At 74.2% G+C, this 57,671-nt stretch carries 48 protein-coding genes and 1 pseudogene (2 of these 49 running past the window's edge); 37 read left to right on the forward strand and 12 right to left on the reverse strand.

What is annotated here, in order from left to right:
* The 4 genes from QA634_RS18800 to QA634_RS18815 form a co-directional block, all read left to right on the forward strand.
* Nucleotides 1-800, forward strand: partial view of a methyl-accepting chemotaxis protein gene (locus tag QA634_RS18800; protein ID WP_012333486.1) — the 3' portion only. The gene continues 1,255 nt to the left of window position 1, outside the view; 800 of the gene's 2,055 nt are visible here — the last part of the coding sequence; the start codon falls outside the window, past its left edge; its stop codon occupies nt 798-800.
* 187 nt (nt 801-987) lie between these two features.
* On the forward strand, nt 988-1,245 hold the full coding sequence (locus tag QA634_RS18805) for a HigA family addiction module antitoxin (RefSeq protein WP_018260072.1): 258 nt from the start codon (nt 988-990) through the stop codon (nt 1,243-1,245).
* Nucleotides 1,246-1,368: 123 nt separating this feature from the next.
* Complete coding sequence (locus tag QA634_RS18810) at nt 1,369-2,475, forward strand: multidrug transporter (protein ID WP_012333487.1); 1,107 nt, start codon at nt 1,369-1,371, stop codon at nt 2,473-2,475.
* Nucleotide 2,476: 1 nt separating this feature from the next.
* Nucleotides 2,477-5,641, forward strand: coding sequence for an efflux RND transporter permease subunit (locus tag QA634_RS18815; RefSeq protein WP_012333488.1), 3,165 nt, complete (start codon nt 2,477-2,479; stop codon nt 5,639-5,641).
* Between the two features lie 3 nt (nt 5,642-5,644).
* Here the strand turns inward: QA634_RS18815 and QA634_RS18820 are convergent, their stop codons facing one another.
* The 7 genes and pseudogenes from QA634_RS18820 to QA634_RS18850 form a co-directional block, all read right to left on the reverse strand.
* Nucleotides 5,645-5,929 (reverse strand): hypothetical protein, encoded by a 285-nt coding sequence (locus QA634_RS18820; protein ID WP_012333489.1) that lies wholly within the window; start codon nt 5,927-5,929, stop codon nt 5,645-5,647.
* Between the two features lie 20 nt (nt 5,930-5,949).
* Nucleotides 5,950-6,438 (reverse strand): TspO/MBR family protein, encoded by a 489-nt coding sequence (locus QA634_RS18825; protein ID WP_012333490.1) that lies wholly within the window; start codon nt 6,436-6,438, stop codon nt 5,950-5,952.
* Nucleotides 6,435-7,623 (reverse strand): annotated as a pseudogene (locus tag QA634_RS18830) (geranylgeranyl diphosphate reductase). The gene QA634_RS18825 and the pseudogene QA634_RS18830 overlap by 4 nt, the downstream one beginning before the upstream one ends.
* Nucleotides 7,624-7,731: 108 nt before the next feature.
* On the reverse strand, nt 7,732-9,078 hold the full coding sequence (locus QA634_RS18835) for a BCD family MFS transporter (protein WP_012333492.1): 1,347 nt from the start codon (nt 9,076-9,078) through the stop codon (nt 7,732-7,734).
* Nucleotides 9,075-10,022, reverse strand: coding sequence for a chlorophyll synthase ChlG (gene chlG / locus QA634_RS18840; RefSeq protein WP_012333493.1), 948 nt, complete (start codon nt 10,020-10,022; stop codon nt 9,075-9,077). Before chlG ends, QA634_RS18835 begins: the two co-directional genes overlap by 4 nt.
* Nucleotides 10,023-10,091: 69 nt before the next feature.
* Nucleotides 10,092-11,501, reverse strand: coding sequence for a transcriptional regulator PpsR (gene ppsR / locus QA634_RS18845; RefSeq protein ID WP_012333494.1), 1,410 nt, complete (start codon nt 11,499-11,501; stop codon nt 10,092-10,094).
* Nucleotides 11,502-11,581: 80 nt separating this feature from the next.
* Nucleotides 11,582-12,448: a cobalamin B12-binding domain-containing protein gene (locus tag QA634_RS18850; protein WP_012333495.1), complete on the reverse strand. Its 867-nt coding sequence runs from the start codon at nt 12,446-12,448 to the stop codon at nt 11,582-11,584.
* Nucleotides 12,449-12,728: 280 nt separating this feature from the next.
* Here QA634_RS18850 and bchF point away from each other — a divergent pair, with 280 nt between their 5' ends.
* The 21 genes from bchF to QA634_RS18955 all read left to right on the forward strand — a co-directional run bounded on the left by bchF (nt 12,729) and on the right by QA634_RS18955 (nt 36,557).
* A complete protein-coding gene (gene bchF / locus QA634_RS18855) occupies nt 12,729-13,232 on the forward strand; it encodes a 2-vinyl bacteriochlorophyllide hydratase (RefSeq protein ID WP_012333496.1) in 504 nt (167 codons plus the stop codon).
* Complete coding sequence (locus QA634_RS18860) at nt 13,229-14,491, forward strand: ferredoxin:protochlorophyllide reductase (ATP-dependent) subunit N (RefSeq protein WP_012333497.1); 1,263 nt, start codon at nt 13,229-13,231, stop codon at nt 14,489-14,491. Before bchF ends, QA634_RS18860 begins: the two co-directional genes overlap by 4 nt.
* Before the next feature lie 4 nt (nt 14,492-14,495).
* Nucleotides 14,496-16,016: a ferredoxin:protochlorophyllide reductase (ATP-dependent) subunit B gene (bchB, locus tag QA634_RS18865; RefSeq protein ID WP_012333498.1), complete on the forward strand. Its 1,521-nt coding sequence runs from the start codon at nt 14,496-14,498 to the stop codon at nt 16,014-16,016.
* A complete protein-coding gene (locus QA634_RS18870; RefSeq protein ID WP_012333499.1) occupies nt 15,991-19,725 on the forward strand; it encodes a magnesium chelatase subunit H in 3,735 nt (1,244 codons plus the stop codon). Before bchB ends, QA634_RS18870 begins: the two co-directional genes overlap by 26 nt.
* A complete protein-coding gene (gene bchL / locus QA634_RS18875; protein ID WP_012333500.1) occupies nt 19,722-20,627 on the forward strand; it encodes a ferredoxin:protochlorophyllide reductase (ATP-dependent) iron-sulfur ATP-binding protein in 906 nt (301 codons plus the stop codon). Before QA634_RS18870 ends, bchL begins: the two co-directional genes overlap by 4 nt.
* 106 nt (nt 20,628-20,733) lie before the next feature.
* Entirely contained in the window at nt 20,734-21,435 is a 702-nt protein-coding gene (bchM, locus tag QA634_RS18880; protein WP_012333501.1) for a magnesium protoporphyrin IX methyltransferase, read from the forward strand.
* On the forward strand, nt 21,432-22,862 hold the full coding sequence (locus QA634_RS18885) for a BCD family MFS transporter (protein WP_012333502.1): 1,431 nt from the start codon (nt 21,432-21,434) through the stop codon (nt 22,860-22,862). Before bchM ends, QA634_RS18885 begins: the two co-directional genes overlap by 4 nt.
* 11 nt (nt 22,863-22,873) lie before the next feature.
* Nucleotides 22,874-23,659 (forward strand): photosynthetic reaction center subunit H, encoded by a 786-nt coding sequence (gene puhA, locus QA634_RS18890; protein ID WP_012333503.1) that lies wholly within the window; start codon nt 22,874-22,876, stop codon nt 23,657-23,659.
* An 11-nt stretch (nt 23,660-23,670) separates the two neighbouring features.
* The gene (gene puhB, locus QA634_RS18895; protein ID WP_012333504.1) at nt 23,671-24,342 is read left to right on the forward strand and encodes a photosynthetic complex putative assembly protein PuhB; all 672 of its coding nucleotides are present in this window, start codon (nt 23,671-23,673) and stop codon (nt 24,340-24,342) included.
* Between the two features lie 10 nt (nt 24,343-24,352).
* Nucleotides 24,353-24,805: a photosynthetic complex assembly protein PuhC gene (puhC, locus tag QA634_RS18900; RefSeq protein WP_012333505.1), complete on the forward strand. Its 453-nt coding sequence runs from the start codon at nt 24,353-24,355 to the stop codon at nt 24,803-24,805.
* Nucleotides 24,802-25,104 carry a hypothetical protein gene (locus tag QA634_RS18905; protein ID WP_036270252.1) on the forward strand — a complete coding sequence of 101 codons (303 nt, stop codon included), beginning with the start codon at nt 24,802-24,804 and terminating at the stop codon, nt 25,102-25,104. The genes puhC and QA634_RS18905 overlap by 4 nt, the downstream gene beginning before the upstream one ends.
* A complete protein-coding gene (gene acsF, locus QA634_RS18910) occupies nt 25,101-26,162 on the forward strand; it encodes a magnesium-protoporphyrin IX monomethyl ester (oxidative) cyclase (protein ID WP_012333507.1) in 1,062 nt (353 codons plus the stop codon). The genes QA634_RS18905 and acsF overlap by 4 nt, the downstream gene beginning before the upstream one ends.
* A gap of 4 nt (nt 26,163-26,166) precedes the next feature.
* Complete coding sequence (gene puhE, locus QA634_RS18915) at nt 26,167-26,973, forward strand: putative photosynthetic complex assembly protein PuhE (protein WP_012333508.1); 807 nt, start codon at nt 26,167-26,169, stop codon at nt 26,971-26,973.
* Between the two features lie 47 nt (nt 26,974-27,020).
* Nucleotides 27,021-28,232, forward strand: coding sequence for a 5-aminolevulinate synthase (gene hemA / locus QA634_RS18920; protein WP_012333509.1), 1,212 nt, complete (start codon nt 27,021-27,023; stop codon nt 28,230-28,232).
* A 97-nt stretch (nt 28,233-28,329) separates the two neighbouring features.
* The gene (gene bchI / locus QA634_RS18925; protein ID WP_012333510.1) at nt 28,330-29,436 is read left to right on the forward strand and encodes a magnesium chelatase ATPase subunit I; all 1,107 of its coding nucleotides are present in this window, start codon (nt 28,330-28,332) and stop codon (nt 29,434-29,436) included.
* Nucleotides 29,433-31,178, forward strand: a complete 1,746-nt coding sequence (locus tag QA634_RS18930; protein WP_012333511.1) for a magnesium chelatase subunit D — start codon at nt 29,433-29,435, stop codon at nt 31,176-31,178. The genes bchI and QA634_RS18930 overlap by 4 nt, the downstream gene beginning before the upstream one ends.
* An 11-nt stretch (nt 31,179-31,189) precedes the next feature.
* A complete protein-coding gene (bchO, locus tag QA634_RS18935) occupies nt 31,190-32,071 on the forward strand; it encodes an alpha/beta fold hydrolase BchO (protein ID WP_012333512.1) in 882 nt (293 codons plus the stop codon).
* A gap of 92 nt (nt 32,072-32,163) precedes the next feature.
* A complete protein-coding gene (locus QA634_RS18940; protein WP_012333513.1) occupies nt 32,164-33,690 on the forward strand; it encodes a phytoene desaturase in 1,527 nt (508 codons plus the stop codon).
* Nucleotides 33,671-34,726, forward strand: a complete 1,056-nt coding sequence (locus tag QA634_RS18945) for a phytoene/squalene synthase family protein (RefSeq protein ID WP_012333514.1) — start codon at nt 33,671-33,673, stop codon at nt 34,724-34,726. Before QA634_RS18940 ends, QA634_RS18945 begins: the two co-directional genes overlap by 20 nt.
* 5 nt (nt 34,727-34,731) lie before the next feature.
* Nucleotides 34,732-34,875: a hypothetical protein gene (locus QA634_RS18950; RefSeq protein WP_012333515.1), complete on the forward strand. Its 144-nt coding sequence runs from the start codon at nt 34,732-34,734 to the stop codon at nt 34,873-34,875.
* 398 nt (nt 34,876-35,273) lie between these two features.
* Nucleotides 35,274-36,557, forward strand: a complete 1,284-nt coding sequence (locus QA634_RS18955) for an ArgE/DapE family deacylase (protein WP_012333516.1) — start codon at nt 35,274-35,276, stop codon at nt 36,555-36,557.
* A gap of 192 nt (nt 36,558-36,749) precedes the next feature.
* Here QA634_RS18955 and tkt read toward each other — a convergent pair whose 3' ends face one another.
* The 3 genes from tkt to QA634_RS18970 form a co-directional block, all read right to left on the reverse strand.
* The gene (gene tkt / locus QA634_RS18960; RefSeq protein WP_012333517.1) at nt 36,750-38,837 is read right to left on the reverse strand and encodes a transketolase; all 2,088 of its coding nucleotides are present in this window, start codon (nt 38,835-38,837) and stop codon (nt 36,750-36,752) included.
* A gap of 17 nt (nt 38,838-38,854) precedes the next feature.
* Nucleotides 38,855-40,696, reverse strand: coding sequence for a glycoside hydrolase family 15 protein (locus QA634_RS18965; protein WP_012333518.1), 1,842 nt, complete (start codon nt 40,694-40,696; stop codon nt 38,855-38,857).
* 72 nt (nt 40,697-40,768) lie between these two features.
* Nucleotides 40,769-41,422, reverse strand: a complete 654-nt coding sequence (locus tag QA634_RS18970) for a hypothetical protein (protein WP_012333519.1) — start codon at nt 41,420-41,422, stop codon at nt 40,769-40,771.
* A 274-nt stretch (nt 41,423-41,696) separates the two neighbouring features.
* Between QA634_RS18970 and QA634_RS18975 the strand changes: the two genes are divergently transcribed.
* The 10 genes from QA634_RS18975 to cysG all read left to right on the forward strand — a co-directional run bounded on the left by QA634_RS18975 (nt 41,697) and on the right by cysG (nt 55,815).
* Entirely contained in the window at nt 41,697-42,317 is a 621-nt protein-coding gene (locus QA634_RS18975) for an ANTAR domain-containing response regulator (RefSeq protein ID WP_050777495.1), read from the forward strand.
* The gene (locus QA634_RS18980) at nt 42,314-43,318 is read left to right on the forward strand and encodes a CmpA/NrtA family ABC transporter substrate-binding protein (protein WP_012333521.1); all 1,005 of its coding nucleotides are present in this window, start codon (nt 42,314-42,316) and stop codon (nt 43,316-43,318) included. Before QA634_RS18975 ends, QA634_RS18980 begins: the two co-directional genes overlap by 4 nt.
* Nucleotides 43,319-43,818: 500 nt before the next feature.
* On the forward strand, nt 43,819-45,114 hold the full coding sequence (locus QA634_RS18985) for a CmpA/NrtA family ABC transporter substrate-binding protein (protein ID WP_012333522.1): 1,296 nt from the start codon (nt 43,819-43,821) through the stop codon (nt 45,112-45,114).
* Nucleotides 45,114-45,980 carry a nitrate ABC transporter permease gene (gene ntrB / locus QA634_RS18990; RefSeq protein WP_012333523.1) on the forward strand — a complete coding sequence of 289 codons (867 nt, stop codon included), beginning with the start codon at nt 45,114-45,116 and terminating at the stop codon, nt 45,978-45,980. Before QA634_RS18985 ends, ntrB begins: the two co-directional genes overlap by 1 nt.
* A gap of 13 nt (nt 45,981-45,993) precedes the next feature.
* Nucleotides 45,994-46,788: an ABC transporter ATP-binding protein gene (locus QA634_RS18995; RefSeq protein ID WP_012333524.1), complete on the forward strand. Its 795-nt coding sequence runs from the start codon at nt 45,994-45,996 to the stop codon at nt 46,786-46,788.
* Nucleotides 46,789-46,798: 10 nt separating this feature from the next.
* On the forward strand, nt 46,799-48,016 hold the full coding sequence (locus QA634_RS19000; RefSeq protein WP_012333525.1) for an NAD(P)/FAD-dependent oxidoreductase: 1,218 nt from the start codon (nt 46,799-46,801) through the stop codon (nt 48,014-48,016).
* Between the two features lie 11 nt (nt 48,017-48,027).
* The gene (locus QA634_RS19005; protein ID WP_012333526.1) at nt 48,028-49,815 is read left to right on the forward strand and encodes a NirA family protein; all 1,788 of its coding nucleotides are present in this window, start codon (nt 48,028-48,030) and stop codon (nt 49,813-49,815) included.
* Between the two features lie 76 nt (nt 49,816-49,891).
* Entirely contained in the window at nt 49,892-51,514 is a 1,623-nt protein-coding gene (locus tag QA634_RS19010) for a sulfite reductase subunit alpha (protein ID WP_012333527.1), read from the forward strand.
* Nucleotides 51,515-51,548: 34 nt separating this feature from the next.
* Entirely contained in the window at nt 51,549-54,281 is a 2,733-nt protein-coding gene (locus QA634_RS19015) for a nitrate reductase (protein ID WP_012333528.1), read from the forward strand.
* Between the two features lie 40 nt (nt 54,282-54,321).
* Nucleotides 54,322-55,815, forward strand: coding sequence for a siroheme synthase CysG (cysG, locus tag QA634_RS19020; RefSeq protein WP_012333529.1), 1,494 nt, complete (start codon nt 54,322-54,324; stop codon nt 55,813-55,815).
* Between the two features lie 50 nt (nt 55,816-55,865).
* Here the strand turns inward: cysG and QA634_RS19025 are convergent, their stop codons facing one another.
* Nucleotides 55,866-56,021 carry a hypothetical protein gene (locus QA634_RS19025; protein WP_012333530.1) on the reverse strand — a complete coding sequence of 52 codons (156 nt, stop codon included), beginning with the start codon at nt 56,019-56,021 and terminating at the stop codon, nt 55,866-55,868.
* 121 nt (nt 56,022-56,142) lie between these two features.
* Entirely contained in the window at nt 56,143-56,505 is a 363-nt protein-coding gene (locus QA634_RS19030) for a phage holin family protein (RefSeq protein WP_012333531.1), read from the reverse strand.
* A gap of 209 nt (nt 56,506-56,714) precedes the next feature.
* Between QA634_RS19030 and QA634_RS19035 the strand changes: the two genes are divergently transcribed.
* Nucleotides 56,715-57,347, forward strand: coding sequence for a TetR/AcrR family transcriptional regulator (locus tag QA634_RS19035; RefSeq protein ID WP_150108686.1), 633 nt, complete (start codon nt 56,715-56,717; stop codon nt 57,345-57,347).
* Nucleotides 57,348-57,629: 282 nt separating this feature from the next.
* Nucleotides 57,630-57,671 carry the beginning of an MFS transporter gene (locus QA634_RS19040; protein ID WP_415926888.1) on the forward strand. 1,197 nt of this gene lie beyond the right edge of the window, so the window shows 42 of its 1,239 coding nt (coding positions 1-42); the start codon lies at nt 57,630-57,632; its stop codon lies beyond the right edge, outside the window.

Genomic DNA, 57,671 nt, shown 5'->3' on the forward strand with positions numbered 1-57,671 from the left:
GGCGCATCATCGCGGCGGTCGCCGACGCGGCGCGGGAGCTGCAGCGCGCGGCGGAGGGACTCGCCTGGAATGCGGCCGCGACGGCCGAGCGCTCCGCGACCGTGTCGGGCGCCGCCGGGGGCGCCGCCGCGCACGTCGCGGCGGTCACCGCCGCCGCCGAAGCCCTCGCCGCCTCGGTCGGCGAGATCGGCCGCGAGGTGCGGGATTCCGCCGACCTCGCCCGGAGCGCGGTCGAGGAGGCGGCCCGCACCCGGGCGGTGGTAGGGGATCTCAGCGCCGCCGCGGGCCAGATCGGGGACGTGGCGGGGCTGATCGCGGCGATCGCGGCCCGGACCAACCTGCTGGCGCTGAACGCCGCCATCGAGGCGGCGCGGGCGGGCGAGGCCGGGCGCGGCTTCGCGGTCGTCGCCGCCGAGGTCAAGCACCTCGCCGCGCAGACCGCGCGCGCGACGGACGAGATCACCGGGCAGATCGGCCGGATCCAGGGCTCGACCGGGGCGGCGGTGGCGGCGATCGGCCGGATCTCCGGGGTGATCGGCCGGATCAGCCTCGGGTCCGAGGCGATCGCCGCGGAGGTGGCCGGGCAGGGCGAGGCGGCGCGCGAGATCGGCCACAACGTCGCGCGGGCCGCCCTCGGGACGGGCGCGGTCACCCGCACCATCGCGGGCGTCGCCGGGGCCGCGGAGGAGACCGGTGCCGCCTCGGCCCGCCTGCTCGCCTCCGCCACCGACCTGGCGAGCCAGGCCGAGACCCTGGGCGGGGAGGTCGCGCGCTTCCTCGATTCCGTGCGGGCGGCCTGATCCGGGATCGGCTTGATCGAAGCGGATCCCGGATCGCGAGCCTGCGCGGCGCCTGAGCGCGGCGCCTGAGCGAAGCCGACATCCGCATGGCCGAAATCGGAGATGGCGAAGCCATCAACCGGATGGCGCATGCAGACCACCCATCCATCCGGGCGAAATCCTGGCCGACGCGCTGGACGAGATCGGCGTGACGCCGACCGAGCTGGCACGGCAGATCAAGGTGCCGCACAACCGCATCGGCCAGATCATCAACGGCAAGCGCGCCATCACGGGCGACACCGCGTTGCGCCTGGGCCACTGGTTCAGGACGAGCGCCGCGTTCTGGATCAACCTGCAGGCCGCCTACGATCTGCGCGTGGCCGAGCAGGAGGCCGGGGCCGAGATCGGCGCGCTGCCCGTCCGCCCGGAAGCCGAGCCGCAACCGGCGCAGCCGCGCATGCCGTAGCGCGGCCGGGGCTGATGACCCGCGGACGCGCCCGCGTTCGCGCGCGGCGGGTCACCATTTCCGCCAAGCCGCGGCCGTGCTAGGCCTCCCCGCAAAGCCGGTCGGACGGCGCATGCGGGGGGTATGCGGGCCCGGTCGGACGAGACCCTCCGCATCGTCCAGGCGCCCGCCGTGTCACGCTTCCGCCCGCGCCGTCTCCTCGGCACTCTCGGCACGCTCCTGGTGCTCGCCGCCGCCGCGGGAGCGGCCCTGTGGCTGCTTCCCGAGCGCCTGCGCGCGGCCGCCCCCGTCGGCAAGCCCCCGCCGCCCCGGGTCACCCGTGCGGTGATCGAGGAGGGGCGCAGCATCGTGAAGCTGAGCGCGGTCGAGCGCCGCCAGATCGGCGTCGAGACGGTGACGCTGCGCCTCGCCGAGCACCGCCAGGAGCGGCAGGCCTACGGCACGGTGGTCGACCTCGCCCGCGTCACCGACCTCACGAATGCCTACGCGGCCGCCCGGGCGCAGCTCCTCACCGCGCAGGCGAAGCTCGAAGTCTCGCGCAGCGCCTACCAGCGCGCGAAGGCGCTCGGCCCCTACGCCACCGCGGTCCAGCTCGAGACCGCCGAGGGCAGCTTCCGCATGGACGAGGCCTCCCTCGCCGCCGCCGAATCGCAGCTGCGCACCCTCGCCGCCACCGCCCAGCAGGAATGGGGCGCGGTGATCGGCCGGGCGATCGTCGAGCGGTCGCGCCTCGTGACGCAGCTGATCGAGCGCGAGCGCTTCCTGGTCCAGGTGACGCTGCCGCCGGGCGAGAGCGTCGGCGCCCCGCCCGCCACCGCCTACGCGGAGGTGCCGCCCCAGAGCGCCCGCGTGCCCCTCGCCTACGTCTCGCCCGCGACCCGCACCGACCAGCGCATCCAGGGCCTGAGCTACTTCTACACGGTCGCGGGCGACGGCGGCTTCCTGCCCGGGATGAGCTGCCTCGTCTTCGTGCCCTCGACCCGCGCGGTGGCGGGCATCGCCGTGCCGGAGGACGCGATCGTGCACTGGCAGGGCGGGGCGTGGTTCTATCGCGGGGTCGGCCCCGACGCCTTCGCCCGCCACCCCCTCGGCACGGACGCGCCGATGTCGGCCGACACCTTCGTGGTGGCGGGCCTGCCGGAGGAGACCGAGATCGTGCTGCGCGGCGCCCAGGCGCTCCTCTCGGAGGAGATGAAGAGCCAGATCCGCGTCTCGGGCGACGACGACTGAGATGGCCGCGCCGTCCTCCGGCCCGCAGGCCCTCCTGGTCGGCGCCGCGATCCGCTTCCGCGGCGTGGTGCTGGCCCTCGCCCTCGCGCTCCTCGCCTACGGGACGATCGCCCTCGGGGAAGCGCGCTACGACGTGTTTCCGGAATTCGCACCCCCCTCCGTGGTGGTGCAGACCGAGGCGCCGGGCCTGAGCGCCGAGCAGGTCGAGCAGCTGGTCACCCTGCCGGTCGAGGTCGTCGTCAACGGCCTGCCGGGGATCGAGAGCCTGCGCTCCGCCTCGATCCAGGGCCTCTCGGTCATCACGGTGGTGTTCCGGGCCGGGAGCGACGTCTTCCGCAACCGGCAGCTCGTCACCGAGCGCCTCGCCGCCGCCGCCTCCAAGCTGCCCCAGGGGGTGGGCCCGCCGACCATGACGGCGCTGACCTCGTCGAGCAGCACCGTGCTCCTCGCCGGGATCACCTCGGCGACGCGCACGGCCCTCGACCTGCGCACGGTGGCGGACTGGACCGTGCGGCTGCGGCTCCTCGCCGTACCGGGCATCGCGCAGGTCTCCCTCTACGGCGGCGACGTGCGCTCGCTGCAGGTCCAGGTCCGGCCCAAGGACCTGATCCGCTTCAATATCGGCCTCAACGACGTGCTCGCCGCCGCCCGCCGGGCCACCGGCGTGCGCGGGGCCGGCTTCGTCGACACGCCCAACCAGCGCATCACCCTGCAGACCGAGGGGCAATCCCTCACGCCCGAGCAGGTCGCCCGCACGGTGCTGGTCAACGAGGGCGGCGCGAGCGTGGTCCTCGGCGACGTCGCGACCGTGGTGGAGGCCCCCGAGCCGCCGATCAGCGCCGCCCTGGTCGACGGCGAGCCGGGCGTCCTGTTCATGATCGGCGCGCAGTACGGCGCCAACACGCTCGAGGTCACCCGCCGGGTCGAGGCGGCCCTGGCCGAATTGCGCCCGGGCCTGGAGCAGCAGGGCATCCGCCTCCACGCCGACCTCTTCCGGCCCGCCAACTTCATCGCGGTGGCGAACGGCAACGTCATCCAGGCGCTGGCCCTCGGCGGCGCCCTCGTGGTGGTGGTGCTGTACTTCTTCCTCAACGACTGGCGCACCTCGCTCATCTCCTGCGTGGCGATCCCGCTCTCGCTACTCGCCGCGGCCCTGGCGCTGCAGGCCTTCGGGGAGACCCTCAACACCATGACGCTCGGCGGCCTCGCCATCGCGATCGGCGAGGTGGTGGACGACGCGGTGATCGGGGTCGAGAACGTGGTGCGGCGGCTGCGGCAGAACCGGCGCCTCGGCCTGCGCCGGCCCGAGGCGCGGGTCGTGCTCGACGCCATCCTGGAGGTGCGCACCTCCGTCGCCTACGCGACCTTCGCGGTGCTGCTCGTCTTCGTGCCGGTGCTGACCCTGACCGGGGTCGCGGGCCGGCTGTTCGGGCCGCTGGCGCTGGCCTACATCCTGGCGGTGCTCGCCTCCCTGGCGGTGGCGCTGACGCTCACTCCGGCGCTCGCCACGATGCTGCTCACCGGCCGCGAGAGCGCCCCCGCGCACGACCCGCCGGTGATGCGCTGGTGCCGGCGCGGCTACGAGCGGGTGCTGCGCGGGGTCGAGCGGGCGCCGCTCCTCGTCGGCGGGCTCACGGTCATCGCCACGCTGAGCGGGGCGGCCCTGCTCCCGACCTTCGGCAGCACCTTCCTGCCGGACCTCAAGGAGGGGCACTTCATCCTGCACATGGCGGCCGCGCCCGGCACCTCCCTGCAGGAATCGGTGCGGATGGGGCGCCACCTCACGGCGGCCCTGCGGGAGATCCCGGGCGTGCGGACGGTGGCCCAGCAGGTCGGCCGCGCCGAGGCCGGGCAGGACACGGCCGGCCCGCACTACAGCGAGGTGCATATCGACCTCGATCCGACCCTGGACGGCGAGGGCCAGGAGGCCGTCGAGGCGCGGATCCGGGCCCTGATGACCAGCTTCTCGGGGGCGGCCTTCTCGCTGAAGACCTTCCTGACCGAGCGGATCGAGGAGACGGTGTCGGGCTTCACGGCGCCGGTGGTGATCAACCTGTTCGGCCCGGACCTCGCGCGGCTGGAGATCGCGGCCCGCGACGTCGCCCGCGAGATCGGCGAGGTGAGGGGCGCGGCCGACATCCAGCAGGCGGCCCCGCCCGGCCTGCCGCAGGTCAACGTCTCGCTGCGCCCGGCCGACCTGCGCCACTGGGGCCTCGACGCGGTCGAGGTGCTCGAACTCGTGCGCACCGCCTATCAGGGCGACACGGTCGGGCAGAGCTACGAGGGCAACGCGATCTTCAACGTGATCGTGATCCTCGACGCCGCCGTGCGCGGGCGGCTCGCCGCCCTCGGCGAGCTGCCGCTGCGCACCCGCGGCGGCAGCTACGTGACGCTGCGCCAGGTCGCGGACATCTACGAGACGCCGGGGCGCTTCCAGGTGCTGCACCAGGGGGCGCTCAGGGTGCAGACCGTGACGGCGAACGTGGTCGGGCGCGACGTCGCCTCCTTCGTCGAGGCGGCCCGGCGCAAGGTCGCCCGCGAGGTCGAGCTGCCGCCCGGCACCTACGCGGCCTTCGCGGGCAGCGCCGAGGAGCAGGCGCGCTCGCGGCGGGACCTCCTGGTCTCCTCGGCCTTCGCCGGTCTCGGCATCCTGCTGCTGCTCGGCGTGGTGACCGGGCATTGGCGCAACCTCGCGCTCGTCGTGGCCAACCTGCCCTTCGCGGTGGTCGGCGGCGTGCTCGCGGTGTTCCTGACCGGCCGGGTGCTGTCGCTCGGCTCGATGGTGGGCTTCGTGACCCTGTTCGGGATCTCCCTGCGCAACACCATCATAATGATCTCCCACTACGACCACCTGGTGGGCGTCGAGGGCCGGACCTGGAGCGTCGCGACGGCGATCGAGGGTGCCGGGGACCGGCTGGTGCCGATCCTGGCGACCTCGCTGGTCACCGGCCTCGGGCTGATGCCGCTGGCGCTCGGGGCCGGCGAGCCCGGCCGCGAGATCGAGGGGCCGATGGCGATCGTGATCCTGGGCGGCCTCGTGACCTCGACGGCGCTGAACCTCCTGGTCCTGCCGATGCTGGCGGTGCGGGTGGGCCGCTTCGTCGGGCCGGGCGCGGGATCGGACCCGCTGCGCGGGGCGCCGCACGCCTCCGAGGAGACGGCCTGATCGTCAGGCGCCCGCGTCGCCGCCCGGCTCCCGGAGCCGCCAGCGCAGGTCGAGCGCGTGGGCGATGCCCGCCCCCGCGAGCGCCAGGGCGATCCAGGTCCAGGCGGCGCCGACGAGCGCCGCCCGCAGGGCGAGCATCAGGCAGGCGCCCGAGGCGAGGTTGACGAGGAGACCGGGCAGGCCCGGCCGCCCGGCCCGCCGCCGCCACGCCGTCAGCGCCACCGCCTCGAGCGCGACGAGCGCCAGCACCAGGTCGACGATGCGGCCGCTCCCGAACAGGTCCGACACGCGCGCTCCCCCACTCCGCCTCAGAACGGCCCGTTGAAGCGCACGATCGACCAGTTGAGGCAGGCCGCGACCCCGACCCAGAGCAGGTAGGGCAGCAGGAGCAGCACCCCGGTGCCGGAATGCCGGCCGACGACCAGCATCAGCACCGCGATGGAGAGCCAGAGCGCCGCCACCTCGGCGAGCGCCCAGTCGGGCCGGCGCAGGCGGAAGAACAGCCCGCTCCAGGCGACGTGGAGGGCACCGTTCACCGCGAAGGCGACGAGGAGCCAAGTCCGCGCGGGGCCCGCCGGGGCGGCGTTCCAGGCCAGGACCCCGGCCGCGGCCGCGAGGCCGATGATCACGGTCCAGATCGGCCCGAAGGCCCAGTCGGGCGGCTTCCAGGCCGGCACGCGCAGGGCCGCGTACCAGGGATCGATGACCGTGAGCCACGCGCCCGCCGCGGCGAGCGCGATGCCCGCGAGGGCCGCCACGATCACCGGCGCCGCGGACCCGCCGAGCAGGCCGCTCACGGGGAGACCCAGCCGAACAGGTGCGCGAGGTCCTTGAAGAAGATCCGCGCGTGGGCGGCGGGCCGCGCCCGCACCAGCTCCTTGTTCATGTAGGAATCCCAGGTGAGCGACTGCACGTCCGGGTCGCGGCAGATGCTGACGAAGCGCTCCCGGAGCGCGTCGTTGCGGTACCAGACAGTCTGCATCAGGCGCAGGATCCAGAATACGCGGCCATGCGCCTTGAGGAAGCGGCGGCGGGCCTGGGCCAGGGCGCGGGCATCGCCGGTGGCGAGGCACTCGTGCACCGCCTCCGCGGCGAGCCTGCCGCCGAGCATCGCGTAGTAGATGCCCTCGCCCGAGGCCGGCGCGACGAGGCCGGCGGCGTCGCCGGTGAGCAGCACGTCGCGCCCGTTGTCGAAGCGGGGCAGGGGCTTGAGGGGCAGGGGGCGCCCTCGCGGCGCAGCGTCTCGCCCGCGTCGAGCCCGGTCGCCTCGCGCAGGCGCCCGACCGCCTGGCGCAGCGAGAAGCCCTTGCGGGCGCTGCCGGTGCCGATGCTGAGCGTGTCGCCGTGCGGGAAGATCCAGGCGTAGAAGTCGGGCGAGAGGGCGCCCTGGTAGTAGACGTCGCAGCGCGCCGCCTCGAAGGCGCCGGAGGCCGGCGTGCGGACGACCTCGTGATAGGCGAAGACCTGCCGCATCCTGGCGTGGCCCGGGATCTCCTGGCGCCCGACCGCCGAGGCGGCCCCGTCCGCCCCGATCACCAGCCGGGTGCGCACCGCCTCCGCCTCGCCGTCGCGGCGACGCAGGTGCACGGTGACGAGCCCGTCCCCCTCCCGGGTGAGGCGCAGGAAGGTGCCGGTGCGGCGCTCGGCCCCGGCCAACGCCGCGCGGTTGCGCAGCCACTCGTCGAAGGGGGCGCGGTCGACCATGCCGACGAAGCCCTCGCCGACCGGCATGTCGACGGCCCGGTTGGCGGGCGAGACCATGCGGGCCGAGCGGATCCTCGCCACGAGCAGGTCGTCCGGGATGGCGAAGTCGCGGATCAGGCGCGGCGGGATCGCCCCGCCGCAGGGCTTGATGCGCCCCGCCTTGTCGAGGAGCAGGACCCGGCGGCCGAGCCGGGCGAGATCGGTCGCGGCGGTCGCCCCCGCCGGCCCGCCCCCACCACCACCGCGTCGAGGACCGCGTTGCTCACGGGGGTGCTCATCATGGCCGTGCTCGTCATGGCCGTGCCTCCCTGGTTGCCGTTCTTCGTCGACGGGCCCTCGTCACCTCCTGCGGGCCCGTTTGGGCCCGGAGAGGGGAGGTCGGATTCTCAGCCGTGCGACGCCGCGAGGCCCGACAGGTCCGGCCGGGGCGCCTGCGCGGGTGCCCCGATCCGCCACGCGAGCCCCGCCGCGACCACGAACAGGGCCGCCTCGGCCGCGAAGACCGTCGCGTAGGCGGGCACGACCGCGCCGAGGGCGAGGCGGGCGACGTCGACGCTCGCGGCCCCGAGGAAGCCCCCGAGCCCGAACGCCACGCCCTGCGCGGCGCCCCAGACGCCCATGCGGGTGCCGTGGCGGCTCTCGCCGCCCGCGCCCGCGAGGCCCATCATCAACCCGATCGCCGAGACCGCGAAGACGCCGTTGAAGAAGCCGAGCAGCGCCACGCAGGTCCGCAGCAGCCCGCCCGGGCCGCCGAGAAGCGGCGCGTCGGGGCCGGCGCCGCAGGCCGCGATCGCCAGCAGCGCGGCGGCCGAGCCGAGGCAGCCGCCGGTGGTCCACAGCCGCAGCGAGGCGAGGCGCCCGCGCGCCCGCACGGTCACGAGGGCGACCAGGACCATCCCGGCGAGCACGCCGCCGTTCTGGATCCCGGCGAGCTTGGTGGTGGCGCCGGGCGTCATCGCGAAGACGAGGCCCGCGAAGGGCTCGAGGATCAGCTCCTGGGCGGAGTAGGCGAGCATCGCCAGGAAGATGAAGATCGTGAAGCGCCGCGCCGCGGGCTCGGCCCAGACCTCGCCGAGCACCTGCCGGAAGGGCCGCCGCGCCGCCTCCCGGGCCGCCGCTCGCGGGCGCCGCGGCTCGACGCCCCAGAGTGCCGCGAGCGCCACCGCGAAGGCGATCGCCGACACGCCGCCCGAGACCGCGACGAGCCGCCCCGCGGAGAACGGGTCGAGCAGGTGCCCGGCGGTCGGGGCGGTGACGACGAAGCCGGCGATCATCATGATCCAGACGATGGTCGCGGCGGCGCCCCGGCGGCGGGGTGCCACGCCCGTCGAGAGCAGCACCAGCAGCGAGGTCCCGGCCGCCCCGACGCCGATGCCGACGGCCAGGAAGGACAGGATCGCCAGGGCGAAGCCGGCCGCCGGCGCGGTGGCGATCAGGACGGTGCCGGCCGCGGCGCCGACCCCGCCGAGCGCCAGCAGCGCCATGCCGCCGATGATCCAGGGCGTGCGGCGCCCGCCGAGGTCGGAGCCGTAGCCCCAGCGCGGCCGCAGCACCTGCACCGCGTAGTGCAGGGCGACGAGCGCGCCCGGCACCGCGGCCGGGAGCGCCAATTCCACCACCATCACCCGGTTGAGGGTCGAGGTCATCAGCACCACGATCGCCCCGAGGGCGGTCTGGACGAGGCCGAGGCGCAGGATCGTGCCCCAGCCGAAGGGGGCGGGGGCGGCGCTCACGCGGCCCCCCCGGCGCGCAGGGCGAAGGCGGCGACGAGCATGCCGAGCACGGAGAGCAGCGTGCCGGTGCCGTTGTACCACGCGGCCCGGCCGCGCGGATCGGCGAGGAGGCGGGGCATCAGGGCGCCCTGGCCGGCGAGGAGCAGCGCCACGAGGCCCGCGTGGAAGGGCCGGTCCCAGGCGAGGAGCAGGGCCACCACGGCGGCCTGCGGCAGGGCCATCACCGCGCAGGCCAGCCGGGCCGCCCGGGCGGTGCCGAGCTGGACCGGCAGGGAGCGCAGGCCCGTGCGGCGGTCCCCCTCGACGGACTTGAAGTCGTTGAGGGTCATGATGCCGTGGGCGCCCAGGCTGTAGAGCAGCGCCAGCAGGATCACCCGTCCGTCGGGCAGGGACCCCGTCATCGCGGCCGCCCCCGTGAACCAGGGCAGCCCCTCGTAGCAGAGCCCGCAGGCGGCGTTGCCCCACCAGCCGTTCCGCTTCAGGCGGACGGGCGGGGCGCTGTAGAGCCACGCCAGGGCGAGCCCGAACAGGCCGGCGCCGAGGATCCAGGGCCCGAGGGCGCCCGCCACCGCCAGGGAGAGCAGCGTCCAGGCCAGGGCGACGGCGAGCCCCCAGCGGCCGGGGATGCGGCCCGAGGGGATCGGCCGCTGCGGCTCGTTGATGGCGTCCACGTGCCGGTCGAACCAGTCGTTCACCGCCTGGCTGGTCGCGCAGACCAGGGGCCCGGCGAGCAGGAGGCCGGCGACGACCACCGGCCAGCGCCCCGCCGGCGCGACGCCCGAGGACACGACCCCGCAGGCGAAGGCCCACATCGGGGCGAACCAGGTGATCGGCTTCAGCAATTCGAGCAACGCGCCCGGCGCGGGGAGCGCGCGGGCTCCGCCACCGTCGCGACGGGCGGGCCGCCACTTCGTCCAGGGATGCGCGAGGGGCTTCGTCGTCATGCCGCGAGGGTGTGACGCGGCCGGGCAAGTGTCAAGTAAAGTTTACACCCGCGCGGCGCGCGGCGGGGATCAGCCGGGCTCCTCCTCGGTGTCCTCGCTCCCGTCGAGGTCGCCGAGGCCGTAGCGGCGCAGCTTGGCGTAGAAGCCCTGGCGGCTGAGGCCCAGCATCTCCGCCGCCGAGGCGCGGTTGTCGTTCGTGATGCGCAGGGCCGCCTCGATGCAGAGGCGCTCGATCAGGTCGGTGGTCTCCCGCACCAGGGTCTTCATCGAGACGCGGCCGACGAGGTCGGTCATCTGCTCGACCGAGCGGGGCAGTTCGCGGCCGCCCGCCGCCGGGGCGACCCGGCGGGGCAGGCTGCGCAGGGTGAAGCCCAGGCAGGGGTGCTCGCCGCCCGGCACCGAGACCGCCGCGACCTCGACCTCCTCCACGGCCCCGAACTCGCCGCGCACGACGGTGGCGAAGTGGCGGACCGAGCCGTGCTCCACGAGCGTGCTGAACAGCGCGTTGATCTCGGTCCCCTCGCGGCCGAGCCAGCGGTCGAGGGGCTCGCCCTTGGCCTGGTGCTCGGTGGCGAGCTGCACGAGATCGAGGAAGGCGGCGTTGGCGCCGATGATGCGCCGGTCGCGGTCGGTGACGACGAAGCCCTCCGGCATCGCCTCGATCACCTCGAGGGCGCCCGAGCGCGAGGCCGCCGGCCCGGACGGCGCCGCGACCTGGGTGAGGCGCACCAGGATGTTGGTGCCGGTCTCCTGCCGGAAGAGGGCGGCGGAGACGCGGGCCTCGCCGCGGCGGTGGGCGAGCCGCGCGTGCAGGTCCTCGGCCTGGCCGGTGAGCCGCAGGCCCACCAGCAGCGACTGGACCGCGCGGGCGCTCTCGGGCTCGAACAGGTCGACCACGTCCTGGCCGACGATGCGCTTGGCCGAGCGGCCGAGCAGGCGGGCCGCGGCCGGGTTGATCTCGGCGACGCGCCGCGTCCCCGCATCGACGATCAGCACCGATTCGCCCGCCAGCTGGAACAGCACGCGGTAGCGGGTCTCGGCCCCGCGCAGGCGGGCGTAGTCGCGCTCCAGGGCCTGCTGCGATTCGGCGAGGCGCTGCTGCAGGGCGGCGAGGGCCCGCAGGTCGCGGCCGATCGCGATGATGCGCCCGTCACCGGGGATGCGCAGGGCGGAGTAGCGGATCGGGACGTCGGCGCCGCCGCTGCGCGACGGGTGGTTGACCTGCCGCCAGCGCGTCACCGTGCCGGGCCCGGCATCCTCCAGGAGGCTCGCGATCTTCGCGCGGCTCTCCGCCGTGACGGTGTCGATCCAGCGCCGGCCGAGCCAGCTCTCGCCCGCCTCCTCGGCAAGGCCGTCCGCGCCGAAGGTCGCGTCCCGGATCACGCCGTCCGGATCGACGATCAGCGACACGTCCGTCGCCGCGGCGACGAGCGCACCCGTCGTCTGCGCGTCGAGGTGGGAGACGGCGTCTCGAAGCACCGCGAACGTTTCCTTCGCAGTAAGGCTCAAGGGCTTGTTCAAGGGTCACCACTGGACGCCGACCGCACTGAACACACCTTTCAGCAGGCTCTAACCCGTAGATCAAGCAGGCTCTGCGCGATCCCGGGCGCGTTGCGGGCATCTCCCACGGCGGCGTCCGCGCCCGCGTGGCGGACCCTGTCGGGCCGATCGTGGAAGGCGGGGCCGCCGACCAGGATCGAGACGCCGCGGTTGCGCGAGCCGCGCCGGATCACCGGGATGATCTCGGTGAGCGCGTCGAGATGCACGTCGCAGGACAGGGACAGGCCGATCACGTCGAACCACTCGGCGCGCATGCGCGCCATCGGCTCCGTCAGCTGCCGGTCCACGCTCGAGGTGACGTCCCAGCCGGCCTCGCCGAAGAAGTGGGCCACCAGGGTCAGGCCGAACGTGTGCATCTCGCCCGGAGCCGGCATCAGCAGCACGCGGCGGCTCGCCGGATCGACGGGGTGCGGATCGAGAAAGAGCAATTCCAGGTCGTGGACGATGCGGCGCAGCCGCGCCATCGCGACCGTCACCTGCACGAAGTCGCACTCGTCCTCCTCCCACAGGCGGCCGATATGCCGCGCCGTGGGGGCGAGCAGCCCGAGCAGCAGGTCGTCGAGGCCGAGGCCCCCGTCGAGCAGCCCGCGGATCTCCGCCATCACGTCGGCGTCCTGCGGCGCCAGCATCAGCGCGCTGAACCGGACGACCTCCTCGGCGATCGGCGGGCGGCCGACAGCGCGCACCCTCGGGCGCTCGGACCGGTGGGCGAGCATCAGCCGCGGGATGATCTCGGCCTCGACCACGCGCGCGAGGTCGTCCCTCCACCTGGCCCCGCGCCCGAGACCGCCGGCCTCGCCGCAGGGGCTCTCCCGTGGCGGGACAAAACTGCCCGTCAGGTCGCCCGAATACCTCGGATCTCCCATCGGCACCTCCCCGATGCACGTTCTGCCCGGATGTCCTTATACAGAGTCACGTTTTTTGCTTTGGGAGCCTCTCACGACAGGTCGAGAGAGCCGGGCTTTAGGGAAAATACCCGTCCTCGGCGTGGCCGCAAGTGACTTTCGCGGCCTAAGCCCTGAAATGTCACCCGGCACGACTGTCAACCTGTGTTGACACTCGCGCGGCCGTGGTCCTAGGCTGCCCCCATCGACGACCCGCCGCGAAGGCGGGCGGGCAGGGCAGGATCGAGGCAGGGCAGGCGCGATGGCGACGTCCAACAACCGTCCGGTTCTGTACAGCGAGGCCGAGCGGCGCCGCCGCGACGCCACGCCCTGGACCCTGGTGCAGGGCGTCCTGGCGCCGGTCCAGTTCGCGATCTTCCTGGTCAGCCTGGGGCTGGTCCTGCGCACCCTCGCCACCGGCGAGGGCGCGGCGCTCGCCAACGCCTCGGTGGTGACGAAGACGCTCGCGCTCTACGCCATCATGGTGACCGGCTCCCTCTGGGAGAAGGCGGTGTTCGGGCGCTACCTCTTCGCGCCGGCCTTCTTCTGGGAGGACGCGGTCAGCATGCTGGTGCTGGCCCTGCACACGGGCTACCTGGCGGCCCTCGCCACCGGGGCGCTCGCGGTCCCGGCCCTGATGGGGCTCGCGCTCGCGGCCTATGCCGCCTACCTCGTCAACGCCGCCCAGTTCCTCCTGAAGCTGCGCGCCGCCCGCGCCGGGGCGCCGGCGCGCCGCGCGCCCCGCCTGACGGAGGCGACGCCGTGACGGCCCTCGCGAGCCCCCCCGCCTGCGGCCCGGTGCTGCGCCAGGAGCGCGGCCAGCGCGCCGTGTTCTGCGGCCTCACCGGCATCGTCTGGCTGCACCGCCGCATCCAGGACGCCTTCTTCCTGGTCGTCGGCTCGCGCACCTGCGCGCACCTGATCCAGTCGGCGGCGGGCGTCATGATCTTCGCCGAGCCGCGCTTCGCGACGGCGATCATCGAGGAGCGCGACCTCGCGGGCCTCGCGGACGCCAACGAGGAGCTCGACCGGGTGGTGACCCGCCTGCTGGAGCGGCGGCCGGACATCCGGCTCCTGTTCCTGGTGGGCTCCTGCCCGTCCGAGGTGATCAAGCTCGACCTGTCGCGCGCCGCCGCGCGCCTCTCGGCCCGGGTCGCGCCCGCGGTGCGGGTGCTCAGCTACTCGGGCAGCGGGATCGAGACCACCTTCACGCAGGGCGAGGATGCCTGCCTCGCCGCCCTGGTGCCGGACCTGCCGCGGGACGAATCGGGCTCGCTCCTCGTCGTGGGCGCCCTCGCGGACGTGGTCGAGGACCAATTCGCGCGGCTCTTCGCGGAGCTCGGCCTCGGGCCGGTGCGCTTCCTGCCGGGGCGGCGGGCGGCGGACCTTGCGCCGGTCGGGCCGGGGACCCGCTACCTGCTGGCCCAGCCCTTCCTGGCCGACACGGCGCGCGCCCTCGACGCGCGCGGCGCGTCGCGGATTGCCGCCCCCTTCCCCCTCGGAGCGGAGGGGACGACGCTCTGGCTCGCGGCCGCCGCCCGCGCCTTCGGCGTGCCGGCCGACCGCGTGGACGCGGTCACGGCGCCGGGCCGCGCCCGGGCGGCCCGCGCGCTCGCCGCCCATCGGGAGCGGCTCGCCGGGCGGCGGGTCTTCTTCTTCCCGGATTCGCAGCTCGAACTGCCCCTGGCGCGGTTCCTGGCGCGGGAGCTCGGGGCGGAGCTGATCGAGGTCGGCACGCCCTACCTCCACCGCGCCCACCTCGCCGAGGAGCTCGCCCTGCTGCCGGACGGGGTGGCGGTGACCGAGGGCCAGAGCCTCGACGACCAGCTCGACCGCTGCCGGGCGGCGCGGCCCGACCTCACGGTCTGCGGGCTCGGCCTCGCCAACCCGCTCGAGGCGGAGGGGCTCGCCACCAAGTGGTCGATCGAGCTCCTGTTCACGCCGATCCAGGGCTACGACCAGGCCGGCGACCTCGCCGGGCTCTTCGCCCGCCCCCTCGTGCGCCGCGCGCGGCTGGAGGTCTGAGGCGATGCAGCTCACGCTCTGGACCTACGAGGGGCCTCCCCATATCGGCGCGATGCGGGTCGCGGCGGCGATGAACGGCCTGCACTACGTGCTGCACGCGCCGCAGGGCGACACCTACGCCGACCTGCTCTTCACGATGATCGAGCGGCGGGATTCCCGCCCGCCGGTGACCTACACGACCTTCCAGGCCCGCGACCTCGGCGCCGACACGGCCGAGCTGTTCAAGCGGGCCGCCGCCGAGGCCTACGCGCGCTTCCGCCCGCAGGCGATGATCGTGGGCGCCTCCTGCACGGCCGAATTGCTGCAGGACGACCCGGCCGGCCTCGCCCGGGCGCTCGGCCTGCCGATCCCGGTGATCCCGCTCGACCTCCCGGCCTACCAGCGCAAGGAGAATTGGGGGGCCTCCGAGACCTTCTACCGCCTGGTCCGGGCGCTCGCGGGGCCGCCGGCCGCGCGCCCGGCGCGCGCGGTGCGCAGCTGCAACATCCTGGGCCCGACCGCCCTCGGCTTCCGCAACCGGGACGACCTGCGCGAGGTGCGCCAGCTCCTCGACCGGCTCGGGATCCCGGTCAACGTGGTGGCGCCGCTGGGCGCCTCGCCCGCCGACCTCGCCCGCCTCGGCGAGGCCGATTTCAACGTCGTCCTCTACCCGGAGGTGGCGCGCGCCGCCGCGCAGTTCCTGGAGCGGACGCACCGCCAGCCCTTCGTCGAGATCGCGCCGATCGGGGTGCGGGCGACGCGCGCCTTCGTGGAGGCGGTGGCGGCCCGGGCCGGCGTCGATCCGGCCCCGGTCCTCGCCGACGAGGGCTCGCGCCTGCCCTGGTACGCGCGCTCGGTCGATTCGACCTACCTGACGGGCAAGCGCGTCTTCGTGTTCGGCGACGCGACCCACGCGGTCGCCGCCGCCCGGGTCGCCACGGCGGAACTCGGCTTCGCGCTCGTCGGCCTCGGCACTTACGCGCGCGAATTCGCCCGCGAGGTCCGGGAGGAGGCCGAGGCGCACGGCCTCACCGCCCTCGTCAGCGACGATTACCTCGCCGTCGAGGAGGCGATCGCGGCGGCGCAGCCGGAACTGGTGCTCGGCACCCAGATGGAGCGCCACATCGCCAAGCGCCTCGGCATTCCCTGCGCGGTGATCTCGGCCCCGATGCATGTCCAGGACGTGCCGGCCCGCCACGCGCCCCAGATGGGATTCGAGGGCGCCAACGTCCTCTTCGACACGCTCGTGCACCCCCTGATGATGGGGCTGGAGGAGCACCTGCTCGCCATGTTCCGGGACGACCCGGAATTCCACGACGGCGTCGCCCCCTCGCATCTCGGCGGGACGGCGCGGGACCTGCCCGCCGCCGCGCCGCAGCCCGCCGCCCTCGTCTGGGCCATCGAGGCCGAGCGCGAACTCAAGAAGGTGCCGTTCTTCGTGCGGGGCAAGGCCCGCAGCAACACCGAGCGCTTCGCCCGCGAGCGCTCGCTCCCGCTCATCACCGTCGAGACCCTGTACGATGCAAAAGCGCATTTCAGCCGCTGAGCCGGCGGACGCGCTGCCGGAGCTGCGCGTCGTCATCGTCACCCTCGATAACCACCTCGCCGGGGCGGTGGACCGGGCGCGCCAGAGCCTCGCCCGCAGCGAGCCGCGCCTCGTGCTGAGCTTCCACGCCGCGGCCGAGTGGGATTCCGACCCGGCCGCCCTCGACACCTGCCGGGCCGAGATCGCCCGGGCCGACATCGTGCTCTCGGCCATGCTGTTCATGGACGAGCACGTGCGGGCGGTGCTGCCGGCCCTGCTGGCGCGGCGCCCGCATTGCGACGCGATGGTGGGCTGCCTCTCCGCCGCCGAGGTGGTGCGCACGACCCGGATCGGCCGCTTCGCCATGGACGGCTCGCAGAACGGGGCGCTCGCCTTCCTCAAGCGCCTGCGCGGGCGCCAGGGCGGGCAGGGCGGCGGCGCCCGCCAGATGGCGCTGATCCGCCAGATCCCCCGCATCCTGCGCTTCATCCCGGGCTCGGCCCAGGACGTGCGGGCCTATTTCCTGACGCTGCAATACTGGCTCGCCGGCTCGGACGAGAACGTCGTCAACCTCGTGCGCTTCCTCGTGTCGCGCTACGCGGCCGGGCCGCGGGCCGGCTGGCGCCAGCGCCTGACCGCCGAGGAGCCGCTCGCCTATCCGGAGACCGGCCTCTACCACCCGCGCATGGCCGGCCGCATCGGCGAGCGCCCCGAGCGCCTGCCGGTCCCGGCCGGGAGCCACGGCCGGGTCGGCCTCCTGCTGATGCGCTCCTACGTGCTGGCCGGCAACACGGCGCATTACGACGGGGTCATCGCCGCCCTCGAGGCCCGCGGCCTCGCCGTCGTGCCGGCCTTCGCCAGCGGCCTCGACAACCGCCCGGCGATCGAGCGCTTCTTCCTGCGCGACGGGCGCCCCCGCGTCGACGCCCTGGTCTCGCTCACCGGCTTCTCCCTCGTCGGCGGCCCCGCCTACAACGACGCGGCCGCGGCCGAGGCGGTGCTGCGCCGCCTCGACGTGCCCTACCTCGCCGCCCACGCGGTCGAGTTCCAGACGCTGGAGCAGTGGGACGCCTCCGACCGCGGCCTCTCGCCGGTCGAGGCCACCATGATGGTGGCGATCCCGGAACTCGACGGGGCGACCGCCCCGATGGTGTTCGGCGGGCGCTCCGGCCGCCCGGCCGCGGGGCCCGCCCCTTCCGCCCATCCCCGCGACATGGCCGTGCAGATCGAGCGCGCCGACCGCCTCGCCGCGCGGGTCGCCCGCCTCGTCGCCCTGCGCCGCCGGCCGCGGGCCGAGCGCCGCCTCGCCGTCGTGCTGTTCAACTTCCCGCCCAATGCCGGGGCGACCGGCACCGCGGCCTTCCTGTCGGTCTGGGAATCGCTCTGGCGCGTGCTCGCGGCCCTGGCGCGGGACGGCTACCGCGTCGAGGTTCCGGAGAGCGCCGAGGCCCTGCGCCGCCGCGTCCTGGAGGGCAATTCCGCCCGCTACGGCACCCCGGCCAACGTCGCCCACCGCATCCCCGCCGACGAGCACGTGCGCCGCGAGCGCCACCTCGCCGAGATCGAGGCGCAGTGGGGCCCGGCGCCCGGGCGCCACCAGAGCGACGGCGCGGCGCTCCTGGTGCTCGGCGCCGCCTTCGGCAACGTCTTCGTCGGGATCCAGCCCGCCTTCGGCTACGAGGGCGACCCGATGCGGCTGCTCTTCGAGCGCGGCTTCGCGCCGACCCACGCCTTCTCGGCCTTCTACCGCTACCTGCGCGAGGATCTCGGCGCCGACGCGATCCTGCATTTCGGCACCCACGGGGCGCTCGAATTCATGCCCGGCAAGCAGGCCGGGCTCTCGGCCGCCTGCTGGCCCGAGCGGCTGATCGGCGAGGTGCCCAACCTCTACCTCTACGCGGCCAACAACCCCTCGGAGGGGACGCTCGCCAAGCGCCGGGCGGCCGCGACCCTGGTGAGCTACCTGACGCCGAGCCTCGCCCAGGCCGGCCTCTATCGCGGCCTCCTCGACCTGCGGGCCTCGCTCGAGCGCTGGCGGGCCCTGCCGCCGGAGGACGCCGCGGAGCGCGCCGCGCTCGCGGAGATGATCCGGTCCCAGGCCGAGGCCCTCGACCTCGCCGCGGCCGGCGACCCCTGGGCCGAGGAGGCCGGCGGCCGCATCGCCGACCTGACCCTGCGCCTCGTCGAACTGGAGCACACGCTGATCCCGCACGGGCTCCACGTGGTCGGGGAGGGGACGCGGCCGCAGGAGCGGGTCGACCTCCTGCTCGCCCTCGCGGACTCGGTCCACGGCCTCGCGCCCGCCCGCGCGGCGATCGAGGCGCTGGTCGCGGGCGCCTCGCCCGACCAGGCCCTCGCCGCCTCCGGCCTCCCGGCCGACGAGGCCGCCCGGGCCGCCTTCCGGGCGCTCGCCGAGACCGACCGGCTGCTCGCCGAGGACCACGAGGTCCCGGCCCTGCTGCGGGCCCTCGACGGCCGCTTCGTGCCCCCGGTGGCCGGGGGCGACGTGCTGCGCACGCCCGCGATCCTGCCGACCGGGCGCAACCTGCACGGCTTCGACCCCTACCGGATCCCGAGCGCCTTCGCGCTCGCCGACGGCCGCGCCCAGGTCGAGCGGCTGCTCGCCCGCCACGCGGCGGACGGGGGCCGGCTGCCGGAGAGCATCGCGATCGTGCTCTGGGGCAGCGACAACCTGAAGACCGAGGGCGGCCCGATCGCGCAGGCCCTCGCGCTGATGGGGGCGGCGCCGCGCTTCGACGGCTACGGCCGGCTCTGCGGCGCGACGCTGATCCCGCTCGCGGAACTCGGCCGCCCGCGCATCGACGTGGTGGCGACGCTCTCCGGCATCTTCCGCGACCTGCTGCCGCTGCAGACCCGGCTCCTCGCCGAGGCGGCCTTCCTGGCGGCCTCGGCCGACGAGCCCGAGGCGATGAACTACGTGCGCAAGCACGCGCTGGCCCACCAGGCGGCCCAGGGGATCGACCTGGAGACGGCGGCCCTGCGGGTGTTCAGCAATGCCGAGGGCGCCTACGGGGCCAACGTCAACTTCCTCGTCGATAGCGGGCGCTGGGAGGACGACACCGAGCTCTGCGAGACCTTCTCGCGCCGCAAGAGCTTCGCGTATGGCCGCGACGGCAGGCCCGCGCCGCAGCGGGCGCTGATGCAGGCGGTGCTCGGCACGGTCGAGGTCGCCTACCAGAACCTCGATTCCGTCGAGGTCGGCGTCACCAGCGTCGACCACTACTTCGACGGGCTCGGCGGCATGGCCCGCGCGGTGAGCAAGGCCCGCGGCGCGGCGGTGCCGGTCTACATCTCCGACCAGACGCGGGGCGAGGGCAAGGTCCGCTCCCTGTCCGAGCAGGTCGCGCTCGAAACCCGCACCCGCATGCTCAACCCGAAATGGGTCGAGGGCATGCTCGGCCACGGCTACGAGGGCGTGCGCCAGATCGACCAGCACCTCACCAACACGGTGGGCTGGTCGGCGACCACCGACCAGGTCGCGCCCTGGATCTACCAGCGCCTCACCGAGACCTACGTGCTCGACGAGGCCATGCGCGAGCGCATGGCGGCGCTCAACCCCGCCGCCTCCGCCAAGGTCGCCCACCGCCTGATCGAGGCGCATCGGCGCGGCTTCTGGACACCCGACCCCGAGACGCGGGCCGCCCTCGACCGGGCCGAGGAGGCCCTGGAGGACCGGCTCGAAGGCATCACCGCGGAGGCCGCCGCATGAACATCGCGATCCGAAATCCCGTGGCGACGCGCCCGGCCGAGCGGCGGGAGGAAGGCAGCCTCCAGGTCGCCCTCGACCCGGACCTGCGCATCGACACCGCCAAGGTCTTCGCCGTCTACGGCAAGGGCGGGATCGGCAAGAGCACCACCTCCTCGAACCTCTCGGTCGCCTTCTCGAAGCTCGGGAAGCGGGTGCTGCAGATCGGCTGCGATCCCAAGCACGATTCGACCTTCACGCTGACGAAGCGCCTCGCCCCGACGGTGATCGATGCCCTGGAGGCGGTGAAGTTCCACGCCGAGGAACTGCGCGTCGAGGATTTCGTGGTCGAGGGCTACAACGGCGTGATGTGCGTCGAGGCCGGGGGACCGCCCGCCGGCACCGGCTGCGGCGGCTACGTCGTCGGCCAGACCGTGAAGCTGCTCAAGGAGCACCACCTCCTGGAGGAGACCGACGTCGTCGTCTTCGACGTGCTGGGCGACGTGGTCTGCGGCGGCTTCGCCTCGCCGCTCCAGCACGCGGACCGGGCGCTCATCGTCACCGCGAACGACTTCGACTCGATCTTCGCGATGAACCGCATCGTCGCGGCGATCCACGCCAAGGCCAAGAATTACGGGGTGCGGCTCGGCGGGGTGATCGCCAACCGCTCGGCGGCGACGGACGAGATCGACCGCTTCAACGCCGCGGTGGGCCTGCGGCGCCTCGCGCATTTCCAGGACCTCGACGTGGTGCGCCGCTCGCGCCTGCGCAAGGCGACCCTGTTCGAGATGGAATCCTCGCCGGAGCTCGACGCCGTGCTGGCCGAGTACCTCGCCCTGGCGGAGGCGCTCTGGGCCGGCGTCGAGCCCCTGGAGGCTGAGCCGATGCGCGACCGCGACCTGTTCGAGTTCCTCGGCTTCGATTGAGGGGGCGGGCGATGGGCATCGCGGCATCGCAGATCCGGGGAGACCGTCCCGCCCGCTTCCGGGACGGGCGCGGTGCGGCATCGCCAACGCGCGGAGGAACGACGCCGTGACCAGCCCCAGCTACGCCGCCCGCCGCTCGCAGCTCGAAACCTACTTCGACCGCACCGCGGTCGACGCCTGGGCGCGGCTCACCTCCGACGCGCCGGTGAGCCGCATCCGCGCCACCGTGCGGGCCGGCCGCGACGCCATGCGGGCCGAGCTGCTCTCCTGGCTGCCGCGGGACCTCTCCGGGTGCCGCCTGCTCGACGCCGGCTGCGGCACCGGCGCGCTCGCCGTCGAGGCGGCGCGGCGCGGCGCCGCCGTGGTCGCGGTCGACGTCTCGCCGACCCTGATCGGGCTCGCCCGCGAGCGCACCGCCGGCCTCGCCCTGCCGGGCCGCCTCGACTTCCGGGTCGGCGACATGCTGGACGACGGGCTCGGCCGCTTCGACCACGTCGTGGCGATGGATTCGCTGATCCACTACCCGGCCGCCGACATCCTGCGCGCCCTCGCGGTGCTCGCCCGCCGCACCGAGGCCTCGCTCCTGGTCACGGTCGCGCCCCGCACCGCGCTGCTCACGCTGATGCACGCGGCCGGGCGCCTGTTTCCCCGCGGCGACCGCGCCCCCGCGATCGTCCCGGTGAGCGAGGCGGCGCTGCGCCGCCGCATCGCCCGCGAGGCCGCCCTCGACGCCTTCGCGGTCCGCCGCTCCCGGCGGATCACCAGCGGCTTCTACCTCTCGAACGCCCTGGAGCTCGCGCGGCCATGAGGGCGACCGGCTCCCTCCTGCGGGTGCTGGCGAAGGCCGGGCCCCGCCTGCTCCCCTTCGCGGATGCGGCCACGGCGGAGCTGCCGCTCGGGCGGCTGCTGCGCCTGTCCCTGTTCCAGGTGACGGTCGGGATGGCCGCGGTGCTGCTCATCGGCACCCTCAACCGGGTGATGATCGTCGAACTCGCCGTGCCGGCCTGGATCGTCGCCGTGATGCTGTCCCTGCCGCTGCTGGCCGCCCCGTTCCGGGCCGTGGTCGGCTTCCGCTCGGACCGCCACCGCTCGGTGCTCGGCTGGCGGCGGGTGCCCTACCTCTGGTTCGGCACGCTGCTGCAATTCGGCGGCCTCTCGATCATGCCCTTCGCGCTCCTGATCCTGTCGGGGGACACGACGGGGCCGGTGGCGGTCGGGCAGGGCGCGGCGGCGCTCGCCTTCGTGCTCGTCGGGGCCGGGCTGCACACCACCCAGACGGTCGGCCTCGCGCTCGCCACCGACCTCGCCCCCGCCGAGGCGCGGCCGAAGGTGGTGGCGCTGCTCTGCGCCATGCTGCTCGCCGGCATGATGGCGAGCGCCGTGGTGTTCGGGATCGCCCTCGCGCATTTCTCGGCGATCCGGCTGATCCAGGTCGTGCAGGGGGCCGCCCTCGCGACCCTGATCCTCAACGGCATCGCCCTGTGGAAGCAGGAGGCGCGCGACCCCTCGCGCACGGGCGGCCCGTCCCAGGGCTTCCGTGCGGCCTGGGCGGCCTACGCGACGCAGCCGCGCGCCCGCCGCCGCCTCCTCGCCACCGGTCTCGGCACGGTCGGCTTCAGCATGCAGGACATCCTGCTCGAACCCTACGGCGGCGAGATCCTGCGCCTGCCGGTCGCCGCCACCACCGCGCTCACCGCGGTGCTGGCGGTCGGGGGCGGGGCCGGCCTCGTCACCGCGGCGCGCTGGCTCAACCGCGGCGGCGACCCGTTCCGGGTCGCGGCGGCGGGCGCCGTCGTCGGCATCGCGGCCTTCTCGGCGGTGATCTTCGCCGCCCCGCTCGGCTCGGGCGCGCTGTTCGGGCTCGGCGTGGCGCTGATCGGGGTCGGCGGCGGCCTCTTCGCCCACGGCACCCTCACCGCCTCGATGGCGGGGGCCGCGCCCGACGAGGCCGGCCTCGCGCTCGGGGCCTGGGGCGCCGTGCAGGCGAGCGCCGCGGGCCTCGCCATCGCGGCGAGCGGGCTCCTGCGCGACGCCGGCTCGGCGCTCGCCGTGGCCGGGCGCCTCGGCGAGGCCCTGACCGACGCCTCCACCGGCTACCTCGTCGTCTACCACGTCGAGATCGCCTTCCTGTTCGCGACGCTCGTCGCCATCGGGCCGCTCACCCGCGCGCCCGCGCGTCCGCGCGCCGGAGCGCCGCTCCCCGCGTCCCGTCCCGTCCGCCCGGCCCTGTCTTGAGGGAGGCCACGATGCCCAAGGGTGCCATCACCGGTTACATCGACGTCGCGCAAGTCGTGCTCTACGCGTTCTGGCTGTTCTTCGCCGGCCTCGTCTTCTACCTGCGCCGGGAGGATCGCCGCGAGGGCTATCCCCTCGAATCCGAGACGCGGGGCGGGCTGATGGGCTGGGACTGGCTGTTCCTGCCCACCCCCAAGGCCTTCGTGCTCGCGGACGGCAAGACCATCCTGGTGCCCCGGCCGGAGGAGGGGCCGAGCGGCCCGCTCGCGGCGGTCAAGCGCGAGATCTGGCCCGGCGCGCCCCTGGAGCCGACCAACGCGACGGACGGGGTCCTCGGCGACGGCGTCGGCCCGGGCTCCTACGCGCAGCGCACCGACACGCCCGACCAGACCTGGGAGGGCCACCATCGCATCGTGCCGATGCGCGTCGCCACCGAGTTCACCGTGGCCGCGCGCGACTACGACCCCCGCGGCATGCGGGTGGTCGGGGCCGACCGGGCCGTGGCCGGCACCGTCAAGGACATCTGGGTCGACCGCGGCGAGTCGCTGCCCCGCTACTACGAGGTCGACCTCGCGGAGGCGCCGGGGCGCTCGGTGCTGCTCCCGGTCGTCTTCGCGGACGTGCAGGGCGCCAAGGGCACCGTCGTGGTGGAGGCGCTGCTCGCCCGGCAATTCGCCGACGTGCCGCCGCGGCGCGAGGTCGACAGCGTCACCATCCGGGAGGAGGACCGCATCATGGCCTTCTACGGCGCCGGCACCCTCTACGCGACCCTCGGACGCCAGGAGCCTCTGCTGTGAGTGCCTCTGCTGTGAGCGCCCCTGCTGCGAGTGCCCCTGCTGCGAGCACCCCCGTTGCGAGCGCGGAGGCGATCCCGGGCGGCCTGCCCGCGCCCCTGCCGCCCGGCGAGCGCCTGCTCTGGCAGGGCCGCCCGGCCCTCCTCGGCCTCGCCCGCCGCGCCTTCCACGCCGACCTCGTGGCGGCCTATTTCGGGCTGCTCGCCGGCTGGCAGGCGCTGGCCTCGGGCAGCCCCGCCTCGGCCCTGCCGGTCCTCGGCGCCGGGGCGGCGGCCCTGGCGATCCTCGGCGGCCTCGCCCTCGCGGCGCGCGCCACCACGACCTACAGCCTGACCGACCGGCGCCTGATCCTGCGCATCGGCATCGCCTTGCCGATGACCGTCAACCTGCCGCTGCGGGAGATCGAGGCGGCCGCCCTGCGCCGCTTCGCGGACGGGACCGGCGACCTGCCGCTGCGGCTGAAGGCGGGCACGCGCCTCGCCTATCTCCACCTGTGGCCGCACGTGCGGCCCTGGCGGCTCGCCGCCCCGGAGCCGATGCTGCGGGCCCTGCCCGGGGCGGACGAGGTCGCCGCGCGCCTCGGGGCGGCCCTCGCCGCCGCGCACGGGCAGGCCGCGCCGGCCTGGCAGCCGGCGCAGGCCGCCCGCACCTCGGCGCCCGGCCGCTTGGCCGCGGCGGGCCCCTGAGGAGGCGGCCATGGCCCATCACACCATCCAGGTCCCGCGCATCCAGGTCCGCCGGGCGATCCTGCTCGTCGGCTTCACGATCGGCGCCGTCGCGCTCGGCCGCTTCGGCGATGTCGGCACCACCCGCATGCCGCCGGCGCGGCCCGTCCAGGTGCTCGACCTGCGGATCGAGGACCGCGCCGGCGGCGCCGTCGCCCTCGCGGATGCGCGGGACGGCCACCTCGTCGCCACGGTGCAGCCCGGCGAGGACGGGTTTCTGCGCGCGACCCTGCGGGTGATGGCCCAGGCGCGGCTGCGGGAGGGGCTCTCCCGCGACCCGCCCTTCCGGCTCACCCGCTGGGACAACGGCACGCTCTCGCTCGACGACCTCGCGTCGGGCCGGCGCATCAACCTCGAAGCCTTCGGGGCCACCAACGCGGCCGCCTTCGCGCGGCTGCTCGAACAGGGGAGGGGCGCAACATGATCCCGTGGTTGACGACCAAGCGCCGCATCGAGGTGCCCTGCACGGTGGAGATCGAGCAGACGCCCGAATCCCTCCACGCGCACGTCACCCTGGAGGGCGGGCTCGCCATCGAGCCCGGCGACGAGGTCACGGTGCACGACGCGCCGACCTCGGTGCCCTACGGCACCCGCCTCACCGTGCGGCGGCGGGCCACCGTGCTGCGGGCGAGCGCGCTCGAGCGCGCCTGGACCCGCCTCGCGGGCCATTTCGAACTCACGGAACTCTACGAAGTCAGCTTCACGGAAAGGACGACGCTATGACCGCGACGGCTCTCCCGGCCCAGAACGAGAGCACCCGCGCCGCCCAGGCGACGACGTTCCTGAGCCCGCGCTTCTACACCACCGACTTCGCGGAGCTCGACCGCACCGACGTCGAGCCGGTCCGCGCCGAGTGGGACGTGCTCATCGCCGAGATGCGCGCCGACCCGAACCGGCGCCACTTCGTGCGCAACACCGAGTTCGACCTCGACCTGTCCGGCCTCGATCCGGAGCTGCGCAAGGAATTCCTCGATTTCCTGGTCTCCTCGATCACGGCCGAGTTCTCGGGCTGCGTGCTCTACGCCGAGATGCGCAAGCGCGCCAAGAACAAGGACATCCGCGAGCTCTTCGCCTTCATGAGCCGCGACGAGGCCCGCCACGCCGGCTTCATCAACGACACGCTGAAGGATTTCGGCGTCGGGGTCGACCTCGGCTTCCTCACCCGGGCCAAGAAATACACCTATTTCCGGCCGAAATTCATCTTCTACGCGACCTACCTCTCCGAGAAGATCGGCTACGCCCGCTACATCACGATCTTCCGGCACCTCGAGCGCCATCCCGAGAACCGCTTCCACCCGATCTTCAAGTGGTTCGAGAAGTGGTGCAACGACGAGTTCCGCCACGGAGAGGCCTTCGCGCTGCTCATGCGCGCCAACCCGAAGCTGCTCTCGGGCCTCAACGCCTACTGGATCAAGTTCTTCGTGCTCGCCGTGTTCGCCACGATGTACGTGCGCGACCATTGCCGGCCGGCCTTCCACGGGGCGCTCGGGGTCGATCCGACCGATTACGACTTCGCCGTGTTCCGGGTCACCTCCGAGATCTCGCGGCAGGTCTTCCCGCTGACCCTCGACCTCGACAACCCGGCCTTCAAGGCGGGGCTCGACCGGCTGCTCGCCTGCGCCCGCGGCATCGAGGCCGCCAAGGCGCAGGGGGGCCTCGCCGGGCGCCTGCGCCGGGCCGGTCACGCGGCCCGGGCCGCCCTCACCTTCGGACGGCTGCTGCTGCTGCCCTCCAAGCCCAACCCGATGCCCGAGCAGATCCGCCTCAGCCCCGCCTGGTAGACGCATGTCCGCCTACGCCTCGCCGATCCTCTTCGCCGTGCTGATGTGGTGGTTCCTCACCGGAGCGATCCTCTGGTTGAACCACCGCCCCCGGCACACTCATGCCTGGAGTTTCGGGGCGATGAGCCTCGCGCTCCTCCTCGCCCTCTGGGGCATCGCGGCCACCGCGGGGGCCGAGAGCGAGGCCTCGGCCTACGGGGCCTTCTCTGCCGCCCTGGTGGTCTGGGGCTGGCAGGAGATGGCCTTCTACATGGGCTACGTCGCGGGGCCGCGGCGCACGCCCGGCCCGCCCTCGATCCGGGGGCTCGCCCGGTTCGGGGCCGCGGCGGCGACCAACCTCTGGCACGAGGCCGCGATCGTGGCGGGCGCCGCCGCGATCGCCTGGCTGACCGCGGGCGCGCCGAACCGGATCGCCCTCTGGACCTACCTGGTGCTCTGGGGGATGAACCTCAGCGCCCGGCTCAACCTCTTCCTCGGCGTGCGCAACCTGCACGCCGAGTTCCTGCCCGAGCACCTGCGCTACCTCGGCAGCTTCTTCCGCCGCGCGCCGATGAACGCGCTCTTCCCGGTCGCCATGCTGCTGGCGACGGGCTTCCTCCTGGTGCTGCTGCACCCCGCCGTCACCGAGAGCGCCTCGGCCTTCAAGCGCAGCGGCCACACCATGCTGGCGACCCTAATGGCCCTCGCCATCCTGGAGCACGGCTTCCTGATGCTGCCGCTGCCCTCCGCCGCCCTCTGGGCCTGGGGCCTGCCGGCCCGCCGCCCACCCGATCCCGACACCGGCCCCCGCCCGGCCGGCGACATCGCCTGACCCGCGGGCCCGCGACGGCCCGCCCATCACGACAGAGGGGACGCACCATGGACTACGAGTCGTTCTTCGCCGCACAGCTCCAGGGCCTTCACCGCGAGGGACGCTACCGGGTCTTCACCGATCTCGAACGGCAGGCCGGGCGCTTCCCCTACGCCACGCAGCACGGAGCCCACGGCACCCGCGAGGTCACGGTCTGGTGCTCCAACGACTACCTCGGCATGGGCCAGCACCCGGCCGTCGCGGCCGCCATGCACGAGGCGATCGACCGCTGCGGGGCCGGCGCGGGCGGCACCCGCAACATCTCGGGCACGAACCACTACCACGTGCTGCTGGAGCGCGAGCTCGCCGACCTGCACCGCAAGGAGGCGGCCCTGCTCTTCACCTCGGGCTACGTCTCGAACTGGGCCGCCCTCGGCACCCTGGCCTCGCGTCTGCCCGGCTGCGTGGTGTTCTCGGACGAGGGCAACCACGCCTCGATGATCGAGGGGCTGCGGGCGAGCCGGGCCGAGCGCCACATCTTCCGGCACAACGACCCCGCGGATCTCGACCACAAGCTCCGGCTGGTGAACCCGGCCCTGCCCAAGCTCGTGGCCTTCGAGTCGGTCTACTCGATGGACGGCGACGTCGCCCCGATCGCGGAACTCTGCGACGTGGCCGAGGCCCACGGCGCCATGACCTACCTGGACGAGGTGCACGCGGTCGGCCTCTACGGCCCGCGCGGCGGCGGCATCGCCGAGCGCGAGGGGCTGATGGACCGCCTCACCGTGATCGAGGGCACCCTCGGCAAGGCCTTCGCGGTCAGCGGCGGCTACATCGCGGCCTCCGCGGCGCTCTGCGACTTCGTGCGCAGCTTCGCCTCGGGCTTCATCTTCACCACCTCGCTGCCGCCCGCGGTGGCGGCCGGGGCGGCGGCCAGCATCCGCCACCTCAAGGCGAGCGGGGCCGAGCGGGCGCGCCACCAGGACCGGGTCGCGGCGGTGCGGCGGCGGCTCGGCGCCCTCGGCATCCCGGTCATGGCCAACGAGAGCCACATCGTGCCGGTGATGGTGGGCGATCCGGTGCTGTGCAAGCAGATCAGCGACACGCTCCTCGACGAGTTCGCGATCTACGTCCAGCCGATCAACTACCCGACCGTGCCGCGGGGGACGGAGCGCCTGCGCATCACGCCCTCGCCCCTGCACAGCGACGCCGACATCGAGCATCTCGCGGCGGCGCTCGGGGCGATCTGGGCGCGGATCGGGCTCGCCAGGGCGGCGTGACGGGGGCGGCTCCGCCGCGCGCGGAGCCGGCGGCTCAAATCGGACAGGACCGCCCGCCCGGATCCCGGCGGCGGTCCTCCAGGCGAGGGGAAACGTCGTGGCGCTCACCCAATCGGCCCTGTCCCGGCGGGCCCTGAAGCCGGGCCCCGCAGCGTCGCCGGCCCCGGCGGCCGCGGCGCCCGCGCCCCGCCCGCCCTATCCGTTCACGGCCATCGTCGGCCAGGAGGCGATGCGGCGCGCCCTGCTGATCGGGGCCGTCGATCCCTCGGTCGGCGGCGTGCTGGTCTTCGGCGACCGCGGCACCGGCAAGTCCACCGCCGTGCGGGCGCTCGCCGCCCTGCTGCCGCCGATGCGCGCCGTCGCGGGCTGCCCCTACGCCTGCGACCCCGCCGACGAGGCCTTCCTCTGCCCCGCCTGCCGAGCCCGGGCGCCCCAGGGACTTCCGGTGCAGAGCGTGCCGGTGCCGGTGGTCGACCTGCCGCTCGGCGCCACCGAGGACCGGGTCGTCGGCGCCCTCGACATCGGCAAGGCGCTCACGCGCGGCGAGAAGGCCTTCGAGCCGGGGCTGCTCGCCCGCGCCAATCGCGGCTTCCTGTACATCGACGAGGTCAACCTGCTCGAGGATCACCTCGTCGACCTCCTGCTCGACGTGGCGGCCTCGGGCGTCAACACGGTCGAGCGCGAGGGCTTGAGCCTGCGCCACCCGGCGCGCTTCGTCCTCGTCGGCAGCGGCAACCCGGAGGAGGGGGAGCTGCGCCCGCAGCTCCTCGACCGGTTCGGCCTCGCCGTCGCGGTGACGACGCCGGCCGACCTCGCCGCCCGCGTCGCCATCGTGCGCCGCCGCGACGCCTACGAGCGCGACCCGGCGGGGTTCGCGGCCGAGTGGGCCGGCGAGGAGGAGCGCCTCGCCGGCGCGATCCTCGCCGCCCGCGCCCGCCTGCCGCGCGTGGCCGTGCCCGACGAGGTGCTCGAAGCGGCCGCCCGGCTCTGCCTCGCCCTCGGGACCGACGGGTTGCGCGGCGAGCTCACGCTGATGCGCACCGCCCGCGCCCTCGCCAGCCTCGACGGCGACGAGGCGGTCGGGCTCGCCCACCTGCGCGAGGTCGCGCCCGCCGCCCTCGGGCACCGGCTGCGGCGCAACCCCCTCGACGAGGCCGGGGCGGAGGCGCGGGTCGCCCGCGCCGTCGCCGAGGTTCTCGGGTGAGCGCCGCCGCCGAGACCTGGGCCCGGGCCTGCCTGGCGGCGGCCCTGTTCGCGCGCGACCCGGCCGGGCTCGGCGGCGTGCGGCTGCGCGCGCGGCCGGGACCGGTGCGGGAGGCGTGGCTCGCGCGGCTGCGCGCCCTCCTGCCCGCCGGCCGCCCGGTGACGCGGCTGCCGGCCGGCATCGCCGACGACGCCCTCCTCGGCGGCCTCGACCTCGCCGCGACCCTGCGGGCCGGGCGCCCGGTCGTCGAACCCGGCCTGCTCGCCCGCAGCCACGGCGGGGTGGTGGTCGTGCCGATGGCCGAGCGGCTCGACGCGGGGATTGCGGCCCGGCTCGCCCGGGTGCTGGAGACCGGCGCGGTCGATCTCGCGCGCGACGGGGTCGCGGCCCGGCTTCCCGCCGCCTGCGGCCTCGTCCTCCTCGACGAGGGCGACGGGGAGGACGAGGCGGTGCCCTCCGCCCTGCTGGAGCGCGCCGCCTTCCACCTCGACCTCGACGGGCTCACCCTGCGGGACGTCTCCGAGCCCGCCCCGCCGGACAGCGCGCCCGTGTCCGGGGAGACCGCCGCGGCCCCCGTCGAGGCGCGCGCGGCCGAGCGCCTCTGCGCCCTCGCGGCGCAGCTCGGCATCGCCTCCCTGCGAGCGCCGATCCAGGCCCTGCGCGCGGCGCGCCAGAATGCCGGGCGGGAGGGGCGTTCGGCCCTGGCCGAGCCCGACCTCGCCGCCGCGGCCGCCCTCGTCCTCGCGCCGCGCGCGACGCGCTGGCCGGCCGAGGCCGAGGCCGAGCCGCCCCCGCCGGAGGCGCCGCCCGAGGAGGCCGAGGGCGCGTCGGACCCGGGCGGCGGCGAGGCGGCGGAGGATCGCCTGCTCGCCGCGGTGGCGGCCGCCCTGCCGGCGGGCCTCCTCGCCCGGCTGACCGACGCGGGCGCGCCGGGCGCGGCGCCCGGCCGGGCCGGTGGCGAGGCGCGCCAGGCCCGAAGCGGCCGGCCGGTCGGCGCCCGCCCGGGCGATCCGCGCCGCGGGCCCCTCGCCCTCTCCGAGACGCTGCGCGCCGCCGCGCCCTGGCAGCGCCTGCGGCGGGGCGCGGAGGCGGAGCGCCTGCGCCTCGCGCCGGAGGACATCCGCGTCCGGCGCTTCGTGCACCGGGCCGGGACCACCACGATCTTCGCGGTCGACGCCTCGGGCTCGGCGGCCCTGGAGCGCCTCGCCGAGGCCAAGGGCGCGGTCGAATTGCTGCTGGCCGAGTGCTACGTGCGGCGCGATCGGGTCGCCCTGGTGGCCTTCCGCGGTCGGGGGGCGGAGCTGCTCCTGCCTCCGACCCGCGCCCTGGTGCGGGCGAAGCGGGCGCTCGCCGCCCTGCCCGGGGGCGGCGGCACGCCGCTCGCGGCCGGGATCGAGGCGGCCGCGCTCCTCGCCGCTGCGGAGCGGCGGGGCGGGCGCATCCCGGTGGTGCTGCTGCTCACGGACGGCCGCGCGAATATCGGGCGCGGCGGCGCGCCGGGCCGGGCGCAGGCCGCGGCGGACGCGCTCGCTGCCGGGCGGGCCCTGGCGGCGGGCGGCACCCGCGCCCTCGTCATCGACACGGCCGCGCAGCCGCAGGACGGCGCCCGCCGCCTCGCCGAGGCCATGGCGGCGCGCTACCTGCCGATGCCGCGGGCCGATGCCGCGTTGCTGAGCGAGGCCGTGCGCCGCGAGGCGCCGCCGCGCGGGGCCGCGCCGCGCGGGACCGCGCCGCGAGGCTGACCCGGATGCCCATGACCAGCGACAGGCCGGCCTTCGCCCGCGAGGGCCGCGACTGGCCCAACCGCGAGGCGAGCCGCTTCGTCGCCGCCGGCGGGCTGACCTGGCACGTGCAGGAGGCCGGGACGGGGCCGTGCCTGCTGCTGCTCCACGGCACCGGGGCGGCCACCCATTCCTGGCGCGGGCTGCTGCCGCTCCTGGCGCGGCGCTTCCGCGTGGTGGCGCCGGACCTGCCGGGGCACGGCTTCAGCGATCCCCTGCCGATGCCCTCGCTGCCCCGGATGGCGCGCGCCGTGGCGGAGCTCGTCCGCGGCCTCGGGATCGCGCCGCAGGTGGCGGTGGGCCACTCGGCCGGGGCGGCCATCCTGGTGCGGCTCTGCCTCGACGGCGCGCTGGCGCCCCGCCTCCTCGTCGGGCTCAACGCCGCGCTCAAGCCCTTCCCGGGCATGGCGGGCCTCGTCTTCCCCACCATGGCCCGGATGCTGTTCCTCAACCCGGTGGTGCCGCGGGTCTTCGCGTGGTCGGCCGACCGCAAGGCCGTCGCGCGGCTGATCGAGGGCACCGGCTCGACCCTGGACCGCGAGGGGCTCGACCTCTACCGGCGCCTGTTCCAGATGCCGGGCCACGTGGCGGGCGCGCTCGGCATGATGGCCAATTGGGACCTCGTCGGCCTCGACCGCGAATTGCCGCGCCTCGCGGTGCCGCTCCTGCTCCTCGCCGGCGCACAGGACCGCACGATCGCTCCCGACGTGTCCTTCGGGGTGGCCGAGCGCCTGGGCGGCCGGCCGCGGGTGGAGCTGCTGCGCGGCCTCGGCCACCTGATGCACGAGGAGCGGCCCGAGCTGGTGGCCGGATCGATCGAGGAGGCGGCCCGGCGCGAGGGCGTCGAGGCGTGACGCGGGGCGCCCTCGGCAGCGTTCCACCGGGTCCGGCGCCCGGCGCCCGATCCCGCCCTTGCCACCGGCCCCGACCGTGCTACTGTCAACTTATGTTGACACTCGATGTCGCGCCGCCGCGACACACCGCGCGGCCGCGCAAGCCCCATGCAGTGGTGATCGGCAGCGGCTTCGGCGGGCTCGCGGCGGCCGTGCGCCTCGGCGCCCGGGGCTACCGGGTCACCGTCCTGGAGCGGCTCGGCCAGCCGGGCGGGCGCGCCCGCGTGCATCGGCAGGACGGCTTCACCTTCGATGCCGGGCCGACCATCGTCACCGCGCCCTTCCTGTTCGAGGAGCTCTGGGCGCTGTGCGGCCGGCGCCTCGACGAGGACGTCACCCTGGTGCCGATGCGGCCCTTCTACCGCATCCGCTTCCACGACGGCGCCAGCGTCGACGTGAGCGGCGACGAGGCCGCGATGCGCGCGCAGGTGGCCCGCATCGCCCCCGGCGAGGTCGAGGCCTACGGGCGCTTCATGGCGGCCTCGGAGGAGATCTGCCGGGTCGGCTTCGAGCAGCTCGGCCACGTCCCCTTCGGCGAGGCCGGGACCATGCTGCGGGTCGCGCCCGACCTCCTGCGGCTCGGCGGGCACCGCAGCGTCCACGGCCTCGTCTCGCGCTACTTCCGCGACGAGCGCCTGCGCACCGTCTTCAGCTTCCACCCGCTGCTGATCGGCGGCTCCCCCTTCCGGGCGAGCGCGATCTACTGCCTGATCGCCGCCCTCGAGCGGCGCTGGGGGGTGCATTGGGCGATGGGCGGGACCGGCCGCCTCGTCGAGGGGCTGGTGCGGCTGATCGAGGGGCAGGGCGGGCGCCTGCGCTGCCACGCCGAGGTGACGCGCATCCGCGTCGAGGGCGGCGCCGCGACCGGGGTCGACCTCGCCGACGGCACCCGCCTGCCGGCCGACATCGTGGTGTCGAACGCCGATTCGGTCGTCACCGCCCTCGACCTCCTGCCCCCGGAGGCCCGCGGCTGGCGCGAGCGGCGGCTCGCCCGCGCCTCTTCCTCGATGGGCCTGTTCGTCTGGTACTTCGGCACGCGGCGCACCTATCCGGACGTGCCCCACCACACGATCCTGCTCGGGCCGCGCTACCGGGACCTCCTCGCCGACATCTTCCGCCGCAAGGTGCTGGCCGAGGATTTCAGCCTCTACCTGCACCGGCCGACCGCCACCGATCCGGGCCTGGCCCCGCCGGGCTGCGACGCCTTCTACGTGCTCAGCCCGGTGCCGAACCTCGACGGCGGCCAGGACTGGGCGGCCCTCGCCGAACCTTATCGGCAGCGCATCGCCCGCCACCTCGAAGCGACCCTGCTGCCGGGCCTGTCGGAGGCCGTGGTCACCTCCCGGGTGACCACGCCGCGGGAGTTCCGCGACGATTTCCGCGCCTATCGCGGCTCGGCCTTCGGCCTGGAGCCGATCCTCAGCCAGAGCGCCTATTTCCGGCCGCACAACCGCAGCGACCGGGTGCGCCACCTCTACCTCGTCGGCGCCGGCACCCATCCGGGGGCGGGGCTGCCGGGCGTGCTCTCCTCCTCCAGGATCCTCGACCGGGTGGTGCCGGATGCCTCTGTCTTCGCCTGACCGGCCGCGCGCCGGCCCCGCCGACCACGCCGCCTGCCGGGCCGCCATCCGCGGCGGCTCGCGCAGCTTCTACGCCGCCTCCTGGCTGCTGCCGCGGGCCGTGCGCCGGGACGCCTACGGGCTCTACGCCTTCTGCCGCCTCTCGGACGACGCCGTCGACGGGCCGCGGGCGCGGGCGGACGCGGTCGAGCGCCTGCGCCTGCGCCTCGCCGCCGCCTGCGCGGGCCGGCCCTTCGACGATCCGGCCGACCGGGCCCTCGCCGAGGTGCTGGACCGGCACGGCATCCCGCCGGCGCTGCCGGCCGCGCTCCTCGACGGGCTCGCCTGGGACGCGGCGGGCCGGCGCTACCGGGACCTCTCCGACCTCGTCGCCTACGCGTCCCGGGTCGCGGGGGCGGTCGGCGCCATGATGACCCTGGTGATGGGCGAGCGCTCGCCCGAGGCGCTGGCGCGGGCCTGCGACCTCGGCATCGCCATGCAATTCACCAACATCGCCCGCGACGTGGGCGAGGATGCCCGCGCCGGGCGGCTCTACCTGCCGGAGGCGTGGCTGCGCGAGGCCGGCCTCGACCCGGACGCCTTCCTGGCCCGGCCGGCCCCGAGCCCGGCGCTGGCCGCGGTGCTGACCCGGCTCCTGCGCGCCGCCGACCTCCTCTACGCCCGCTCGGAGGCGGGCATCGCCCTCCTGCCCGCGCCCTGCCGCCCGGCCGTGCGGGCGGCGCGGCTGATCTACGCCGAGATCGGCCGCGCCGTCGAACGCAACGGGCACGATTCCGTCACCAGCCGCGCCCGTGTGGCCGGCGCCCGCAAGGGGCGGCTCCTCGCCCGCGCCGCCGCGACGCCGTCGCGGCGGGCCGCCTGCGGCCCGGCCCTCCCCGAGGCGGCCTTCCTGGTCGAGGCGGTCGCGGCGCATCCCTTCGCGCCGCCGCCCCGGGACCCGGCGTGGTGGGATCTCGGCCACAAGGCGGTGCGCCTCCTCGACCTCATCGAGGTGCTGCGCGAGCGCGAGAGCCTCGGCGACGCCGCGCCGTCGTGAGCGGGATGCTGGTCGCCCTCCTCGACATCGCGCTGCCGTTCGGGATCGTGCTCGGCCTCGGCCTGTGGCAGCTCCGGCTGCTGCGGCGGGACCGCGCCCGCGGCGAGGAGGTCGCCCGCGCCAGCCGGGAGCGCCCGCCAGAGCCCTGATCCGGGATCCGCGTGATCGCAGCGGATCCCGGATCACGCGCCTGCGCGGCGCCTGAGCGAGGCCGACATCCGCATGGCCGAAATCGGAGATGGCGAAGCCATCAACCGGATGACGTATGACAAGCCCGCGCGGCGCCTGAGCGAAGCCGACATCCGCATGGCCGACATCGGAGATGGCGAAGCCATCAACCGGATGTCGCATGACCCGTCGTCCTTGCCTCGGGCTGGACTTCGGGTCGCCCAGATCCTGGCGGGTCTGGTCCGGTCTCGTCGCGGTGCGGCGCCGAGATCGACGCACCGTCGATGGGATTTTGCGGGATCGAGTCCGGTCCGGGCGGCTTGCCAGCGGGCGCGAACTCGGCCCGTATGGGCGCGACGCATCCTGCCCCGGAGAGGACATGCCGCTCGACCCCGCCCTGCGCGACCGGATCATCGCCTCGGTCGAGGCGGGTTTCCCCGACCAGATCGCCCACACCCAGGCGCTGGTGCGCTTCCCCTCGACCCGCGGCCAGGAGCAGGCGATCCAGGATTTCGTGTTCCGCGCCTTCCGGGCGCGCGGCCTCGCCATGGACCGCTTCGCCATGGACCGGGCGGCGATCGAGGACCATCCGGGCGGCTCGAAATTCGCGCCCGACCACTCGGAGGCGCCGATCGTCGTCGGCATCCACCGGCCGCGGGCGGAGACCGGGCGCTCCCTGATCCTGCAGGCCCACGTGGACGTGGTGCCGCCCGGCCCGATCGACCTGTGGACCCACCCGCCCTTCGAGCCGGTGATCGAGGGGGATTGGCTCTACGGCCGCGGCGGCGCCGACATGAAGGCGGGCCACGCCGCCAACCTGTTCGTGCTCGACGCGCTCACCCGGATCGGCCTGCAGCCCGCCGCCACCGTGACGCTGCAATCGGTCGTGGAGGAGGAATCGACCGGCAACGGGGCCCTGATGACCCACCTGCGCGGCTACCGCGCCGAGGCGGTGCTGATTCCCGAGCCCGAGGAGGAGATGCTGGTGCGCGCCAATACGGGCGTGCTCTGGTTCCAGGTCGAGGTGCGGGGCCGCCCGGTCCACGTGCGCGAGATGGGGACGGGCGCCAACGCGATCGACGCCGCCTACCGGGTGATCGGGGCGCTGCGGCGGCTGGAGGAGAGCTGGAACGCCCGCAAGGCCGGCCGCCGCCACTTCGAGGGGGAGGCGCACCCGATCAACCTCAATGTCGGCCGGATAGAGGGCGGCGACTGGGCCTCCTCGGTGCCGGCCTGGTGCCGGATCGACTGCCGCATCGCGATCTATCCGGGCGTGGGCGCCGAGGAGGCGGCCCGCGAGATCGAGGCGGCGGTGCACGCCTTCGCCCTGGCCGACCCGTTCCTGTCGAACGCGCCCCCGCGCGTGACCTTCAACGGCTTCTTCGCGGAGGGCTACGAGCTCGCCGAGGGCTCGGAGGCGGAGGCCGTGCTCGCCTGGGCCCACGAGGCGGCGACGGGGCGCGCCCTGCGCAGCTTCATGACGGCCGGCTACCTCGACACCCGCGTGCACGCCCTCTACGACCGCGTGCCGGCGCTCTGCTACGGCCCGATCAGCGAGAACATCCACGGCTTCGACGAGCGGGTGAGCCTCGCCTCGCTCAAGCGCATCACCATCGCCATGGCCCTGTTCGTGGCGGAATGGTGCGGGGTCGAGCCGGTGTGAGTTCTGCTCGCCGGTGGATGATGGAGGAGGCGGCGTCCTGGTGCTGGAGGGGCCCGGCGCGAGCCGGGCCTTCGAGCAGGCCAGATCCTGCGCGGTGGCGCGCGGGCGGAACACCGTGACCAGTCGCAAAGTCCTGCAACAGGTGCCGAGTCTGGGGCGTCGAGGGCGCCTGAGCCGACGCGGCGCCGGCGCTCACCCCTTCGCGCGCGCGAGCCCCTTCGCGCGCGCGAGCTGCGCCCGGGCCGCCTCCAGCACCTTGGCGGAGGTGAAGCCGAACTTGGTCTGCAGGTCCTTGATCGGCGCCGAGGAGCCGAAGGTGTGCATGCCGAGGATCGTGCCGGCGCTGCCCGCGTAGCGGTCCCAGCCGATCACCGAGCCCTGCTCCACCACCACGCGCGCCGTCACGGCGGGCGGCAGCACGCTCTCCCGATAGGCGGCGTCCTGCTGCTCGAACAGCTCCCAGGACGGCATCGACACCACCCGCGCCCGCACGCCCTCGCCCCGCAGGGTCTCGTAGGCGCCCAGGCAGAGCTGCACCTCGCTGCCCGTGCCGATCAGGATCAGCTCGGGCGTGCCCTCGCCGCCGGCCAGCACGTAGGCGCCCCTGGCGAGCCCCGAGGCGGGCGCGCAGGTGGCGCGGTCGAAGGTCGGCAGCGGCTGGCGGCTCAGCGCCAGCACGGCCGGCTGGTGCCTGAGGCCCATGATCACCCGGTAGGCCTCCGCCACCTCGTTGGCGTCCGCCGGCCGCAGCGTGATCAGGCCGGGGATCGACCGCAGGGACAGGAGGTGCTCCACCGGCTGGTGGGTCGGGCCGTCCTCGCCGACGCCGATCGAATCGTGCGTGAAGACGTGGAAGACCGGCAGCTCCATCAGCGCCGCGAGGCGGATCGGCGGCCGCATGTAGTCGGAGAAGACCAGGAAGGTCGCCCCGTAGGCGCGCAGGCCCACGAGGCCGAGCCCGTTCACGATCGACCCCATGGCGTGCTCGCGCACCCCGAAATGGATGTTGCGCCCGCCGGGCGTGAACGGCCCGAGCGCCTCCTCGCCCTCGATCCTGGTCTTGTTCGAGGGGGCGAGGTCGGCCGAGCCCCCGAGCAGCCACGGCACCTTGGCGGCGATGGCGTTCAGCACCTTGCCGGAGGATTCGCGGGTGGCGAGGCCCTTGGCGTCGGCCGGGAAGTGCGGGATCGCCGCGTCCCAGCCCGCCGGCAGCTCGCCCGACAGGAAGGAGGAGACCGCGCCGGCGAGGTCCGCGTCGGAGGCGCGCACCTCCTCCATCAGCTCCTGCCACTCGGAAAAGAGCGCCGCGCCGCGGGCGCCGATCCCCTGGCGGAAATTCTCGTAGACGCCGTCCGGCACCAGGAACTCGGCATCCTCCGGCCAGCCGAGGAAGCGCTTGGCGCCCCGGATCTCCTCCACCCCGAGCGCGTCCGAATGCGCCTTGGAGGTGCCCTGCTTGGTCGGCGCGCCGTAGCCGATGACCGAGTTGACGATGATCAGGGTCGGCCGGTCCTGCGATTGCAGGAAGGTCTCGATCGCGCCGGCGAGCGCGGGCACGTCGTTCGCGTCGGCGACGCGCAGCACCTGCCAGCCATAGGCCAGGAAGCGGGTCGCCACCTCCTCGCTGAAGGCGAGGTCGGTGTGGCCCTCGATCGTGACCGTGTTGGAATCGTAGATCCAGCACAGGTTGGCGAGGCGCAGGTGGCCGGCGATCGAGGCGGCCTCGGACGCGACGCCCTCCATCAGGTCGCCGTCGCTGCAAAGGGCGTAGACGTTGAAGTCGAACACCGCCCGCTCGCCGAACGGGAAGCGCTCGTTGAGGAAGCGGGCCCCCATCGCCATGCCGACCGAGTTCGCCACCCCCTGGCCGAGCGGCCCGGTGGTGACCTCGACGCCGGTGGTGAAGTGGTACTCCGGGTGGCCGGGCGTGCGGCTGTCGAGCTGGCGGAAGCGCTTGATGTCGTCGAGGCTCACGGCGGGCTCGTCGGCGCCGTCCTTCTGCGCGACGCCCGCGAGGTGGAGCAGGCTGTAGAGCAGCATCGAGGCGTGGCCGACCGAGAGCACGAAGCGGTCGCGGTTCGGCCAGGTCGGGTGCGCCGGATCGTAGCGCAGGTAGCGGTTCCAGAGCGTGAAGGCGACGGGCGCGAGCGCCATCGGGGCGCCGGCATGGCCGGAATTCGCCTTCTGCACGGCATCCATCGTCAGCGTGCGGATCGTGTCGATGCTGCGCTGGTCGATCGCGCTGATACCGGCCTTCGCGGCGGTCTCGGCTGCACTCATCTCGGACCTCGTCGGGTTCAGGTGCGGGCGGTCGCGCCGGCAGCGCCGCGCCCCTCGTCGTCGCTGCGCTCCATAGCGGGTCCGACCGCGCGACTGAAGTTCAGAAGTGTGTTGACCAGGGCGACGTGGCTGAAGGCCTGCGGGAAGTTGCCGACTTGGCGCTTGGCGACCGGGTCGTACTCCTCGGCGAGCAGCCCCACGTCGTTGCAGGCGGCGAGGAGCCGCTCGATCATCGCCCGGGCCTCCGCGCAGCGCCCGAGGCGGATCAGGTTGTCCGCGTACCAGAAGCTGCAGGGCAGGAAGGCACCCTCGCCGGCCGGGAGGCCGTCCGTGGTCTGGTTCTCGGTGTCGTAGCGCAGGATGAAGCCGTCGCGCATCAGGTCGCGGCCGATCGCCTCGACGGTGCCGACCACCCGCGGGTCGTGGTGGGGCAGGAAGCCCACATGGGCGATCAGGAGCAGGCTCGCGTCGAGGCGCTTGGAGCCGTAGGATTGCACGAAGCTGTTGAGCTCCGGGTCGAAGCCCCTCTCGCAGACCTGCGCGTGGATGCGCGCGCGCACGTCGCGCCAGCGCGCCACGGTGGCATCCCCGGCGCCGTCCCCGTTCAGCCGCTCGTAGAACCGCACTGCCCGGTCGAAGGCCACCCAGGCCATCACCTTCGAGTGCACGAAGTGGCGCCGCCCGCCCCGAACCTCCCAGATGCCCTCGTCCGGCTCGGTCCAGACCTTCTCCAGGTGGGCCAGGAGGGCGAGGCCGACCCGCACGCCGTTATCGTCCCCCTCCATGCCGCGCTCCTCGGCCTGGTAGAGCGCGTCGAAGATCTCGCCGTAGACGTCGAGCTGGAATTGCTGCGAGGCGGCGTTGCCGATGCGCACCGGCCGCGAGCCCTCGTAGCCCGGCAGCCAGTCGATCTCGATCTCGGGCAAGAGCCGCTCCCCGGCGATGCCGTAGAGGATGCGGGCCTGTTCCGGGCTGCCCGCGACCGCGCGCAGGAGCCAGTCGCGCCACGCCCGCGCCTCGTCGAGGTAGCCCGCATCCACCAGGGCGAGGAGCGTGAAGGTCGAATCCCGCAGCCAGCAGTACCGGTAATCCCAGTTGCGCACCCCGCCGAGCGCCTCCGGCAGGGAGGTGGTCGGCGCCGCCACGATCCCGCCCGTGGGCGCGTAGATCAGCGCCTTGAGAGTGAGGAGCGAGCGCAGCAGGATGTCGTCCCAGGGCGTGCCGCCCTGGCAGCGGCTCGACCAGGAGCGCCAGGCGTCGGTGGTGCGGCGCAGGACCTTGCGCGGCTCGATCGGGGCGGGGTCGTCCTCGGCGGAGGGGGCGTAGCTCAGCACGAAGGACAGGCACTCCCCCTGCGCGAGGGTGAAGTCCGAGACGGTGCTGCGCCCGACGCCCCGCAGGGGCGCCTTCGTGCGCAGCACGACCTTGTGCGGGCCGACGATCGCCCGCAGGTCGTCGTGCTCGTTGCGCGAGACCCAGGGCACCGCCGAGCCGTAATCGAAGCGCACCACGAATTCCATGCGGACCGGGACCGACCCGCTCACCCCCTCGACGAGGCGCACGAGGTGGAGCCCGTCGTCGCTCGGCATGTAGTCGGTGACGCGGATCGTGCCGGCCTCGGTCTCGTGCGTGGTCTCCAGCACCAGGGTGCCAGGCCTGTAGCAGCGGGTGACGCGGGTCGCCGGGCCGGCCGGGGCGATGCGCCAATGGCCGTGCTCGGCCGTGCCGAGGAGGGCGGCGAAGCAGGCGGGCGCGTCGAAGCGAGGCCAGCACAGCCAGTCGATGCTGCCGTCGCGGCCGATCAGGGCCGCGCTGCGCCCGTCGCCCACCAGGGCGTAATCCTCGATCCGCGATGCCATGCTCGACCCTGCGGCACTCTCCCGTCCCGGGAGATAGCGGAACGGGTTCGCCGGTCCAGCCGCGGCGCCGGGTCAGGGATGCCGGTCGATCAGGTCCAGCATGGCGCTGCCCGCCTGCACGACGCCGGCGCCGAGGGCCGAGACGTGGCGCACCATCACGCGGCCGGTCTCGACGACGCGCGGCAGGGCGAGCCCCGCGAAGGAGGCGCGCTCGGTGGGCGGCGTCTCCTCCGGCCCGGCCTCCGCGGCCTGGAGAGCGGCCGGGCGGGACGGCCGGGCCTGCGCGGCCTGCAAAGCGTGGCGGGGGCTCGCCGGCCGCCTCGGGGCGGGGCGCGCGCTCAGCGGCAGGGGCTTCTCCGGGGCGGCCGCCGGCAGCGCCTCGCAGAGAGGGCCGGCCGCGGCCGGTTCGGCGGGCGCCCGTGCCTCGGCGGCGAGGGCGCTCGACACCGCGAGGGGGAATTGCCGCGCGAATTCGAGGGGGAGCGGGTGGCGCGTCAGCGCCTCGCCGCCCGCCTCGGCGGTGCGGAACGGGTCCGGGACGGGGCGCGGCGCCGCGGCGGCGGCCTGGCCGGCGGGCGGTCTGGGCGGCGCGTCGCGCCAGTAGAGCGACCCCGCGGCGAGGCAGGCGGCCACGCACAGGGTCGGGAGGAGGGGGAGGTAGCCGAGCGTCCGCCCTCCGTCCACCGATCCCGGCGCAGCCTCGCGCCGGCCGTCGAACTCGCTCATGGGGCCGATCCTCCGTTCGCTCACCCGCGCAGTGAGCCGCGGTTTTGCGGCCGAACCGCGGCCTTTTCATTGCGGCGAGGTTTCGCAGGGTCGCGCCGGCGAGGTCTTGCGAGCCCCGGGCCGCTCCCCCGGCCGATGCGGGGTTTCCGCCCCCGCCGCGCGGTGCGAGCGCGGCCCGCGGGGACGGGTCCGGCGCGGCCGAGCCGCCGAAGCACGATCCGACTTCCGTCCGATCCCGACCGCCCCGGCCCGACATTTGCCTCTTGCGCCCGGCATGCCCGACCCTGTGACCAATGCCCCGCTGACCTCCCCCGACCAGAGCCTGACCATCGCGGTCGTCGACCCGAGCCGGGCGCGCGCGGCCGTGCTGGAGGAGGGCCTGCGCAACCTCGACGGCGCCCGCGTCGTCGTGATTCCCGACACGGTCGACCTCCTCGACAGGCTCTCGGCCCTGGCGCCCGACGTGGTCGTCATCCACCTCGAGAGCCCGAGCCGCGACCTCCTGGAGCAGCTCTTCGGCGTCTCCCGCCTGGTCGAGAAGCCGGTCGCGATGTTCGTCGACCGCAGCGACACCGCCATGATGCAGGCCGCGGTGGATGCGGGCATCTCGGCCTACATCGTGGACGGGCTCAAGGCGGACCGGATCAAGCCGATCATCGAGGTGGCGATCCTGCGCTTCAACGCCTTCGCGCGGCTCCAGCGCGAACTGGCCGAGGCCCGCAACGAACTCGCCGACCGCAAGCTCATCGACCGCGCCAAGGGCATCCTGATGAGCGCCAAGGGCCTGTCGGAGGACGAGGCCTACAAGCAGCTGCGCCGCAAGGCCATGAACGAGAAGCGCAAGATCGTGGACATCGCCCGCGCCATCGTCACCGCCGCGGACCTGCTCGGATGAGGTTCCAGCTCGGATACGTCCCGCTCACGGACGCCGCCACCGTCATCGCGATGGCTGAAGGCGGCTTCGCCGCCCGGGAAGGCCTGCGCGTCGAGCTCGTGGCCGAGCCCTCCTGGGCGACCCTGCGCGACAAGCTCGCCCTCGGCCTCCTCGACGGCGCCCACATCCTGGCGCCCCTCGCCCTCGCGAGCCATCTCGGCCTCAGCGGCCCGCCCGCGAGCCTGATCGCCCCGGCGGCGCTCGGCCGCAACGGCAACGCCGTCACCCTGTCGCTTCCCCTCTGGGAGGCGATGCGCCCGGACGGCGAGGCCCTGCCCGAGGTGGCCCGCGCCCTCGCCGCCCTGGCCGGAGCGCGGGCCGCGGCGGGGCGGCCGCTCACCTTGGGGACCGTGCATCCCTTCTCCAGCCACACCTACCAGCTGCGCCGGCTGCTCGCCCTCGGCGGCTGCCGCCTCGACCAGGTCCGGCTCGTCGCCGTGCCGCCGCCGCGGACCGTCGAGTCCCTGCGCCGGGGCCTGATCGACGGCTTCTGCGTCGGCGCGCCCTGGAACAGCGTCGCGGTGGAGGCCGGGGTCGGGCGCATCGCCGCCCTCGGCGTCGATCTCGCGCCGGATTGCCCCGAGAAGGTGCTGGCGCTGCCGGCCGAGCTGGAGGAGCGGGCGCCGCCGCTGCTGCGCGCCCTGCGGGCGGCGGCGCGCTGGTGCGGGGAGCCGGGCAACCGGCCCGACCTCGCCCGCATGCTCGCGGCGCCGCGCCACCTCGGCCTCGACCCCGACCTGATCCTGCGCGGGCTCGCCGGGTCGCTGCAGCTCGCGCCCCGGGGCGCCGCCCCGCGCGCCGCGCCCGACTACCTGACCCTCGGGGAGGAGGTCCTGGCCTTCGACATGGGGGCGATCGACTGGATCCTCGCCGAGATGGAGGCCTGCGGCCAGTTCGCCGCGCCGCCCGCCGCCCGCGCCCAGGCGGCGGCCCTGCCCAGGCCCGACCTGCTGGCCGCCTGAGCATCATTCGCCGAGGCGGTCGCCGGTCCGGGGGCGGTCAAGGACGCGAGAGCGAGAGGCGCGGCAGACTTGCCGCACGCGGTCTTGCCGCACGCCTTCTTGCCCCACGCCTTCTCGCCCCACGCCTTCTCGCCCGACGCCATCTTGCCCGACGCCGTTCTGCTCAGCGCGCAGGCAGGCCGGCGGCCTGCCTGTTTGGCAGACAGGGCGCTGAGGATTTGTGCAGCGCAGCACGGGGCGGCGCCCGGTGGCCGGTCCCGTGCCGGATCGGCTGGAATCGATCCAGATCAATGACTTGGGCGGGTCGACGAGAGTTGGCACGGGATCTGCTTTGAAAAGATCGAGCCCGTCAGCGCCGACGGGATCTCACCGTCAGCAAGGCCGCTGACCCGACTCTCCGCTGGAGCCCCGCCTGCCGGGGCCCGGACGAGCTTGGGCAGCGGTTTTTTTCGTTTCGGCAACGCGGGCGCCGCCCGCAAGGACGACAGGAGCGGGACACGGTGTCGATCGGCAGGGGTGACCACACGACGCGTCGCGGCCTTCTGAAGGGGGCGGCCGCCGCCCTCTCGCTCACCGCCGCCGCCAGGGCCGCGCTGCCGGGCGGGGCCTTCGCGCAGGGGACGGGGCCCGAGGTGAAGGGCGCCAAGCTCGGCTTCATCGCGCTGACCGACGCGGGCCCGCTCTTCGTCGCCAAGGAGAAGGGCTTCTTCGCCAAGCACGGCATGCCCGAGGTGGAGGTGCTCAAGCAGGCCTCCTGGGGCACCACCCGCGACAACCTCGTCCTCGGCTCCGAGGGCAACGGCATCGACGGCGCCCACATCCTGACGCCGATGCCCTACCTGATCAGCGCCGGCCGGGTGACCCAGAACAACGTCCCGGTGCCGATGCACATCCTCGCCCGGCTCAACCTCAACGGGCAGTGCATCTCGGTGGCCAAGGAGTACCTCGACGCCAAGGTGGCGCTCGATTCCAAGGTCTTCCGGGTCGCGACCGACAAGAAGAAGGCCGCCGGCAAGTCCGTGAAGGCCGCCATGACCTTCCCGGGCGGCACCCACGACCTCTGGATCCGCTACTGGCTGGCGGCCGGCGGGATCGATCCGGACCGCGACATCGAGACCATCGTGGTGCCGCCGCCCCAGATGGTGGCGAACATGAAGGTCGGCACGATGGATTGCTTCTGCGTCGGCGAGCCGTGGAACGCCCAGCTCGTCCAGCAGGGGCTCGGCTACACGGCGCTCACCACCGGCGAGCTCTGGAAGGACCATCCCGAGAAGGCCTTCGCCATGCGGGCGGACTGGGTCCAGAAATACCCGAACGCCACCCGCGCCCTGCTGATGGCGGTGATCGAGGCGCAGCAATGGTGCGACCGGCCCGAGAACCGGGACGAGTTCGCCGCCATCGTGGCCAAGCGCCAGTGGATCAACATCCCGGTCGGCGACGTCGCCGGGCGCATGAAGGGCACCATCGATTACGGCGACGGCCGGGTCGTGAAGGACAGCCCCTTCGTGATGAAGTTCTTCCGCGACCACGCCTCCTATCCGTTCCAGTCCCACGACCTCTGGTTCCTCACCGAGGACATCCGCTGGGGCAAGTTCGAGCCCCAGACCGACACCAGGGCCCTGATCGCCAAGGTCAACCGCGAGGACCTGTGGCGCGAGGCGGCCAAGGCGCTCGGCGTGAGCGCGATCCCGGCCTCGACCTCGCGGGGCAGGGAGACCTTCTTCGACGGCAAGGTCTTCGATCCGGCCGATCCGGCCGCCTACCTGTCCAGCCTCAGCATCAAGAAGGTGGCGTGATGGCCCTCGGAACCTCCATCGGCGGCCTCGCCGCCGCGCGGCGGAAGGGGGAGGCGTCGCGCGGCCCCCTCGTCACGGCGGCGGGCCTGAGGGCCCTCGCGGCCCGCATCGTGCCGCCCCTCGTGGTGCTCGGCCTGTTCCTGCTCGTCTGGCAGGTGCTCTGCGACCGGCCCGGCGCCGGCCTGCCCGCCCCGTCGCGGGTGATGAGCGAGGCCTGGCCGATCATCTCCGACCCGTTCTTCGACAATGGCGGCACCGACAAGGGGCTGTTCTGGCACATCGTGGCGAGCCTGCAGCGCGTGGCGCTCGGCTTCGCGCTCGCCTCCGTGGCGGGCGTGCTGCTCGGCACGCTGGTCGGCCAGTCCGAATGGGCCATGCGCGGCCTCGACCCGATCTTCCAGGTGCTGCGCACCATCCCGCCCCTCGCCTGGCTGCCGCTCTCGCTCGCGGCCTTCCGGGATGGCCAGCCCTCGGCCATCTTCGTGATCTTCATCACCTCGATCTGGCCGATCATCATCAACACGGCGGTCGGAATCCGCAACATCCCGCAGGATTACCGCAACGTCGCGTCGGTGCTCCGGCTCAACGCCTTCGAGTTCTTCGGCAAGATCATGCTGCCCTCGGCGGCGCCCTACATCTTCACCGGTCTTCGCATCGGGGTCGGCCTGTCGTGGCTGGCGATCGTGGCGGCCGAGATGCTGATCGGCGGCGTCGGCATCGGCTTCTTCATCTGGGACGCGTGGAACTCCTCGCATATCAGCGAGATCATCGTCGCCCTCGTCTATGTCGGCGTGATCGGCTTCGTCCTCGACCGCGTGGTCGCCGGGATCGGGCAACTCGTCACCCGCGGCACCGCCAGCGCCTGAGGAGCCCCGCGCCATGAGCCACCTCGTCCTCTCGAATGTCGGCATCAGCTTCACGCGGGCCGGGCGCACCACGGAAGTGCTGCGCGACGTCAACCTCTCGATCGCCAAGGGCGAGTTCGTCTCGCTGATCGGCCATTCGGGCTGCGGCAAGTCGACGGTGCTCAACATCGTGGCGGGCCTGCTGCGCGCCTCGACGGGCGGCGTCCTGCTCGACGACCGCGAGGTCAACAGCCCCGGTCCCGAGCGGGCCGTGGTGTTCCAGAACCACTCGCTCCTGCCCTGGCTCACCGTGCGGGAGAACGTGGCCCTCGCGGTCGACAAGGTGCTGCGCGCCAGGAAGGGCCGGGCGGAGCGGCGCGACTGGGTCGCGCACAACCTCGCCCTCGTGAACATGACGCACGCGGCCGAGAAGCGCCCGCACGAGATCTCCGGCGGCATGAAGCAGCGCGTCGGCATCGCCCGGGCGCTCGCCATGGAGCCGAAGGTGCTGCTGATGGACGAGCCCTTCGGCGCCCTCGACGCCCTGACCCGGGCCCATCTCCAGGACCAGCTCATGGAGATCCACCTGCGCCTGCGCAACACCGTCATCATGATCACCCACGACGTGGACGAGGCGGTGCTCCTCTCCGACCGCATCGTGATGATGACGAACGGCCCCTCCGCCACGATCGGCGAGGTCCTGGCCGTGCCGCTCGCCCGGCCGCGCCGGCGCCTCGACCTCGTCGAGGACCCGACCTACACGCATGCCCGCGCGGAGGTGCTGGAATTCCTCTACGCCCGGCACGCCAAGCCGGCCCTCGCCGCCTGAGGCCGGGACGATGCAGGAACGCCTCGTCGTGGTCGGCAACGGCATGGCCTCGCTCCGCTTCCTGGAGCGGCTGACCGAGCGCCAGGGCGGCCGCTACGCGGTGACGGTCGTCGGCGCCGAGCCGGTGGCGGCCTACAACCGCGTGCTGCTCTCCTCGCTGCTCGGCGGCGAGGTCGACGAGGCCGCCTGCACCTTCCGCGGCCTCGACTGGTACGCCGATCACGGCATCACCCTGGTCACCGGCGCGCCCGCCACCGCCATCGACCGGGAGTCCCGCACCGTCCGGGTCGGGGAGGGGCTCGTCCTCCCCTACGACCGGCTCGTCCTCGCGGTCGGCTCGGTGCCGATCCGCCTGCCGAGGCCCGGGATGGACCTCCCCGGCATCGTCACCTTCCGCGACCTCGCGGACGTGGCGGCGATCCGGCGCGCCGCCGCGCCCGGCGCCCGCGCGGTGGTGATCGGCGGCGGCCTGCTCGGGCTCGAAGCGGCGGTCGGCCTCGCCCGGCTCGGCGCCGAGACGACGCTCCTCCACGTGATGGACCGCCTGATGGAGCGCCAGCTCGACCACGCCGCCGCCGACCTCGTGAGACGGGCCATCGAGGCGCGCGGGGTGCGGGTGCGGCTCGGGGCCGACACCGCCGCGGTCGAGGGCGAGGGGCGCGTCGAGGCCCTGCGCCTCGCCGACGGCGCGACGATCCCGGCCGACCTCGTCGTCCTGTCGGTCGGGGTGCGGCCCTCCACGTCGCTCGCCGCCGCCTCGGGCCTCGCGGTCGGGCGCGGCATCCGGGTCGACGACCGGATGACCACCTCCGACCCGTCCGTCTTCGCCCTCGGCGAGTGCGCCGAGCACCGGGGCATGACCTACGGCCTCGTCGAGCCGGCCTACGAGCAGGCCGAGGTGCTGGCCCGCCACCTCTGCGGCGAGGCGGCCGCCTACGCGGGCACCGCCCTCTCCACCAGCCTGAAGGTCTCCGGCCTGCCGGTCTTCTCGGCCGGGCTCGTGGACGTGCCGGAGGGCGCCGAGGCCGTGACCTGGAGCGATCCGGCGGCGGGGCTCTACCGCAAGCTCGTCATCGCCGAGAACCGCCTCCTCGGCGCGGTCTTCGTCGGCGACGTCGCCGAGCAGGGCTGGTGCAAGGCCCTGATCCGCTCGGGCGAGCGCCTCGCCCGCGCCGACCGGGACGACCTGATCTTCGGTCGCCCGGCTCCCCAACCCCTCGCAGCGTGAAGGAGCGCGCAATGGCCGACGACTTCGACGCCGAGCAGAAGCGTTACCTCGAAGGATTCGCGAACGGGATCCAGGCCGTCCGCCTGACCGGCGGGATCGGCCTCGGCGGCGCGGCGGCCCCGCCGGCCGCCGAGCCGACCGGGCCCGACGCCATCCACATCAAGGCCCAGGACCGGGTCGTGAAGGCCGGCGGCAAGCTCGCCGACCAGGAGAAGTGGAAGCGCGCCGAGAACCCCTTCGACGGGCACAACCGCCTGATCGCCGAGGCCGAAACCGGCAAGGCGCCCAAGCCCGAGGACAATTTCCGCTGGCGCTACCACGGCCTGTTCTGGGTCGCGCCGGCCCAGAACTCCTACATGTGCCGCCTGCGCATCCCGAACGGGATCCTGCAGCACTGGCAGTTCGCCGGCATCGCCGACCTCGCGGATGCCCATGGCGGCGGCTACGCCCACGTCACCACGCGGGCGAACCTGCAGGTGCGCGAGATCGCCCCCGAGCACGGCCAGCCCTTCCTCGACGGGCTCGTGGATCTCGGCCTGACCGCCCGGGGGGCCGGCGCCGACAACATCCGCAACGTCACCGGCTCGCCGACCGCCGGCATCGACGCCCAGGAACTCCTCGACACCCGCCCCCTCGCCAGGTCCTGGCACAACTGGATCCTGAACGACCGCTCCCTGTACGGCCTGCCGCGCAAGTTCAACGTGGCGTTCGACGGCGGCGGCGTGCTGCCGGTGCTGGAGGAGACGAACGACATCGGCTTCCAGGCGGTCGAGGTGGCGGAGGGCGCCGCGGTCGCGCCGGGCCTCTGGATGCGCCTCGTGCTCGGCGGCATCACCGGCCACCGCGACATCGCCCGCGACACCGGCGTGGTGCTGCGCCCGAGCGCGTGCAACCGGGTCGCGGACGCGATCCTGCGCGTCTTCATCGAGAACGGCGACCGCACCAACCGCAACAAGGCCCGGCTGAAATACGTCCTCGACGCCTGGGGCTTCGACGCCTACCTCGCCGCCGTCGAGGACAAGCTCGGGCGCAGGCTCGACCGGGTCGATCCGGCCCATATCAGGCCCCGGGGCGGCTTCGACCGCTTCGCCCATGTCGGCGTGCATCCCCAGAAGCAGGCGGGCCTGAACTGGATCGGCGTCGTGCTGCCGGTCGGCAAGATGACGACCGACCAGATGCGCGCCCTCGCGCAGATCGCCCGGGAATGCGGCGACGGCCTGATCCGCCTCACCGTCTGGCAGAATTTCCTGATCTCGGGCGTGCCGGACGCCCGCGTGGCGGAGGTCGAGGCCCGGGTCGCGGCGCTCGGCCTGACCACCAAGGCGTCGAGCATCCGGGCCGGCCTCGTCGCCTGCACGGGCAATCGCGGCTGCAAGTTCGCGGCCTCGGACACGAAGGGCCACGCCCTGATGATCGCCGACCACGTCGAGGCCCGGGTGAGGGACCTCGACGTGCCGGTGAACCTGCACCTGACCGGCTGCCACCATTCCTGCGCCCAGCACTACATCGGCGATATCGGCCTGATCGGCGCCAAGGTGGTGGTGAGCGAGGAGGGCGACACCGTCGAGGGCTACGACATCGTGGTCGGCGGCGGCTTCGGCGAGGCGGCCAGGATCGGGACCGAGATCTGGAAGGCGGTGCGGGCCGAGGAGTGCCCGGGCCGGGTGGAGGCGCTGCTGCGCGACTACCTCGCCCACCGCACCGGCCCGCAGGAGAGTTTCCAGGCCTTCACCGCCCGGCGCGGGCCGGAGGCCCTGAAGGGCCTCGCCGAGGCCCGGATGCTGGAGGCGGCCGAATGAGCGCCGCCCTCGGAGCCGCCGGCGCGGGGCCCGCCCGCGCGACCGCGTCCGCCCCGCATTCTCCCCGGTGACCGCCATGACCCAGCACGTCACGCCCCCCCTCGTCCTGATTCCCGAGAGCGCGCCCTTCACCGCCGACCAGCGGGCGTGGCTCTCCGGCTATTTCGCGGCGCTCCTCGGCCCGGCGCTGGAGGGCGCGACCGCGCTCGCGCCCGGCGAGGTCCCGGCCGCCGGCCCGGCGCTCGCCGACAACGGCGACGCGCCCTGGCACGACCCGTCGATCCCCCTCGGCGACCGCATGGCCATGGCCACGGAGCGCTCCGCGGCGCAGAAGCTGATGGCCGCCATGGCCCAGCAGGATTGCGGCCAGTGCGGCTACACCTGCGCCGACTACGCCAACGCCATCTTCCTCAGGAAGGAGGAGCGCCTGAACCTCTGCCAGCCCGGGGGCAAGGAGACCCTCCGGATGCTGAAGAAGCTGGAGGCGGAGGTTGCCGGCGCGGCCCCGGCGGCGCCCGCCGCGGCGGCAATAGCCGCAGAGGCCGCCCCGGCGGCCGGGGCGGCGACCGGCCCCTCCGGCTATTGCCGCGAGAACCCGGCCGAGGCGGTCTTCCTCTCCCGGCGCCGCCTCAACGCGCCCGGCGGCGAGAAGGAGACCTGGCACATCGAGATCGACCTCGCCGGCACCGGCATCGATTACGCGGTCGGCGATTCCCTCGGGCTGTTCCCGGCCAACGCCCCGGCCCTGGTCGACACGGTCATCGCCGAACTCGGCGCCCGGCCCGAGCGGGTCGTCGCCACCCGCTTCGGCGAGGCGACGCTGCGCGACCACCTGCTCGGCCACTACGCGCTCGGCGCGGCGCCGGACGGGCTGTTCCAGCTCCTCTCGCTCCTCACCTCGGGCCCGGCGCGCCGCAAGGCGCAGGCCCTCGCCGCCGGGGAGGATCCGGACGGCGACCTCGCCCATCTCGACGTGCTCGCGGCCCTGCACAAGTTCCCGGGCGCGCGGCCGGACGCCGAGGTCTTCCTCGAAGCCCTCGACCCGTTGCAGCCGCGCCTCTACTCGATCTCGTCGAGCCCCAAGGCCGATCCGGGCCGCGTCTCGCTCACCGTCGACGCGGTGCGCTACAGCCACCGCTCGCGGCTGCGCCTGGGCGTCGCCTCGACCCATCTGGGCGAGCGCCTCGCCGAGGCCGCCAAGGTGAAGGTCTACCTACAGAAGGCGCACGGGTTCGGCCTGCCGGACGATCCCGGGACGCCGATCATCATGGTCGGGCCCGGCACCGGCATCGCGCCCTTCAGGGCCTTCCTGCGCGAGCGCGCCGCCGTCAAGGCGCCGGGCCGCAACTGGCTGTTCTTCGGCCACCAGCGGCAGGCCTCGGACTTCTTCTACCGGGACGAGCTCAACGGCCTGAAGGAGGCCGGCATCCTCACGCGCCTCTCCCTCGCCTGGTCGCGCGACGGCGGCGAGAAGACCTACGTCCAGGACCGCATGCGCGAGAACGGCCGCGAGGTCTGGCGCTGGCTGGAGGAGGGCGCCCACTTCTACGTCTGCGGCGATGCCAAGCGCATGGCCAAGGACGTCGAGCGCGCGCTCATCGACATCGCCGCCAAGGAGGGCGGCCGCAGCCCCGACGACGCGGTGGCCTACCTCGCCGCCCTCAAGAAGGCCGGCCGCTACCAGGCCGACGTGTACTGAGCGCAGCGCCCTCCAATCCGCGGAAGCGTCCTTGATGAACCTCCACGTCCCCGACCTCTTGCCCGACCTCTTGCCCGACCTCTTGCCCGACCTCTTGCCCGACCTCTCGCGGCTGCCGGAGCCGGTGCGCACGACCTGCCCCTATTGCGGCGTCGGCTGCGGGGTGCTCGCGCGGCCGGACGGGCAGGGGGGCGCCCGCGTCGAGGGCGATCCCGAGCACCCGGCGAATTTCGGTCGCCTCTGCTCCAAGGGCTCGGCCCTGGGGGAGACCCTCTCCCTCGACGAGCGGGTGCTCCACCCGACGGTCGCGGGCGCACGCGTGACCTGGGACCGCGCCCTCGACGAGGTGGCGGCGCGCTTCCGGCGCGCGGCCGCCGAGCACGGCCCGGATGCGATCGCCTTCTACCTCTCCGGCCAGCTCCTGACCGAGGATTACTACGTCGCCAACAAGCTCGCGAAGGGCTTCATCGGCACCCCGCACGTCGACACCAATTCGCGGCTGTGCATGTCCTCCTCGGTGGCGGCGCACCGGCGCGCCTTCGGGTCCGACACGGTGCCGGGCTGCTACGAGGATCTCGACGAGGCCGACCTCATCGTCCTCGTCGGCTCGAACGCCGCGTGGTGCCACCCGGTCCTGTTCCGCCGCATGCTCGACGCGCGGGCGCGGCGCGGGACCAGGATCGTGGCGGTCGATCCGCGCCGCACCCAGACCGGCGAGGAGGCCGACCTCTTCCTGGGCCTGAGGCCCGGCACCGACGCGGCCCTGTTCTCCGGGCTCCTGATCCACCTCGCCGAGACCGGCGGCCTCGATTCCCGCTTCATCGCCGCGCACACGGCCGGCTTCGAGGCCGCCCTGGAGCGGGCCCGCCTCATCGCCCCCGACGCGGCCGCGACCGCCGCCGCCACGGGCCTGACCGGGGCCGAGGTCGCGACCTTCTTCGACCTGTTCCGGACCACGCCCCGCGCCGTGACGGCCTTCTCGCAGGGGGTGAACCAATCCTCCCAGGGCACCGACAAGGCCAACGCGATCATCAATTGCCACCTCGCCACCGGGCGGATCGGCCGGCCCGGCACGGGGCCGTTCTCGCTCACCGGCCAGCCCAACGCCATGGGCGGGCGGGAGGTCGGCGGGCTCGCCAACATGCTGGCGGCCCACATGCACTTCGCGCCCGAGGAGGTCGACCTGGTGCGCCGCTTCTGGGGCGCGCCGCGGATCGTCACCGGCGAGGGGCTGAAGGCCGTCTCCCTGTTCGAGGCGATCGAGCGGGGCAGGATCAAGGCCCTCTGGGTGATGGGGACGAACCCGGCCGTCTCGATGCCGCGGGCCGACCGCGTCCGCGCCGCCCTGCGCGGCCTCGACACGCTGGTGATCGCCGAGGCCGTCGCGACCACGGACACGCTCGCGCTGCGCCGGGACGCGATCGTGCTGCCGGCCCTCGCCTGGGGCGAGAAGGACGGCACGGTGACCAATTCCGAGCGGCGCATCTCCCGCCAGCGCCGCTTCCTGCCGGCGCCCGGCGAGGCGCGGGCCGATTGGTGGATGCTGGCGCAGGTCGGGCAGCGCCTCGGCCACCTCCAGGCCTTCGCCTGGCCGAACGTGGCGGCGGTCTTCCGCGAGCACGCCGCCCTGTCCGGCTTCGAGAATGCGGGCAGCCGCGACTTCGACCTCTCCGGCCTCGCCGAGATCCCGGACGCCGCCTACGAGGCGGCCCGGCCGGTGCAGTGGCCGCTGCCCCGCCGGGCGAAGGGCGGGCAGGCCCGGCTGTTCGGGGATGGGCGCTTCTTCACCCGCGACCGGCGCGCCCGCTTCGTCGCCGTGCAGGCGCCCGCCCTGGCCCACCCGACGAGCGAGGCCTTCCCGTTCCGGCTCAATACCGGGCGGGTGCGCGACCACTGGCACACGCTGACCCGCACGGGGAGGAGCCCGAAGCTCTCGGCCCACCGCGCCGTGCCCTTCTGCGAGATCCACCCGCGGGACGCGGCCCGGATCGGCCTCTCGGACGGGGACCTCGCCCGCGTCACCACGGCCCACGGCAGCGCGGTGCTGGAGGTGATGCTGACGCCCGGCGCGCAGGAGGGCGTGCTCTTCGCCCCGATGCACTGGAGCGCGGCGACCTCCTCGGCGGGCCGCGTCGGCGCCCTGGTGCAGGGGGCGGTCGATCCGGTCTCGGGCCAGCCGGAGCTCAAGGCCACCCCGGCCGCGATCGCGCCGGTGCCGATGCGCTCGCGCGGCTTCCTGATCACCCGGGAGCCGGTGGCGGCGCCGGAGGGCTGGTGGTGGGCGCGCGCCACCATCGAGGGCGGCGTCGGGCTGATCGTGGCGACCGAGGACGGGCCGGACGAGGCGGCCGCCCTGATGCGGCGCCTGTTCCCGGACGCGTCCTTCAGCGCCTACGCGGATCCGGGCTGCGGCGTCTACCGGGCGGCCGCCTTCGTCGAGGGGCGCCTCGTCGGGGCGCTCGCCCTCGCGCCGGCGGCCGAGCGGCCCTCCTTCGAGGCCGCGAAGGCCTTCTTCCGCACGCAGGAACTGCTCGAACCGGCGGCGCGCCGCGCCCTGATCTCGGGACGGGCGCAGAGCGGCGGCGCCGGTCCCCTGGTCTGCGCCTGCCACAATGTCGGGCGCGACGTCATCGTCGGGGCGATCAGGGGCGGCGCCCACGCCGTCGAGGCGGTCGGCGCGGCCTGCCGGGCCGGCACCAATTGCGGCTCGTGCATCCCTGAGATCCGCAAGCTGCTGGCGGCCGAACTTGCGCCGAGCCCGGCCTGAGCGCATCGTCCCGAGCGAGAGAGTTCCGTACTTGAGGACGATGAGTTCCCCCCGAACCCCGCGCGAGACGCGCTCCCCCGGCCTCGAACCGCTCGCGGTGCTGCCGGTCTTCGTGACGCTGCAGGGCAAGCGGGCGGTCCTGGCCGGCGCCGGCGGCGGCGCCGCCTGGAAGGCGAAGCTGCTCGCCGCGGCGGGCGCCCAGGTGGACGTCTACGCCCCCGACCCGACCGAGGAGATGCGCGCCGCGCCCGCCGAGGCGGTGGCCGGCCGCATCGTGCTGCACGCCCGCGACTGGAGCCCGGCCGACCTCGCGGGGGCCGCCCTGGCGATCGCCGCCCAGGAGGACGAGGGCGCGTGCGCCTGCTTCGTCGCGGCGGCGCGGCAGGCCGGCGCGATCGTCAACGCCGTCGATCGGCCGCATCTCTGCGACGTGTCCTTCGGGGCGATCGTCAACCGCTCGCCGCTCGTGGTCGGCATCTCGACCGAGGGGGCGGCCCCGGTCTTCGGCCAGACCGTGCGGGCGCGGATCGAGGCGATGCTGCCCTCCGGCTTCAAGGCCTGGGTGGCGGCGGCGCGCGACTGGCGGGCGGCGGTGAGCGCGCGCTACCACGCCTTCGCGGAGCGGCGCGCCTTCTGGGAACGCTTCGCCGACCGCGCCTTCGCGGAGCCCGACCGGGCGCCCACCCGGGCCGATCTCGACGAGCTGACGAGAGAGGCCGATGCGGGCCCGCGCGGCGGCGCCGTCGTGCTGGTGGGGGCGGGGCCCGGGGACGCGGAGCTCCTGACGCTCAAGGCCCTGCGGGCCCTGCGCAGCGCCGACGTGATCCTGTACGACGACCTCGTGGCGCCGGAGATCCTCGACTACGCGCGGCGGGAGGCCCGCACCATGCTGGTCGGCAAGACCGGGCACGGCCCGTCCTGCCGACAGGACGACATCAACGCCCTGATGGTGAGCCTCGCGCGCTCGGGCAAGCGGGTGGTGCGGCTGAAATCCGGCGATCCGCTCGTCTTCGGCCGGGCCGGGGAGGAGATCGACGCCTGCCGGGCGGCGGGGGTGCCGGTCTCGGTGGTGCCGGGTGTGACGGCGGCGCAGGGCGCGGCGGCCTCGCTCTGCCTCTCGCTCACGCACCGCGACGCGGCGCGGCGCCTGCAATACGTGACCGGCCACGACCGCCGCGGCGCGCTGCCGGACGACCTGAACTGGGCGGCGCTCGGCGATTCCTCGGTCACGACCGTGATCTACATGCCCAAGCGCACGCTGGGCGCGCTGCTGGCCCGGGCCATCGCTGAAGGGTTGCGCCCCGACACGCCGGCGCTGGCGGTCTTCAACGCGACGCGGCCGGACCAGGCGGTGCTGCGGGGCAGCGCGACCAGCTTGGCGGAGGCGATCGCGGCGAGCGGGATCGCGGGTCCGGCGATCGTGATGGTGGGCGACGCGGTCGGTCGGGGCGCCGAGGCCCTGATCGCGGAGGCCGTGGCCGGGTTCCCGGTGGGGCCCGACGCGGGGCGGGAACCGCGCTCGCTGTCGGGGTGAGGCGCCGGCGCGGCGCCCCTCCGAAGGCCCGCCGGCCCGGCCCGAGAGGCTCAGGCGGCGAGCTTGGCGGCGATCACGTCGTTCTGGTTGCTCGCGAAGAGCGGCGCCGAGGCGGGGGTCGGGGTCAGGCGGTCGGCGGCGACGCGCACCAGCGAGGCGTTCACGGCGACGGCGGCGACGAGACCGAGCAGGGCGAAGGCGATCATCGGTGGCACTCCCGAGTGGCGTTGTGCGACGCACACAATATGGCACCGCACAAAAAGCGCTGGTATGCCATATGCCAGAAGGGAGCCATGCAACGGAAGCATGACGGCAGCCTTCGACGGGTCAGGCCCCCTCGCTGGGCCGGCCGACCGACAGCATCTTGCGGGCCCCCCAGTGCCCCAGCCCGATCGCCGCGGCGATGAACGGGGCCGCGACGATGAGGGCGCCGAGCACCTCCGACCCGGTCAGCCAGGCCAGGAGCTTCACGGCGGCCACGAGCAGCAGGAAGCTCCCGCAGCACAGGAAGATCAGCCCGCCGCCGAAGGAGGAGCCGAGCCGCATCACCGTGCGGCGGATGCCGTCGAGTTCGTGCGCCAGGAGCGCGTATTGCGCGACCGCGAGATCGCCGGCCTCCCGGACCGCGTCGAGCATCAGCCTGACGGTCGACCTCTGATCGTCCTGAGCGATCCGCCGCGTCCGCGCCATCGTCCTGCCGCCTGAAGTGAGTCGGGTCCGGGCCGACAACGGCGGCGGGCCGAGCCCGTTCCGCGGCCCCGCCCGCCTCGGGCAGCGCGCTCCCGGCATCGCCCGCGCCTCCACCGGCGGTGGCCGGTTCGGTCCTTCGGGCCGTCGCCTGGCGGCAAGCCGCCGCCGCAGGAGATCACAGGCTTGATTTGGGTTAAATCATATCCTAAATGAGCACCATGAGCACCGCAAACGCGATGCCGCACGGCCTGACGCGGGCGAGGGGGCGGCCCAGGGAATTCGACATCGATGTCGCCCTTGATCGGGCTATCTCGTATTTCCGTGAGCACGGTTATAATGGCGTCTCTATTGCCGATCTTTCGGGTGCGCTGAATTTATCCGCTGGAAGCATATATAAGGCCTTCCATAGTAAGCACGAACTATTTTGCGCGGCTCTCGACAGGTATTTAAAGCTGCGTGGCACGAGGCTATCGGAAATTGCGGGTTGCTCGGAAAGTGGTCGGGACAAGCTGCGCCGCGTTTTGGATTTCTATGCGGAATCCTCGCACACCTCGGAAGGACGTGGCGGTTGTTTGGTGATCGTCGGCACGGTCGAACTCGGCAGTACAGATCCGGTCGTGGCCGCCAAGGTGGCCGACGCTCTGAGGCGGAACGAGGAAAGGCTGACGGTGATGATACGAGCCGGCCAGAGCGATGGCTCGATCCGCAAGGACCTGGATGCGGCGACCACGGCGAGAGCTCTGCTCGCGATGGTTCAAGGCATGCGTGTCTTGGGTAAGACCGGACGCGAGCGTGAAGCGATGATGGCCCTCGTGGGAGTAGCCATGCGGCTGCTCGATTAGAGCATGGTGCGACGAAGTCGATGCCGGCTCGTCGCGGACAAGGCGGCACAATCAATGACCGAGGGCAGCGTCCGATTGCAACCTGATCGGGCGCTGCTCTCGTGCGACGCAGCCCACATCGGTGACGAAGTTCCGGAGAGGGGCGCCAATCATCCCCCCGACAGTCTAGCGGGACTCTCTGCCTAGAACGTAAACGCAACGACACGAGGTTGCCTTTCAGCGTGTCGGGAGGCGGTGCGCTCCCCCGGCATTGCGATTTTCCGAGCGCAATTAGGGAACAAAATGATCCAAAATACCGTGGGTGCAACCGCGAGGCATCCAGCA

The sequence above is a fragment of the Methylobacterium sp. CB376 genome (genome assembly GCF_029714205.1).
GTDB lineage: Bacteria > Pseudomonadota > Alphaproteobacteria > Rhizobiales > Beijerinckiaceae > Methylobacterium.

Bases quoted from the DNA above. Each gene is read 5' to 3' on its own strand.
- QA634_RS18810 (WP_012333487.1), top strand. From the start codon at position 1,369: ATGCGGGCCCGGTCGGACGAGACCCTCCGCATCGTCCAGGCGCCCGCC.
- QA634_RS18815 (WP_012333488.1), top strand. From the start codon at position 2,477: ATGGCCGCGCCGTCCTCCGGCCCGCAGGCCCTCCTGGTCGGCGCCGCG.
- chlG (WP_012333493.1), bottom strand. From the start codon at position 10,022: ATGACGACGAAGCCCCTCGCGCATCCCTGGACGAAGTGGCGGCCCGCC.
- QA634_RS18850 (WP_012333495.1), bottom strand. From the start codon at position 12,448: ATGGGAGATCCGAGGTATTCGGGCGACCTGACGGGCAGTTTTGTCCCG.
- bchF (WP_012333496.1), top strand. From the start codon at position 12,729: ATGGCGACGTCCAACAACCGTCCGGTTCTGTACAGCGAGGCCGAGCGG.
- bchB (WP_012333498.1), top strand. From the start codon at position 14,496: ATGCAGCTCACGCTCTGGACCTACGAGGGGCCTCCCCATATCGGCGCG.
- QA634_RS18870 (WP_012333499.1), top strand. From the start codon at position 15,991: ATGCAAAAGCGCATTTCAGCCGCTGAGCCGGCGGACGCGCTGCCGGAG.
- bchL (WP_012333500.1), top strand. From the start codon at position 19,722: ATGAACATCGCGATCCGAAATCCCGTGGCGACGCGCCCGGCCGAGCGG.
- QA634_RS18885 (WP_012333502.1), top strand. From the start codon at position 21,432: ATGAGGGCGACCGGCTCCCTCCTGCGGGTGCTGGCGAAGGCCGGGCCC.
- puhA (WP_012333503.1), top strand. From the start codon at position 22,874: ATGCCCAAGGGTGCCATCACCGGTTACATCGACGTCGCGCAAGTCGTG.
- puhC (WP_012333505.1), top strand. From the start codon at position 24,353: ATGGCCCATCACACCATCCAGGTCCCGCGCATCCAGGTCCGCCGGGCG.
- QA634_RS18905 (WP_036270252.1), top strand. From the start codon at position 24,802: ATGATCCCGTGGTTGACGACCAAGCGCCGCATCGAGGTGCCCTGCACG.
- acsF (WP_012333507.1), top strand. From the start codon at position 25,101: ATGACCGCGACGGCTCTCCCGGCCCAGAACGAGAGCACCCGCGCCGCC.
- puhE (WP_012333508.1), top strand. From the start codon at position 26,167: ATGTCCGCCTACGCCTCGCCGATCCTCTTCGCCGTGCTGATGTGGTGG.
- hemA (WP_012333509.1), top strand. From the start codon at position 27,021: ATGGACTACGAGTCGTTCTTCGCCGCACAGCTCCAGGGCCTTCACCGC.
- bchO (WP_012333512.1), top strand. From the start codon at position 31,190: ATGACCAGCGACAGGCCGGCCTTCGCCCGCGAGGGCCGCGACTGGCCC.
- QA634_RS18940 (WP_012333513.1), top strand. From the start codon at position 32,164: ATGTTGACACTCGATGTCGCGCCGCCGCGACACACCGCGCGGCCGCGC.
- QA634_RS18945 (WP_012333514.1), top strand. From the start codon at position 33,671: ATGCCTCTGTCTTCGCCTGACCGGCCGCGCGCCGGCCCCGCCGACCAC.
- QA634_RS18950 (WP_012333515.1), top strand. From the start codon at position 34,732: ATGCTGGTCGCCCTCCTCGACATCGCGCTGCCGTTCGGGATCGTGCTC.
- QA634_RS18955 (WP_012333516.1), top strand. From the start codon at position 35,274: ATGCCGCTCGACCCCGCCCTGCGCGACCGGATCATCGCCTCGGTCGAG.
- tkt (WP_012333517.1), bottom strand. From the start codon at position 38,837: ATGAGTGCAGCCGAGACCGCCGCGAAGGCCGGTATCAGCGCGATCGAC.
- QA634_RS18965 (WP_012333518.1), bottom strand. From the start codon at position 40,696: ATGGCATCGCGGATCGAGGATTACGCCCTGGTGGGCGACGGGCGCAGC.
- QA634_RS18970 (WP_012333519.1), bottom strand. From the start codon at position 41,422: ATGAGCGAGTTCGACGGCCGGCGCGAGGCTGCGCCGGGATCGGTGGAC.
- QA634_RS18975 (WP_050777495.1), top strand. From the start codon at position 41,697: ATGCCCGACCCTGTGACCAATGCCCCGCTGACCTCCCCCGACCAGAGC.
- QA634_RS18980 (WP_012333521.1), top strand. From the start codon at position 42,314: ATGAGGTTCCAGCTCGGATACGTCCCGCTCACGGACGCCGCCACCGTC.
- ntrB (WP_012333523.1), top strand. From the start codon at position 45,114: ATGGCCCTCGGAACCTCCATCGGCGGCCTCGCCGCCGCGCGGCGGAAG.
- QA634_RS18995 (WP_012333524.1), top strand. From the start codon at position 45,994: ATGAGCCACCTCGTCCTCTCGAATGTCGGCATCAGCTTCACGCGGGCC.
- QA634_RS19000 (WP_012333525.1), top strand. From the start codon at position 46,799: ATGCAGGAACGCCTCGTCGTGGTCGGCAACGGCATGGCCTCGCTCCGC.
- QA634_RS19005 (WP_012333526.1), top strand. From the start codon at position 48,028: ATGGCCGACGACTTCGACGCCGAGCAGAAGCGTTACCTCGAAGGATTC.
- QA634_RS19010 (WP_012333527.1), top strand. From the start codon at position 49,892: ATGACCCAGCACGTCACGCCCCCCCTCGTCCTGATTCCCGAGAGCGCG.
- QA634_RS19015 (WP_012333528.1), top strand. From the start codon at position 51,549: ATGAACCTCCACGTCCCCGACCTCTTGCCCGACCTCTTGCCCGACCTC.
- cysG (WP_012333529.1), top strand. From the start codon at position 54,322: ATGAGTTCCCCCCGAACCCCGCGCGAGACGCGCTCCCCCGGCCTCGAA.
- QA634_RS19025 (WP_012333530.1), bottom strand. From the start codon at position 56,021: ATGATCGCCTTCGCCCTGCTCGGTCTCGTCGCCGCCGTCGCCGTGAAC.
- QA634_RS19030 (WP_012333531.1), bottom strand. From the start codon at position 56,505: ATGGCGCGGACGCGGCGGATCGCTCAGGACGATCAGAGGTCGACCGTC.
- QA634_RS19035 (WP_150108686.1), top strand. From the start codon at position 56,715: ATGAGCACCATGAGCACCGCAAACGCGATGCCGCACGGCCTGACGCGG.